This is a genomic window from Streptomyces sp. NPDC058674 (assembly GCF_042716505.1).
GTDB lineage: Bacteria > Actinomycetota > Actinomycetes > Streptomycetales > Streptomycetaceae > Streptomyces.
Genome location: NZ_JBHXSC010000063.1, coordinates 1 through 43,289 on the forward strand (window position 1 = coordinate 1; position 43,289 = coordinate 43,289).

Annotated in this window: 41 protein-coding genes, 1 tRNA gene and 7 pseudogenes; 29 read left to right on the top strand and 20 right to left on the bottom strand. The window is 68.5% G+C overall.

Annotated features, from left to right (window positions below; genetic code table 11):
• Positions 1-238: 238 nt before the first annotated feature.
• From ACFWU6_RS26445 to ACFWU6_RS26455, 3 genes and pseudogenes are all read right to left on the bottom strand, one after another.
• Positions 239-1,303, bottom strand: a complete 1,065-nt coding sequence (locus ACFWU6_RS26445; RefSeq protein ID WP_383983423.1) for a hypothetical protein — start codon at positions 1,301-1,303, stop codon at positions 239-241.
• A pseudogene (locus tag ACFWU6_RS26450) lies at positions 1,185-1,953 on the bottom strand (recombinase family protein). Before ACFWU6_RS26450 ends, ACFWU6_RS26445 begins: the two are co-directional and overlap by 119 nt.
• Positions 1,954-2,054: 101 nt before the next feature.
• Positions 2,055-2,900: an SDR family oxidoreductase gene (locus ACFWU6_RS26455; RefSeq protein ID WP_383803243.1), complete on the bottom strand. Its 846-nt coding sequence runs from the start codon at positions 2,898-2,900 to the stop codon at positions 2,055-2,057.
• Between the two features lie 79 nt (positions 2,901-2,979).
• On the opposite strand from ACFWU6_RS26455, the gene ACFWU6_RS26460 reads away from it, so the two are divergent.
• The 3 genes from ACFWU6_RS26460 (at position 2,980) to ACFWU6_RS26470 (ending at position 6,410) form a co-directional block, all read left to right on the top strand.
• On the top strand, positions 2,980-3,579 hold the full coding sequence (locus tag ACFWU6_RS26460) for a TetR/AcrR family transcriptional regulator (RefSeq protein WP_383803244.1): 600 nt from the start codon (positions 2,980-2,982) through the stop codon (positions 3,577-3,579).
• A gap of 1,612 nt (positions 3,580-5,191) precedes the next feature.
• On the top strand, positions 5,192-5,506 hold the full coding sequence (locus ACFWU6_RS26465) for a hypothetical protein (protein WP_383803246.1): 315 nt from the start codon (positions 5,192-5,194) through the stop codon (positions 5,504-5,506).
• Positions 5,499-6,410, top strand: a complete 912-nt coding sequence (locus ACFWU6_RS26470) for a DUF2637 domain-containing protein (protein ID WP_383803248.1) — start codon at positions 5,499-5,501, stop codon at positions 6,408-6,410. Before ACFWU6_RS26465 ends, ACFWU6_RS26470 begins: the two co-directional genes overlap by 8 nt.
• A gap of 50 nt (positions 6,411-6,460) precedes the next feature.
• On the opposite strand, the gene ACFWU6_RS26475 is transcribed toward ACFWU6_RS26470, so the two are convergent.
• Positions 6,461-6,913: a tetratricopeptide repeat protein gene (locus tag ACFWU6_RS26475; RefSeq protein WP_383803250.1), complete on the bottom strand. Its 453-nt coding sequence runs from the start codon at positions 6,911-6,913 to the stop codon at positions 6,461-6,463.
• Positions 6,914-6,956: 43 nt separating this feature from the next.
• A complete protein-coding gene (locus ACFWU6_RS26480; protein ID WP_383803313.1) occupies positions 6,957-7,241 on the bottom strand; it encodes a GNAT family N-acetyltransferase in 285 nt (94 codons plus the stop codon).
• 316 nt (positions 7,242-7,557) lie between these two features.
• Here ACFWU6_RS26480 and ACFWU6_RS26485 point away from each other — a divergent pair.
• Positions 7,558-7,949 (top strand): annotated as a pseudogene (locus ACFWU6_RS26485) (transposase); the annotation flags it as partial.
• Positions 7,950-7,995: 46 nt separating this feature from the next.
• On the opposite strand, the pseudogene ACFWU6_RS26490 reads toward ACFWU6_RS26485, so the two are convergent.
• Together ACFWU6_RS26490 and ACFWU6_RS26495 are read right to left on the bottom strand one after the other, a co-directional pair.
• Positions 7,996-8,160, bottom strand: a pseudogene (locus ACFWU6_RS26490) (transposase); the annotation flags it as partial.
• 230 nt (positions 8,161-8,390) lie between these two features.
• Positions 8,391-8,834 (bottom strand): annotated as a pseudogene (locus ACFWU6_RS26495) (IS701 family transposase); the annotation flags it as partial.
• Here ACFWU6_RS26495 and ACFWU6_RS26500 point away from each other — a divergent pair.
• Positions 8,820-9,350, top strand: a complete 531-nt coding sequence (locus ACFWU6_RS26500) for a hypothetical protein (protein ID WP_383983425.1) — start codon at positions 8,820-8,822, stop codon at positions 9,348-9,350. The pseudogene ACFWU6_RS26495 and the gene ACFWU6_RS26500 sit on opposite strands and share 15 nt — an antisense overlap.
• Complete coding sequence (locus tag ACFWU6_RS26505) at positions 9,347-9,892, top strand: hypothetical protein (protein WP_383803254.1); 546 nt, start codon at positions 9,347-9,349, stop codon at positions 9,890-9,892. Before ACFWU6_RS26500 ends, ACFWU6_RS26505 begins: the two co-directional genes overlap by 4 nt.
• Before the next feature lie 15 nt (positions 9,893-9,907).
• On the opposite strand, the gene ACFWU6_RS26510 is transcribed toward ACFWU6_RS26505, so the two are convergent.
• The gene (locus ACFWU6_RS26510; protein WP_383803255.1) at positions 9,908-10,534 is read right to left on the bottom strand and encodes a TetR/AcrR family transcriptional regulator; all 627 of its coding nucleotides are present in this window, start codon (positions 10,532-10,534) and stop codon (positions 9,908-9,910) included.
• A 135-nt stretch (positions 10,535-10,669) separates the two neighbouring features.
• On the opposite strand from ACFWU6_RS26510, the gene ACFWU6_RS26515 reads away from it, so the two are divergent.
• The 4 genes from ACFWU6_RS26515 (at position 10,670) to ACFWU6_RS26530 (ending at position 14,776) form a co-directional block, all read left to right on the top strand.
• The gene (locus ACFWU6_RS26515; protein WP_383803257.1) at positions 10,670-11,620 is read left to right on the top strand and encodes an alpha/beta fold hydrolase; all 951 of its coding nucleotides are present in this window, start codon (positions 10,670-10,672) and stop codon (positions 11,618-11,620) included.
• An 899-nt stretch (positions 11,621-12,519) separates the two neighbouring features.
• Positions 12,520-13,893, top strand: a complete 1,374-nt coding sequence (locus tag ACFWU6_RS26520; RefSeq protein WP_383803259.1) for a hypothetical protein — start codon at positions 12,520-12,522, stop codon at positions 13,891-13,893.
• 77 nt (positions 13,894-13,970) lie between these two features.
• Positions 13,971-14,043, top strand: a tRNA-Gln gene (locus tag ACFWU6_RS26525).
• 118 nt (positions 14,044-14,161) lie between these two features.
• The gene (locus ACFWU6_RS26530; protein WP_383803315.1) at positions 14,162-14,776 is read left to right on the top strand and encodes a DUF6000 family protein; all 615 of its coding nucleotides are present in this window, start codon (positions 14,162-14,164) and stop codon (positions 14,774-14,776) included.
• Between the two features lie 55 nt (positions 14,777-14,831).
• Here the strand turns inward: ACFWU6_RS26530 and ACFWU6_RS26535 are convergent, their stop codons facing one another.
• Positions 14,832-15,359, bottom strand: coding sequence for a hypothetical protein (locus ACFWU6_RS26535; protein WP_383803261.1), 528 nt, complete (start codon positions 15,357-15,359; stop codon positions 14,832-14,834).
• A gap of 595 nt (positions 15,360-15,954) precedes the next feature.
• Here ACFWU6_RS26535 and ACFWU6_RS26540 point away from each other — a divergent pair.
• Together ACFWU6_RS26540 and ACFWU6_RS26545 are read left to right on the top strand one after the other, a co-directional pair.
• Positions 15,955-16,383 (top strand): annotated as a pseudogene (locus ACFWU6_RS26540) (SDR family NAD(P)-dependent oxidoreductase); the annotation flags it as partial.
• Positions 16,384-16,443: 60 nt separating this feature from the next.
• Positions 16,444-16,782: a hypothetical protein gene (locus tag ACFWU6_RS26545; RefSeq protein ID WP_383803263.1), complete on the top strand. Its 339-nt coding sequence runs from the start codon at positions 16,444-16,446 to the stop codon at positions 16,780-16,782.
• Positions 16,783-16,963: 181 nt separating this feature from the next.
• Here the strand turns inward: ACFWU6_RS26545 and ACFWU6_RS26550 are convergent, their stop codons facing one another.
• Together ACFWU6_RS26550 and ACFWU6_RS26555 are read right to left on the bottom strand one after the other, a co-directional pair.
• On the bottom strand, positions 16,964-17,128 hold the full coding sequence (locus ACFWU6_RS26550) for a zeta toxin family protein (protein WP_383803317.1): 165 nt from the start codon (positions 17,126-17,128) through the stop codon (positions 16,964-16,966).
• Entirely contained in the window at positions 17,077-17,298 is a 222-nt protein-coding gene (locus ACFWU6_RS26555) for a hypothetical protein (RefSeq protein ID WP_383803319.1), read from the bottom strand. Before ACFWU6_RS26555 ends, ACFWU6_RS26550 begins: the two co-directional genes overlap by 52 nt.
• Positions 17,299-17,377: 79 nt before the next feature.
• On the opposite strand from ACFWU6_RS26555, the gene tap reads away from it, so the two are divergent.
• From tap to ACFWU6_RS26585, 6 genes and pseudogenes are all read left to right on the top strand, one after another.
• Positions 17,378-19,645, top strand: a complete 2,268-nt coding sequence (gene tap, locus ACFWU6_RS26560) for a telomere-associated protein Tap (protein WP_383803265.1) — start codon at positions 17,378-17,380, stop codon at positions 19,643-19,645.
• Between the two features lie 8 nt (positions 19,646-19,653).
• Positions 19,654-20,217 carry a telomere-protecting terminal protein Tpg gene (tpg, locus tag ACFWU6_RS26565; protein WP_383983427.1) on the top strand — a complete coding sequence of 188 codons (564 nt, stop codon included), beginning with the start codon at positions 19,654-19,656 and terminating at the stop codon, positions 20,215-20,217.
• Positions 20,218-20,726: 509 nt separating this feature from the next.
• Complete coding sequence (locus ACFWU6_RS26570) at positions 20,727-21,239, top strand: RNA polymerase sigma factor (RefSeq protein WP_383983429.1); 513 nt, start codon at positions 20,727-20,729, stop codon at positions 21,237-21,239.
• Positions 21,236-21,865, top strand: a complete 630-nt coding sequence (locus tag ACFWU6_RS26575) for a hypothetical protein (RefSeq protein ID WP_383983431.1) — start codon at positions 21,236-21,238, stop codon at positions 21,863-21,865. The genes ACFWU6_RS26570 and ACFWU6_RS26575 overlap by 4 nt, the downstream gene beginning before the upstream one ends.
• Positions 21,866-21,957: 92 nt before the next feature.
• Positions 21,958-22,350 (top strand): annotated as a pseudogene (locus tag ACFWU6_RS26580) (Tn3 family transposase); the annotation flags it as partial.
• Positions 22,351-23,347: 997 nt separating this feature from the next.
• Positions 23,348-23,533: pseudogene (locus ACFWU6_RS26585) on the top strand (transposase); the annotation flags it as partial.
• Positions 23,534-23,857: 324 nt separating this feature from the next.
• Here the strand turns inward: ACFWU6_RS26585 and ACFWU6_RS26590 are convergent.
• Positions 23,858-28,105: a hypothetical protein gene (locus tag ACFWU6_RS26590; RefSeq protein WP_383983433.1), complete on the bottom strand. Its 4,248-nt coding sequence runs from the start codon at positions 28,103-28,105 to the stop codon at positions 23,858-23,860.
• Positions 28,080-28,955 (bottom strand): hypothetical protein, encoded by an 876-nt coding sequence (locus tag ACFWU6_RS26595; protein ID WP_383983435.1) that lies wholly within the window; start codon positions 28,953-28,955, stop codon positions 28,080-28,082. The genes ACFWU6_RS26590 and ACFWU6_RS26595 overlap by 26 nt, the downstream gene beginning before the upstream one ends.
• Positions 28,956-29,592: 637 nt before the next feature.
• Between ACFWU6_RS26595 and ACFWU6_RS26600 the strand changes: the two genes are divergently transcribed.
• Entirely contained in the window at positions 29,593-29,979 is a 387-nt protein-coding gene (locus ACFWU6_RS26600; RefSeq protein ID WP_383983437.1) for a hypothetical protein, read from the top strand.
• On the opposite strand, the gene ACFWU6_RS26605 is transcribed toward ACFWU6_RS26600, so the two are convergent.
• The 3 genes from ACFWU6_RS26605 to ACFWU6_RS26615 form a co-directional block, all read right to left on the bottom strand.
• Positions 29,966-30,181 (bottom strand): hypothetical protein, encoded by a 216-nt coding sequence (locus tag ACFWU6_RS26605; protein ID WP_383983439.1) that lies wholly within the window; start codon positions 30,179-30,181, stop codon positions 29,966-29,968. The genes ACFWU6_RS26600 and ACFWU6_RS26605 overlap by 14 nt on opposite strands.
• A 74-nt stretch (positions 30,182-30,255) precedes the next feature.
• Positions 30,256-31,065, bottom strand: a complete 810-nt coding sequence (locus tag ACFWU6_RS26610; RefSeq protein WP_383983441.1) for a hypothetical protein — start codon at positions 31,063-31,065, stop codon at positions 30,256-30,258.
• A 7-nt stretch (positions 31,066-31,072) separates the two neighbouring features.
• A complete protein-coding gene (locus ACFWU6_RS26615; RefSeq protein WP_383983443.1) occupies positions 31,073-32,245 on the bottom strand; it encodes a cupin domain-containing protein in 1,173 nt (390 codons plus the stop codon).
• A 356-nt stretch (positions 32,246-32,601) separates the two neighbouring features.
• Here ACFWU6_RS26615 and ACFWU6_RS26620 point away from each other — a divergent pair, with 356 nt between their 5' ends.
• Together ACFWU6_RS26620 and ACFWU6_RS26625 are read left to right on the top strand one after the other, a co-directional pair.
• On the top strand, positions 32,602-32,796 hold the full coding sequence (locus tag ACFWU6_RS26620) for a hypothetical protein (RefSeq protein ID WP_383983445.1): 195 nt from the start codon (positions 32,602-32,604) through the stop codon (positions 32,794-32,796).
• Positions 32,793-33,845, top strand: a complete 1,053-nt coding sequence (locus tag ACFWU6_RS26625) for a transcriptional regulator (RefSeq protein ID WP_383983447.1) — start codon at positions 32,793-32,795, stop codon at positions 33,843-33,845. The genes ACFWU6_RS26620 and ACFWU6_RS26625 overlap by 4 nt, the downstream gene beginning before the upstream one ends.
• 117 nt (positions 33,846-33,962) lie before the next feature.
• Here ACFWU6_RS26625 and ACFWU6_RS26630 read toward each other — a convergent pair whose 3' ends face one another.
• On the bottom strand, positions 33,963-34,883 hold the full coding sequence (locus ACFWU6_RS26630; RefSeq protein ID WP_383983449.1) for a hypothetical protein: 921 nt from the start codon (positions 34,881-34,883) through the stop codon (positions 33,963-33,965).
• A gap of 392 nt (positions 34,884-35,275) precedes the next feature.
• On the opposite strand from ACFWU6_RS26630, the gene ACFWU6_RS26635 reads away from it, so the two are divergent.
• Positions 35,276-36,022 (top strand): DUF5131 family protein, encoded by a 747-nt coding sequence (locus ACFWU6_RS26635; protein WP_383983451.1) that lies wholly within the window; start codon positions 35,276-35,278, stop codon positions 36,020-36,022.
• 44 nt (positions 36,023-36,066) lie between these two features.
• Here ACFWU6_RS26635 and tcmP read toward each other — a convergent pair whose 3' ends face one another.
• On the bottom strand, positions 36,067-37,251 hold the full coding sequence (gene tcmP / locus ACFWU6_RS26640) for a three-Cys-motif partner protein TcmP (RefSeq protein WP_383983453.1): 1,185 nt from the start codon (positions 37,249-37,251) through the stop codon (positions 36,067-36,069).
• A 247-nt stretch (positions 37,252-37,498) separates the two neighbouring features.
• Between tcmP and ACFWU6_RS26645 the strand changes: the two genes are divergently transcribed.
• Complete coding sequence (locus ACFWU6_RS26645) at positions 37,499-38,215, top strand: HNH endonuclease family protein (RefSeq protein ID WP_383983455.1); 717 nt, start codon at positions 37,499-37,501, stop codon at positions 38,213-38,215.
• 37 nt (positions 38,216-38,252) lie between these two features.
• On the opposite strand, the gene ACFWU6_RS26650 is transcribed toward ACFWU6_RS26645, so the two are convergent.
• The gene (locus tag ACFWU6_RS26650; protein WP_383983457.1) at positions 38,253-39,251 is read right to left on the bottom strand and encodes a Ku protein; all 999 of its coding nucleotides are present in this window, start codon (positions 39,249-39,251) and stop codon (positions 38,253-38,255) included.
• 154 nt (positions 39,252-39,405) lie between these two features.
• Between ACFWU6_RS26650 and ACFWU6_RS26655 the strand changes: the two genes are divergently transcribed.
• Together ACFWU6_RS26655 and ACFWU6_RS26660 are read left to right on the top strand one after the other, a co-directional pair.
• Positions 39,406-39,765, top strand: coding sequence for a hypothetical protein (locus tag ACFWU6_RS26655; protein WP_383983459.1), 360 nt, complete (start codon positions 39,406-39,408; stop codon positions 39,763-39,765).
• 6 nt (positions 39,766-39,771) lie between these two features.
• On the top strand, positions 39,772-40,122 hold the full coding sequence (locus ACFWU6_RS26660; protein WP_383983461.1) for a DUF6233 domain-containing protein: 351 nt from the start codon (positions 39,772-39,774) through the stop codon (positions 40,120-40,122).
• 113 nt (positions 40,123-40,235) lie between these two features.
• Here the strand turns inward: ACFWU6_RS26660 and ACFWU6_RS26665 are convergent, their stop codons facing one another.
• Positions 40,236-40,565 carry a hypothetical protein gene (locus ACFWU6_RS26665; protein WP_383983463.1) on the bottom strand — a complete coding sequence of 110 codons (330 nt, stop codon included), beginning with the start codon at positions 40,563-40,565 and terminating at the stop codon, positions 40,236-40,238.
• Between the two features lie 466 nt (positions 40,566-41,031).
• Between ACFWU6_RS26665 and ACFWU6_RS26670 the strand changes: the two genes are divergently transcribed.
• The 4 genes from ACFWU6_RS26670 to ACFWU6_RS26685 all read left to right on the top strand — a co-directional run.
• The gene (locus ACFWU6_RS26670; RefSeq protein WP_383983465.1) at positions 41,032-41,517 is read left to right on the top strand and encodes a hypothetical protein; all 486 of its coding nucleotides are present in this window, start codon (positions 41,032-41,034) and stop codon (positions 41,515-41,517) included.
• Between the two features lie 123 nt (positions 41,518-41,640).
• Positions 41,641-42,066: a DUF6233 domain-containing protein gene (locus tag ACFWU6_RS26675; RefSeq protein ID WP_383983467.1), complete on the top strand. Its 426-nt coding sequence runs from the start codon at positions 41,641-41,643 to the stop codon at positions 42,064-42,066.
• A 580-nt stretch (positions 42,067-42,646) separates the two neighbouring features.
• Positions 42,647-42,856 (top strand): hypothetical protein, encoded by a 210-nt coding sequence (locus ACFWU6_RS26680; RefSeq protein ID WP_383983469.1) that lies wholly within the window; start codon positions 42,647-42,649, stop codon positions 42,854-42,856.
• Positions 42,853-43,289, top strand: a 437-nt coding sequence (locus tag ACFWU6_RS26685; protein ID WP_383983471.1) for a restriction endonuclease, incomplete at its 3' end; no start/stop codon positions are given. The genes ACFWU6_RS26680 and ACFWU6_RS26685, both read left to right, overlap by 4 nt.

Here is a 43,289-nt window from a genome sequence, read left to right on the forward strand (position 1 = left end):
GACGTCCACATACCCCGCACAACGGGCACGGCAGCGTCCAGAAAGGCGAAGCCGACGACCCCACGCCCCCGCCGCACAGGTTAAAGATCAAGCTAGCCCCGGGCCTGGCGGGACGAGCCGTCGATCTGAAGGATCTCGGCCCGGGCCAGAAGGCCAGGGCCGAGACCGGGTGACCATGCATCGATACAGGGCAGGCCACCCCGCTTCCTCAGGAGAAAGGTGTGCTGTACGGGAGCTGTCAGCCGTCGTACGTAAGGTAGGCGTCCCATGGAATGAAGGCGTGCGGCGTTGTGCCGGGTGTGGGAGCGAAGGCGCGGCGGCCAGCGAAGGTCAGGTTGTCGGCGACTACCGCGAGCTCGGACATCACCAGCGCGTAGTGCACGTCTCGCAGGGATGCGCCGATAAGGTCTTCTCCCTCGCGGGGTGCTGACCAGGTGTTAGTCGTAGGAACGCTGCTGCCAGGCGGAGTTACGCCTATGCCTTCAAGGTCAATATGCAGGGTTTGACCCGGCATGATCGCCAGGTCCTCCCTCTCCAGGGGAAGGTGACGCGCTGGTCTGGGCGTATCTCGATTGGGCTGGCCGGCTGCTTTGTGGGCCGCGCTCCCATACGTGAGCCAGAGGACGACGGCGCCGTTGCCGTCGGGCCCCCGGTCCTCGTCCTGTGGGATGTACGGGTCGGTTCGGTGAGGCGGGTACACCTGGGCAGAACGGTAGCTGTACCACTCATCGACCTCGTGAATGGCCAGGGTGGCAAGCGCATAGTGGGCCATCGCCAGGGCCAGTGCCTGAATCTCGCCGTCGCTGGCTCCCTTTGCGCAGGCGGCGATCAGTTGGTCATCTTCCCAGTAGGCGAACCCTCGGAACAGGTGGGGTGGGCCGTCGGGGTTGTGGACGTCGGGCATCAGGAAGTCGACCCGGGGTGTGAAGGCAGAGGCGCAGCCGCTGGCTTCAGTCCAGCTCAGACGGACGCCGCGGTGGTAGTAGCGGATGGTGCCGAGGAGCCGGGTGAGGCGTTGACCGTGGGTGGCTACAGCGAGTTCTCGGCAGGGTCTGCACATGGACTCCTCGCACGTGCGGCCAGACGTCCCACACAGGCAGCGTTCGGAGTCTCGGGCCAGCGGCGGGGTGTAGGGAATGAGCTGCGGCAGCATCTTCGCCGTCACGGCCGGCCTGACGTGGCGCTCACTTCTGATGCCAAGCTCCCGGTACGGGCTGGTCGCAGAGCTTCGTGCGGCGCCCATCCCCGCGGTGTCCTCGCTGGGGAGGAACAGCGCCCCAACGACGCCGGTGGACTGTGCCACGGTGAGCTCCTCGCTTTGACGTGGGTGGACAGTGCTGCTCGTCATGAAGGGTAGCGAGCCGGGTTCCGAGCACGGGGGAGACTGCGTTGTGCGCAGGCGGGGACGACTCTGTGTCGGGCTTGACCCCGGTCCGAAGTGTGACGCCCGCGAACACGTGGAAGACCAGGCGCCCGCCGGGCGTGGTCGTGTCGAGCGCCTCGTGCAGCGAGGTGAAGCCGACGCCACGCTTACGCAGGCCGGACACGATCGCGATGAGGTCCTGGAGGGAGCGGCCGAGCCGGTCCAGCGACGGAACGGCGAGCGTGTCGGAAGTCGAGGGCCTTCCACAGTTCCTCGCGTTCGGCGTTCTTGACGGACTTCTTGTCGGCGAAGATCCGGATGCACCCTGCTTCCGTGAGTGCGTGGATCTGCCAGTCGGGCAACTGTCCCTTGGTGGACACTCGGGCGTACCCCACGAGGTCGCCGGTCCGTGTGGCCGGAACGGGGGCGAGGAGCTCGGCGGTGTCGTCGTCCTGGGGTCGCTGCACCCGCCAGATCGTACAGAAAACGGTGCCCCTCAAGTTCTCGAGCACATCGACTTTCTGACACCGTTTTATGGCATGAACCGGCGCCGATCCGGCCGCGTACGGCTGCTCACCGATCTTGCTCATCAATCGGTCGATTCGCGGACGCCGTCCCCCTGGCTCCCGTCCGGTCGCCAGGGGGTCTGCCCTGGGCACGCATCGCCTTCCGTATGCCAAGGTCGGGGGCTCTACCGGAAGGCCGGCAGGTTGCGCGCGACCCACTCGTCGAAGGACCCAGCCGGCCGACCGAGGACATTCTCCACATCGGGGCTGATCGACTGCTCGGCCGACAGCGGGACGCCAAGGATGTCCAGGGTGCCGTCGAGGACCGCTTCAGGCATGAACTGTGCCATGTGGCCGCGGGCCTGCTCGCGCGACAGTTCCACGAAGGCGACTTCCTCGCCCAGAGCCCGGGAGATCGCTGCGGTCTGCTGCCGCGGGCTGATGGCCTCGGGTCCGGTCAGTTCGTACGTGCGGCCCGCGTGCCCGTCTTCGTGCAATGCCACTGCGGCGAACGCAGCGATGTCGGCCGGGTCGATGACCGGCAGGACCACGTCGCCGAACGGAGCGAAGACCGTGCGCTTCGTGCGCACCGACTCGGCCCAGGCGAAGGCGTTGGAGGCGAAGCCGCCAGGGCGCAGGATCGTGAAGTCCGCTCCGGACGCACGGACGGCAGCCTCGAATTCACGCAGCCGGGCGTGGGATAGCGCCTCGGGGCGGGTGGAGTTGACCTGGGAGGACACCAGGACGATCCGTTTGACCCCAGCGTCCAGGGCGGCCTCGATGAGGGCATTCGGGCTTTCGCCGTGGCCGTTGAGCTCACCGCCCAGCAGGAGGAAGAGGGCGTCGGCGCCGTCGAGGACGGGCCGCACGCTCGAACTGTTCCCAATGTCGGCCTGGGCGTGCCGGGCCCCCGCTGGGAGCCCTTCGAACTCGGGCCGTCGCGAGACGGCCACGACGTCTTCGCCCACCTTGGCCAGCAGGGGAACCAGGGTCCGTCCGATGTTGCCGGTTGCGCCGGTCACCACGATCATTGCGACTCCGAATAAGTTAGTTGACTGACTTAATTGGACCGTAGCACGGACGCGCCGGGGATTGTCTATAGTTAGTTGGGTGACTGACTCAGTGAAGCCCGGGGCCCGGGCGGCCGACAAGCGCCGACGACTCACCACCGAGGCGGCCCGGGTCCTGCACGAGCAGGGCGTCGAGCGCACAACCCTCGCCGATATCGCGCGCGCGGCCGAAGTTCCCGTCGGTAACGTCTACTACTACTTCAAGACCAAAGATGAGCTGGTTCTGGCCGCCCTCTCCGAACACAGCGCACACCTCGACGAGCTCACCGGCCACCTGGACCGGTTGCCCGACCCGCGCGACCGCCTCAGGACCCTGATCAAGGCATGGGTCGACCAGCGCGAGGTCACCGCCCGCTACGGCTGCCCCACCGGCACCCTGGCCGTCGAACTCGACAAACGCGCCGACGGGACCCTCGACACGGAGGTCGGCACGGTGATCCGGCGCCTGCTGGAGTGGACCGGAGACCAGTTCCGCGCCCTGGGCCTGCCCGACCCGGACGACCTCGCCGTCACTCTCATCTCTGCCTACCAGGGCATGTCGCTCCTGGCCAACGCCTTGCGCGACCCGGACCTCATGACCCACCAGGGTGCCCGTCTCCTGCACTGGCTCGACTCTCTGCAAGCTCCCGACCAGGCCTGACCCGCCGGGCGATCACCGGCCGGACTGACCGCGGCTGATGGGTGGGTTGCCGCCCAATGCGGTCTGGGATCGGCGGTGCTGGCCTGCTCGGGGTCCCCGGACGCCACGGTCGGCACGTCAACGCCCTGGCGGGGCCCTTCGGGATAGCCGCTCAGTGGCAGGCACTTACTACGCCGCGTCAAGCAGCCAGAAACGGGTAATGCACAGTTGCCGGGGTCTTTGTGCGCCCTCCCCGGTGTCCGAATTGCCGGGGTTTTAATGCACGCGGCAATGTAGGGAACGGATTGCCGGGGTTTTTCGGCGATATCAGCCGCCATTTCGACCTGGCGTGCTTGACGAGGAGGGATGGCGGAACGGCCTACTGGGGTGCGGAATCGGATGGCGCACCAGCCTGCCGCGCCGGGCTCTTCAGGCCACGGCTCGCGAAGCGATGTCACCGCCGACGACGAGGCGCTTCGTCGTGGCCATCTCTGCGGCCTTCCCTTGACCCAGAGCCTGCATCACCCGGCGGGCCTCCCGCGGAGCCCCGGGGATGTTCCGGAAGCCGCGCCAACGCCATCGTTCCGGAGAGGCAGAGGCGGGGGCCGGTGAGACCTCCGAGGTGCAGTCGTTCAGCGCGTGGTGTCGGCTGCCGGCGAGGTGATGTGCCATAACGGCCTGGCGTGCAGGGTGGCCAACACGGCTCATGGACGACCCGGAACGGCCCCGAGCCCTAACGGGGGGAGACGACGGTGACAGGCTTCTCCCCTGGCCGTGCCGGCGCCGCGGCTGCCGGACGAGACAGCCGGACGGCGTCCACATGGAGGGACAGGACGTGCTTGAAGCGTTGGTGGCGCCTGAGTTCGAGGGCGTCGACATGCCAGAGCCGGCCGGTCCCGGATGACGTCAGTGCGGTGCAACTCGTGCCTACTGCGGCAGAAACCAGCACGATCCACAGGAGGATGCCTCCCACAACTGGTCCTTTCAAAGGCTGAGGTTCAAGGGGATGTACAGGGCCGGGCCCTGGCGACCCTCGGCATAACGCGGAGGCATATGTGGAGTTGTGCCCTGTCCTCCGATTGCAGCCATGCGCAGCAATCTGCCGACGCGTGCATCGCGATCTACTTGCCGATGATCAGTCGGTGGTTGTGGGGGCCACGGGGGGTGAGAGGTGACCCGGCGGACCGCAGGCCGAGGATCGGTGCGCTTCTGTGGGGCGACGGGGACGTCCGCTCGGCGGGAAGCGGAGTCAACGGAGCCGGGGATGGGGGCTCACCGCTGAGGGGGCAGACAGGCATGACGGCCTGGGGCAAGAGCCGGCGATATGCGGAGACGATCCCGCCGTGCATGAGAGCCGCCGCCGCGGGTGCGCGGCACGCAGCAGGGCCGTCGCATCGGAGCATGCGCGTGGCTGACCGGCCGGTGCGTGGCGGGGTGAAGGGTCCGTTGCGCTGCGTGTGTCGGCCCACAGTGCATCGTCTTCCGAGTCGCGGCGTGGCGGCAAGAAAAAGGGCGCGGCTCCTGCCCTCCTGGCTGGTATGGAAAACCGATAGGCCGGCGTCAACGCTTATTCGTCGACCACCATCACCCGGATGGCACACACCCAGACCGACAGGGAGAGCGTTTATGGAATATGGCAAAAGTAGAGCTCCCTTTCTTCCTCCGCAGGACTGTGCAGGAAGACGGACAGGGAGGCAGCTTTCACTCCGGGGCCACCCGGATCGGGAAGTGGATGTTCACTCCGCCCTCCACCGACTGTGGCGAGACCCGGAACGCAACGCTGAGACACGAAGATCTGGAGATCGATCTTCGGTACTCCTCCCCGATCCTTGAGGACTTCCTCCACACGATGAGCGTGATCCAGGTCGAGTTCGGCAGGCGGATGAGGAACACGCCGGCGTCCGCAACGGCTGTCGGCGAGTGCTCGGGTGGCAGCTCCCGTGTATGAGTCGTACGGGTACCCGGACATCCACGGTTTCCACCCCCAGCCGGAAACCTCCGCGTTCTGGGACCGGCCGGAGAACGTACAGCACCCCTCCACCGGGCAACCGCTCGGCGGGCCCGGTGAGGCGCATCCGTCGTGGGATCCGGTGGAGGAACTGGCCATCCTTCTCCAGGAGAGCGCTGCGCCCGGGCAGCCGGAGCCCTTCACCCGAGTCGGCTTCGACGACGTCGGGGTCACCGGTGACACGGTCAGCACCCTCGGCCTCGTTGCAGGGCTGAAGCACACCCCTACCGGGCGTCCGCCTACACAAGCCTCCAGCGGGCACCGCCGGAACCCGTCGAAGCCGCCGGCTGTGACCCTGCTGGAAACGGGCAGCGTGTTCACCGCCGTGCTGGTCGGTGCCATCGCCGCTGTGGTGAGCATCCTCAGCGGGCTGGCCATCTGCGACGCCCTGCGCCACAGTGCCGAACCCCACGTGGACCGCGAGGTGGCCAGCTGGTGGCCCCTGCTGATCTACGGCCCCTGGATGGTCGCCTCCCTTTCCATCCTCAGATCCGCTCTGCACCAGCGCCGCGCGCTGCATTCCTGGTCCATCGTTTTGTTGTTCTCCACCCTGGCCACGCTTCTGTGCGTAGCCCAGGCACCCAGAACGATCGCCGCCGTGGCGGGGGCTGCTCTTCCTGCCGTCGCGGCGCTGGCCTGCTTCCAGCAACTGGTCCGCCAGATCACCCTCACGCGACCGCCTCGCCAAGCCGCTCCGCGACACCGAAACCCGACGCCCTCTGTGTCCGTTCCGTTCGGGAAGACGGCCGCGGCCATACGCAGCCCGGGCAGTTTCCCTCCCGGCTACCGCGCGGGAGACAGCACAGCTGTCCGCTCTCCGTCCCACGGTCACAGATTCGGGTAAGACGCATATCGGTCGTACGCGTGGGGCAGTGCCACTCGTGCAAGTCAATGTCACGGTTCCAGGCTCGGGCCATGGGTTTGGGTTACTCGAGTCCGTGCCGTCAGCGGAGTCGGTCCTGTTCTCGTATAGCTACGGCCAGGTGGCATGTAGCGGGCGTCGATGGCCTCCTCGAACTGCCGCACCTCGCGCAGGGCGAGGCCGAGGTTGCCCAGCGCCTGGCCTTCGCGGTGCCGGTCACCGAACTCGCGGAAGACGGCGACGGACTGGGTGTGGGCGTGGATGGCCTGCTCGAACCGCCGCGCCTCGCGTAGGGCAATGCCGAGGTTGCCCAGTGCCCCGGCTTCGCTGTGCCGGTCACCGAGCTCGCGGCAGATGTCCAGATGCTGGGTGTGGGCGTCGATGGCCTCCTCGAACCGCCGAGGTGCACCCTCACCGGCGGCTCCGACGTCACCCGCCAGCGAGATGAGCTCCTTGACAAACCGTCGCCGACCGAGGCACCTCACGATTTCTTCCGCCGGCCCGGGTCGGGGCGGGCGGTGGGGTGAGTCATCCGTGGACGCGAGTTGCCTGCAGGGGTTTGAGGAGGGTGCGGTAGATCGGCGCGCCGTCCCAGGGTTGGGTGTGACCGACGAGGGTGTAGCCGAGGCGTTCGTACCAGGCTGCTGCTCGGGCTTCGGGGCGCACGGTGAGCGTGGCGCGGTCAGCCGTGATCCCATGGAGGAGGTGCTGGTGGAGCTCGCGGCCGACGCCGCGTCCGCGTCGGTCGCAGAGGACGGCGAGTTCTTTCACGACGAAGGTGCGTCGGCCATCCTCGCGGGTGAATTTGGCCAGGCCCTTACGTGCCTCTCAACGCCCTGCCCTCGCGAGCACTGCCTGCGGTGAGAAGGCCCAGCTCCTTGCAGCGGTGGCCGGAGAACTGGCTCAAGCGGTTCGCTGCCGCGCTCCCGTGCCGCCCCTGGCGGGGCGCTTTCCGGGCCTGACTCTCGAAGACGCCTACCGCATCCAGCAGATCAATGTGGGAGGTAGCCGGCGTATGCGTCACGGCGATACTGGCGGCTCCACTAGGAATGCTGGGACCGTGCTTGCGCACGGCCGTTCACGATCGCGGCCCCGAGGGTGGTGGCGGAGCCGACGGCGGCGCCCAGGAGTGTTCAAGCAGACCCTCGGCTGGACGAAACCCCGGCTTCGCAGCTCCGGAGCGGCCGACCGGTGGACCCGGCTGGTGATCGCCGCCCGCCTATGCCCAGCTGAGGCCCGCTTGCCCACTGGTCACCGACCTGCGCAGGCCATGGGACAAACCGGCCGCTTCGAACAGACTCGCCCCGGCCCGGGTTCGACGGGACTTCAGAAACCTGTGCCGAAAGCCCCCTCGCCAGCGCATGCTCCAAAGGCTTCCCGGCCAGGGCCCGGACGGCCGCTCGGTTCGAAGAACCAACACCCAGCCACCCGTCACGACGTGGGACGGGTCCTCGCTACCGGCGAGGGATACAGCCGACCCGCCCACCACAAGAAGGAACGAAGCCCCGCCGCATTGGATGAACGACAAGAACGGCAAACTGGGGCCCATGGACTCAGGACTCGCCGGGCGAAACGTGTGTTCAAGGTCGAAGCGGCGGAGGAAGGACTGCCAGCAGCGGTCCACGTCGGCCGGCGTCGCGCCGATACGGGACCACCAGAGCCAGACCGGCTTGTTGACCCCGCCACTGGGCAGCTTCTCGACGACCAGACGGATGACGGTGCCCTCGATGAGTGAGGGGGGCGAAGGGTTCGGCGCCCGGCCCGGACGCGTACCGCGTGCGCCCGGGCCCCCTCCGGGCTAGCACTGCAACGGTCTCTGCTGTGATGGTTTGTTGGCTTCGGGTGGTGTGTGGCCGCGGCGTTTGTAATGGCTGATGCGGGCTTGGAACTGGCGCCGTCGCCGCCAGTGTGACCAGTGCAGGACGTGGTCGATGCTCGGACGGGGCCTGGTGAGGCGGGTGATCAGGCGTCGGACTTCGGGGAGGGTGAGGGGTATGAGCTGGGAGGATCCGTTTCTGCTTTGCCCGTCTCGAGCTCGCGGGCCTTCAGGACGGTGAGGCAGGCGTGGGCGGCCACGGCGAGGGTGATGTGGCGGTGCCAGCCGGGGTAGCGGCGGACCTGGTAGTCGTCCAGGCCGCATTCCTGCTTGGCGGTCTGGAAGCATTCCTCGATTGCCCACCGGCTGTCGGCGACGCGGATGAGTTCGTCGAGGGTGGTCTCGGCGGGGCAGTAGGCGATGTAGGAGGAGATCTGGTCCGGTCGGCTGACGCTGCGGCGGGCGATCACCCAGTGCCGGCGGTCCTCGCGGTGCCAGGGCCGGCCTTCCACCCTGGCCCAGTCGTAGACCCGCGGGCCGTGGGCGCCGTTCCCGCAGGAACGCCGCTTCCACTTTTGCCTCGCACGGCCGTCGACCGCCTGGTCACCCTCCAGTTCGACCGGCACGGGGACCGGTTGTGGGACCAGGCCAAAGCCCTGCTGGACCACGAGCACGCACGGATGCGGATCGGGCAGGTCGCCGTGCCCTTCGGGACCTGCGCCGAGCCCAGCAACGTCAAGGCCGGCGGGCACACCTGCCCGTTCCGGTTCCGCTGTCTGGGCTGCGACCACTTCCGCACCGACCCGTCCTACCTGCCGGACCTGCGGGCCTATCTGGACACCCTGCTGCGGAACAGGGAACGCCTGGCCGCAGCTGGTGAGCTCGACGACTGGGCACGCGCGGAGGCGACGCCGTCCGATGAGGAGATCACACGGCTACGGCGCCTGGTCCACCAGGTCGAGACCGACCTCGACGCCCTCACCGCCGAGGACCGCGAGGAGATTCGGCGAGCCACTGCGATCCTGCGCAAGTCCCGTACTGTCCAGCTCGGCATGCCGACCGTCCGCCCCACCACGAGCGGGGTCCGGCTCGGGCGGGAACCGTGAGCCGGCCGTCACCGGGCAACCAGCTTGCGAAGGCGCGCACCGACGACTCCGCCCGCAGATGCCGGCGCGTCCTGGCCGCCCTTGACGACCTGACCCGCGACGGCCTGCCGATCACCGTGTCTGCCGTTGCGCGCCTGGCCAACGTGCACCGCAGCCTGATCTACCGGCACAGCGATCTCCACGCCGCCGTACTGGCCCGCGCAGCGCAACCGCCGGCGGGTCTCACAGGCCCCCAGGTCAGTCGCCGCTCCCTCCTAGCCGACCTGGCTAACCTCACCGACCGCAGCACCCGCCAGGCCCAGCACATCGTCCAACTCGAACAGCGGCTGTCCCACGTCCTCGGTCAGAACGCCTGGCAGGCCGCTGGGCTCGGAGCCCTCACCGACATCGACGCCCTCAAGGAGAAGATCGCCCACCTCGAACAGACGGTCGCGGAGCTCAACTCGCGGCTCGGTGAACGTGACGACGATCTGGCAGCCGCTCGGGCCACCAACCGCGAGTTGATGACGCAGCTCAACAGCACCTCACGCCGATCCCGGTGAGACCAAGAGCGGAAGTCACCGGGTCGTAGGCGCTGTCTGGCTGCTGTTGAAGATCCTGTCAAGGTGGTAGTGGAGTGCCGCGATGGCAGACTCCGGCGTCCGCTGCCCGACGAGGATGCTGGTACCCATGGTTGCCGTCATGGCGAGGAGGCTGATCGCCTCCGTGCGAGCGTCGGCTCCAGGGTCGGCCCGGCCGGTCTCCTGTGCCTGTTGGATTAGTCCGGTCAGGGCGTTCTCGGCGGCGTCAGGGTTGTCGATGAACGGCTGGGCGGCGAGGGCCTCGTCGGTCACGGACAGGATCGAGTAGGAGCTGTAGAGGAGGTGGAAGGTTCGGCTCTCCCCGTCGGTCGGCAGCGAGGCCAGCAGCAGCGCCTCGATTGTCGCGCGGGGGCCCGGGTCCGGGCCGGCAGCGGCGAGGCGGGCGCCAACGCGTGCTGTGAAGCGGTCGGTCAGGTGTTGGAGGCCGTGGAAGAGCAGCTTCTCCTTGGTCTGGAAGTAGTACTGCACCAGGCGCAATGAGACGCCCGCCTCGGCGGCGACGTCGCGCATGCCGACCGCGTGCAGGCCCTGCCGCCCTGCGACCTGGATGAGTGCTTCAGCGATCTGGGTGCGGCGTTCATCGTGGTCCACGCGCTTGGGCATCCGTCGTATCTCCGGCCGTGGTGGTGGGTTGAGTGTTCGCCGTCCGGTTCGGCTCGACGGCACCTTTTCATGGTACCGCCGTATCAACAATATGGTACGGTCGTATCACGAAGAATGGATCTCACGGAGGTGCCCATGCCCGAGAACACGACCCGAGCGCGCCGCGACATAGGCCACTACGTCAACGACGAGCTGCGCGACCGCTACTTCACGGCATGCGACGTGCTCTACGCGAAGGGCGCGCCGATCCGCTCCGAGACCGACGTGGAGACGAGCTTCGGGACCACCCACGTGTACCGGTACGGCCCCTCGGACCCGGCAGCCGAGTCACGCACGCCGGTCGTCCTGATACACGGGTCAGGTGGCTGCTCCGCACAGTGGTATCCCAACACGGTCGCGCTCAGCGCTGACCGCCCCGTTTACGCCCTCGACACCCCCGGCGATCCCGGCCGCAGCATCCAGCGCGAGCCGATGTGGCAGCCCGAGCGGGCCGCACAGTGGATGGACGAGGCCCTCGGCGCCCTCGGCCTCGACAAGGTCCACCTCGTCGGCTCCTCCTACGGCGGCTGGCTCGTCATCAACCAGGTCCACCGCCGGCCCGAACGGCTCGCATCTGTCACCGCCCTCGACCCGGGCGGGCTGGAGAAGGTGGGGCTGCGCTTCTTCGTCTGGATCTTCGCCAGCCTCTTCGCAACATTCGCCCCGAAGGCACTGCGCCCGGCCCTGGCGAAGTGGCTGGAGCAACCAGTCGTCTCCGACCGGGACCTGCGTGCCTGGATCCATGCCAGCGTGAAGGCCTTCCGGATCCGCCGCCCCGCTCCGCTGCCGCTGTCCGACGCCGAGCTGGGCTCTATCCGCACGCCGTTCTACCTGATCATGGGCAAGCGCAGCCTGCTGGTACACCCTAAGCGTCAGTTGGAACGCGTTCCTCGGGTGATTCCCGGCGCCCGCGCCGAGATCGTCGCCGCGACCGGACACGGACCGCAGATCGACCACCCCGACCTCGTCAACGCCCGGATGCTGAGCTTCATGGAGGACATCGACTCGCTCCACCCGGCGGCAACCCGGGACGATACCGACGCGTAGCCGGTGAGGCCGCCGGAACCACTCGCGGGGTGTCAAAAGGCGATAGCAGAAGTTCGACGGACACCGGGCGCTGCTGATCACCCACAGAACCGGGCCGTCGGATGCTGTTGCGGTCGCGCCGCGGGTCCCTGATCCAGGACCGGTTCCCCGGCCCGGTGGCGGCCTGCGAGGTTACCTCCGTGCACGACACCTGTCGCGGGACGATGTCGCCGCTAGCGCCGAGGCTGACCAGTACGAAAGTTAATGAACGGACAGACAACCCGACAGCGGACCCCACAGAAAGGACGTGGTGCAAGCACGCCTTACGGCCGCCGGCCGTGCCGTGGGTGGTCTCTTCCCCGGTGGCCGGGTCCTTGAAGGTGACCGGGTGCTCGTCGGAGGCGCCCTTCACGCGGGCGCAGAAATAGTTCTGGACCCAAGAATCTCCGATCGCGCTCCCGGCGCGGGTCAGTCCGAGCAGGGCGGCGAAGACTGCGGGGCGATGCGTCATGCTGGATTTCTCCTGATCTCGATGGGTGAGGGAGCGGGCGGCCGGCTCTTTGCCGATGCTGCGGCCGCCCGGTGGTACCCCCGTCCCGGCCTGTGCGGCCGGGACGGGGCTCGCGCTACGCGGCCAGCCGGTGAGCGGCGGGTGCCGAGGGCGCGAAGTAGCTGCTGAGGTCCACGGGGGTGCCGTCGAAGCACTCGATGCAACAGCCGAGCTTCTTGGATGCTGGCGCAGCGCACTTGTTCCGGAGCTGTCGTATTCCTGGGCGCGAGTAACGCAGCGGCGAGGCAGTTCGGATTCAAGGCTGGCCGTTAAGGAGTACGTCGAGACCAACGCTCCGTAGCTCGCTCTGTGATTGCGACGTGCGGATAAGCAGTGGAGACCCGGTCGTGGTGATGACAAGGTGAGACTCATGCCGTCGCCCACATTCGAACAGCTCCTCCGTGAACTGCACGCCTCGCTCACACTGCGCAAGCGTCCGGAAGATGTGGCCCGGCTCATCCAGGATCTGTACGCCGCCCAGGGCACTGACCTCGATACAGCGACCGAGGCGGCGCTCGCCAAGGCTGCTGAGCACTCGCTGCGCAACCTCTGGCACGGCTATACCTCCATGCGGGAGGAGTTCGCCCGTCCGGTTGGCGCACAGCGCCAGCTTGCCCGAGCGACAGACCTGTTCAGGAGCGTGCCGGACCTTCCATACAACGCCGGGGATGATCCAGCCCAGATCGAGGTGGTGATCCGGCGAGCGGGTGAGGAGATCGGCCGCTCGTACGGGCAGAACGACTTCGGCATGGACCGCCTCAACCGGACCGAGCGCACGGCGGCGGGCCTCGGAAAGATTTCCAAACGCCAGTACAACAAGCGTTTCCGACTACTGCGCCGGATGGAAGCCAAACTGGCCCGACTCATCCACGAGCAGCGCCGACGCGAAGTGGCCATCACCGGAAAAGGTGCCCTCGCTCACGTCCTGCCGTACGAGCTGTTCGCCACAGACCCGGACACGGCGGCCTTCATCGCCTACATCACGGCGCGCGGCTACATGCGCAGCGTCTTCACCAACGGTCGGCAGCGTCAGATCTACGACGAGGTCGCCCAGGCCCTGTTCCAGCGCCTGAGGAATCTCCCCGAGCGGACCTGCTGGTACGCGGTCGCGCATGTGCACCCCACAGCTGAAGTGCTGGCCCATGTGTCCGACCAGGACCTCACCCAGCTGTTGGTTCGGTGGAATGGATTCCTGCGCCAGGTCGCCGGCCTGCTGGAGGACGCGTGGAACCGGCATCCGCTGGAACGCGACACGATGATCGTGCGCCGTGGCAACGACTCGTCGACGTGGAACCAGGCCGCACAGGCATGGAACACGGCCCGCGCCCACTGGTTCGCGCTGCTAACCGAGCTGGGGCACGACGAGATCCTGGATCGGATTTGCCCTGGCAAGGTGCCCCGCCTGATGGCGGCCGACGTGGCGTACTGGCACCGCCTGAGCGGCGGCGGGCTGCACCCGGACACCTACGTCTGGGCGGACCTTCCTCTGCCCTGGGAAGTACTCCGGGGTGAGAAGGAATGCCCACGTGCACTCGTCGAAGCAGCTTGCGCCCGGCATCGGGTGGACCCAATAGCTGGCGCCTGGACTGCTCCCAGGCCAGCGGCTGAGGCCGTCGCCTTCCGGCGGACACCCGAGCTGGTACACGGCGTCGCCGTCGCCGACCCTCTCATGGCCAGCGCTCTCCGTTCGGCAGGAGTCTTCTCCGGCAAGGGAAAGCGTGCTGCCGCTCAGGAGTGGACGTGACCAGCGGCAATTCCGCGCTTGTCCACCCCTGCAAATCAGTTGACCCACACAGCAGCCCAAGCAATGATCACGGTGGCGACGAGGAAGCTCTGCGGAGGAGCGCCCGGCTCTGATCCCGGGTGGACGCAGGTTCGAATCCTGCCCTCGTCGCCTCCTCCACATACCTCCCAGAACACAATGTCCCCAGGCCACGCCTCTCGACGGCGAGTGGCGCAACGTCATAAAGGGTGGTCTCGTCGTGCACCCGAAAAGCAGGATCGGTCCTGTGATGCGCGATCCCCATGACGATGCGGAACTGCTGGCCCTGGTTCGCCGCTATGTCACCCCCGGACGGCGCTACTTGAAGCTCAGCGGCAACTTGCTGCGCATGGAAAGTCCTGAGTACGACCGATTCATGCAAGATCTCCGTAAGGACGCGGAACTCGTCACCCCGGAAGAGATCGCCACGCTCCTTGAGGGCAGCTGGCGAGAGCGGAGAACTGCTGCTTGGCTGGTAGCTGTCTCCCGCCGGACCGAGTTCCGTGAGCGTCTCGGGGAACTCCTGCTGGCCAGCGAGGTCTGCTGCGTTGGACTGGCCTACAGCGTGGCCCTGGCGAGTTTCGGAACAGCACGGGACGCTGACCTGCTCGCCGCCTACCTTGATCGCTATCTCCGCCGCCCTGACCTCGGATACGACCAGGCCGTCGTCATGGGTGCTCTCCAGTTCATCGACCTGAACCTTGGAGGTGGCCAGGTCGACCGCTTCCGGAAACCGGGCGGTTTGTGGCAGGAGTGGCTCCGGGAAGCGCCTCACCAGCAGGCCGACACGGACGCCACCCCCCACTTTCTAAGCCTCATTCGTAGGCTTTGCGCGTTCGTCGACGAATGCGCCGAGGCGCTATGACAACCACCATCTCGTGGTGGTCTCTCTGGGCCGTGGCCGCCGCCCGGGGGAGTAGTCAGATCTGCCTGCGGGACACGATGTAGTCGAGCCAGTCGCGCCTGGCGTATCCGGTCCAGCGGGTGGCGCTGCTGATGCTCGTGTCGGTGAAGTCGGCGAGGACGGACGCCGGCAGGTCTGTGGCCAGTGCGAGACGGGCATTGTTGCGGCCGGCGCGCGGCGCGATGCCGTGTCGGCGAAGCTTCAAGTTGAGGTAGGTGGCTCCCAGAGGGCGGGCGGGCTCCTGGCCGGGGAAAAGCCAGGGTGTTGTGCAGGCTGTGTGATCGAGCTGCCAGCGTGCCTGGCACTTGTCGCGTTGGGCACGGACCAGCCGGGCGACTTCGGGCGGCAGCGGAAGATGATGGCCTGCGAGGTTGAGCGCCACCGTCGCGAGGTCGTCTATGACGTCATGCACGGTGAGTTCGAGCAGTTTGGTGTGCTGCAGCCCGAAGAGGAGTGTTAGGGCGCCAGCCGTACGAACATCGAGAGGCAGAGAATCGTCGCGGAGACACCGGTGTAGCTGCTCGGCCTGCTCCTCGTCCGTCATAAAGACGCTGGGGGCAGGGACGCGTGCCCGGGGAACTACGAGCTCGCCGACAAGTCCCCGGCCTCGCGCCCAGGTGACGAAGGCACGCACCTCACGACGCTCTCCAGTCCCTCCCTCCAGCCACATCTCAAGTTTTGGCTGGGTGAGGTCTCCGAGGGCGGTTCCGTGCTCGTCGAGCCAGTCGAGTAGTTCCAGGGGCCCGGCGCAGTTGCGATCGCATGTGGTGTTGTGTGCTGGCGCGTAGCGGGCGGCGCCGATGGGCCCGGCGGATGCGGTGGAGCAGGTACCAATGGGTGAAGGGTGTGAGGAGCTGCCGCTGAGGGAGCGGGGCCTGGGCCAAGAGGGCGTCCGCCCAGCGGGGCAGAGCCTCCAATAGTTCGTCGCGCGGCGGCAGCACCGCGGCGGCGACGAGGACGTCGCGGATGTAGCGAGTCGTCGGCGTGTTGGGGAGAGCGTCGAGCTGTTGGTGGGTGATTTCCTAGCTTCTCCGTTGCAGGGCTCCCGCCGCTGGTGGCGTTGGAGTTCCAGTACCTGCTCCAGGTCCGCGCCGTCGGAGCACCCGCGTCAATTAGATTGCAAGCACAATCTAAACAGCGACGTGGCTGAGGTGCGCCGGGAGATGGAGACCAACTTCTTCGGCCCCCTCGCCGCGACCCGCGCCTTCGCCCCCGTCATCGAGGGCAACGGCGGCGGCGCCGTACTCAACGTCCTGTCCGCCCTGTCCTGGTTCCACCCGGCCGGCCTCGGCTCCTACGCGGCCTCCAAGGCAGCCGCCTGGGCGCTGAGTGACGCGACCCGCGAGGAGCTGGCGCCCCGGGGCATCGCCGTCTCGGCGCTGCACGTCGGCTACATGGACACCGACATGGCCGCCGGCGTGCCTGCTGATCAGAAGGTCGCCGCCGCCGACGTCGCGGCCCAGGCCCTGTACGGCATCGAGACCGGCCTGCCCGAGATCCTCGCCGACGAGACCAGCCGGTACGTCAAGCAGAGCCTGTCCGCGGCACCCCAGCCGAACGCAGGCTGACGCTCACCCCCTCCACCACGGCACGACGGCCTTCCAGGCCCCCTTGCGCAAGGACTTCTCATGCGTTATACGGCCTTCGGACACCGGACCGGACTGCGCGTGTCCGAGTACGCGCTCGACACTGCGAACTTCGGCACCGGCTGGGGCGCGGGCGCCGAGCCGGACGAGGCACGCCGGATCTTCGACCGGTTCGCCGAGTCCGGCGGCACCTTCCTCGACAGCGCCTACAGCTACCTCGCAGCCCTCGACGTCCAGCTCACCCAAGAGCAATACGCGCGCCTCGACAAGGTCAGCGCCATGCCGCTCGGCGTACCGCACGAGGGCGTCGCGGGCTCGCTGGGCCGCCTCCAGGGTGGCGACGCGGGCAGCGTCATTACCCCGGTCGCGCCGGTGGCCTGAGCCCGGAAACACGGCCGCCGCAGGGCTCTCCGCGCAGGCACTGGCCACTGCCGTGCCGACGCGGAGCGCGCGGACCAGAAGACACCACAAACATTCTCGTAACGAGACAAACCCCTCACGGACAGAACACCCCTCCCGCTTGGACGGGAGACCACACGAACGGAGATGACGATGAAGGCCTTCATGGTCGAGAAGTACGGTGACGCGTCCAACCTCGCGCACCGGCCGTGAGGTCATCGCTGCGCATGAGGGCGTCGTACTGGGGGTGGGCCTTCTTGTACAGGTCGCGGCCGATCAGTACTGCTCCGCCCCGTCGGATGAGGACCGTGAGCAGGAGGTCGCACAGGTAGGACTTCCCGCTGCCCGCCGGCCGGCGACGACCACGACGACCGGCTGGTCCTGAGGGACGGCGTGCTCGGTCCAGGTCGGCAGGATCTCCGTCACCAGGATCTCCTCGTGCTGGCCCTCGGTCAGCACGACCGGAACGACGTCCTCGTCTCTCAGTGCGCTCTCCACAGATACGTACGCACTTCGTACGCCAAACGTACGGCATTCGTTCGTTCCACACGCTAGAATCGACGAAAGGAGGTGTTGCATGTCCGAGTTGTTCGACGCGGTCGACGCCTTGATCGCGTCCCGCGCCACGCTCCCGCCGCCGGCGGAACGAAAGCGGCTGCGTGCCGCGCACGGCCTGACGATCGACGAGGTGGCCACCGCACTGAAAGTGCGCCGCGCCACGGTGTCCGGCTGGGAGTCGGGCAAGACCGAACCCCGCCCGCCGGAACGGGACGCGTACGCGCGACTGCTGAAGCAGCTCGCGGAGCTCTACCCGGCCCCGGCCGACGTGGCCGACCCCGTCTCCGCCGTCGCGGTGCCGGCCACGTTCACCGCCGTGCCCGCTCCGGCGGAAGCGCGGCCGCTGTCCACAGGTCCGGCGTCCGAGGCTGCGGACATGACTGCAACCGAGAACACCCAGACCAGCTCCGCCTCTGCCCCTGCTGCAGCTGCTTCGGAGGCCGCTCCGGCTCCGGCGCTCACCACCAGGCCGACGTCGACGTCGCGCCGCCCCGGCGCGAAGAAGACGGCCCCGGCCCCGGCCGCGACCCCGGCGGGCGAGATGGACCCGCGGTTCGAGAACGGGCCGCTGGCGGTCGTCGACGTCGAGGACGGGAAGGTGCTGGCGTACTGCGTCGGCGGCCTGGTCCTGGACGTGCCCGCCAAGAGCCTGCCGTCCCTGGTCGACTGGACCCTCAAGGAGGCCAAGCTCGGTCAGCCGAAGCTGTCCGGCCCGGGAAGGCCGGCCGACCCGCTGATCGTACTCACCGAGGCCGCGTGCGAGCGCTACGGCCTCCCGGTGACCCTCACCGAACAGGAGCGCATCGCCGGGCGGATCCCGGAGGGCCACAAGGTCATCAAGCAGCTGACCCGCGCCGACTGGCAGCTCACCAAGCGCGGGTTCGGCCCGTGGGCGCGGATCTACCGCCCCGCCAAGGGCTCGGACCGCCAGTGCGTCCAGCTGTGCATCCCGTCGTGGAACGCGCTGGACGCCCGGTTCTGGGGCGCAGCCGGGCAGCTGCCGCCGGCGGAGCTCGCCCGCGTCCTGGGCGCGTACGCGTCCCGGGTGATGACCCCGCGCGGCTCCACCGCCGTCACCGGCCTCGAGCTCATGACCGCCCTGCACCCGCCGACCCACGCCGTACGCGATGAGGAGACCGGCGTCCTGCGCCAGGCCGACGGCAAGACCCCCGGCTCGCTCGGCAAGGACCCGATCGACCCGATGAAGTGGCCGCCGTGCGAGGTTCCCGACGGGCACCCGGTTCTCAAGGACCTGCCCCGCTTCCACGTCCGGGGACCGGCGGAGAAGCTGTTCGAGGAGGCGTACGACTGGGCGCGCCCGCTCACCGACGACGAATGCATGCGCAGCAACCTCGTGGGCCTGGACGTCAACATGGCCTTCGCCGCCGGAGCGAACGGCCTGGTCGTCGGCCTCGGTGAGGCGACGCACGTGAAGAACCCCGTGTTCGACCCGAAGCTGCCCGGCTCGTGGCTGGTCGACCTGTCCCATGTCGACCTCTCAAGGGTGAAGGCCGGCAAGGAGTGGGTGGAGCTGGACGGTGCGCTGCTGCCCTCCCCGTTCACGCCGAAGGGCGACCGGCCGACGGGGCCGGCCTGGTACGCGACGCCGACCGTCGCCTACGCCCAGGAGCTCGGGTACGACGTGACGCCGACTGAGGCGTGGGTCCGGTACGAGACCGGCCGCTACCTGGACGGCTGGTACACGCGGCTGCGTGACGCCTACCTCGCCACGATGGCCGACCTCGGTGTCGACGCGGACCTGTCGCCCGAGGACTTCCTGGCGGCGATGGACGGCTACAAGAGCCGCGACCCGGAGATGGCGATCGTCGTGGGCGCGGTCAAGGCGACGGTGAAGGGCGGGCTGGGGAAGCTGCGCGAGCGGCCCCGCGGCGAGGGCTGGACGTCCGGGGAGCCGTGGCGGGCCCTGTCCCGCCCGACGTGGCGGCCCGACATCCGCGCGGCGGTCATCTCCCGCACCCGGATCAACCTCCACCGCAAGATGGTCAAGCACGCGGCGTTCACCGGGCAGTACCCGGTCGCGATCCTGTCCGACTGCGTCGTCTACGCCGTCGACGGACAGAGCCCGCTGGACTTCCTGCCCTACCGCGAGGGCAAGCCGCTGCCGGGCGGCTTCAAGCTCGGGGTCAACCCCGGCCTGGTCAAGCACGAGGGCACGCAGACCGTCCTGTGGGGAGAGGGCCTGCGGGAGCAGCACCAGGCGCCTGAGCTCAACCTCGCCCGGTACATCAAGGACGGCAACCTCACCGACAAGGACAACGGGGAGTAGGGAGCGCGATGAACAAGGAGTTCGGGGACGGCCTCAACCAGGCCGTGGCGAAGGCGTTCACCCGCCCCGCGCCGAAGTCGGCCGGCGCGCAGATGCGCTACCTGGTCAAGCAGTACAAGGGCACCAAGCAGGTGGCCCAGATGCTGCGGGTCTCCCAGCGCACCGTCGAGCGGTACGTGAAGGAGCAGATCAAGAAGCCGCGAGCGGACCTCGCCGCGCGCCTGGAGCGCGAGGTGAAGGCCCGGTGGCAGCCGCAGATCCGGGCCAAGGCGAAGGAGAAGGCGGCGACGACCGGCGGCATCGTCATCGACGTCCACGCCCGCCTCGGCTACGCCGGAGCGTCGATGGACTCCACCGATGAGGACCGCGAACGGCACATCACCGTCGCCCTGCCGCCCCAGTACGCGGCCCGCCTCTTCGACGCCCAGGAACAGGGCGCCACCGAAGACAGGCTGCGCGAGCTCACCGCCGAAGCACTCAAGGAGGTCTACTTCCAGGACAGCGGCCGCCGCGCCGGCTCCCTCCAGGAGGTCCAGATCAACGACGTGCTCGACCTGGGGTTCCAGCTGTAGGCCGTACCCCGAACCGTGAGCGAGCCCCGGACCGTCAACGGCCCGGGGCTCGCTCACTGGCACGCTGAACCGGCCCGCATCCTTCGTGTAGCGCATCGTCAGATCAGCCGGATCCTTCCCGCTGTACCGCTATGCCCCAGCCGGGGAACCAATCCCGCGACATCGCGGTCGTGCCCTGGCTCGATTCTCGGGTTCGACGGTCCCTTGCAGATTTCGGCAAGATCATGCCCCTAGGTGGGTATGGGAGACGAGGAAGTAGGACGCAACAGCCACCAGCCGACTCCGGAGGGCACCCCCTCGGGGCGGCCTGCTTTTGACAGGGGGGCGTACCTCAGTGCGACTGCGGCGTCGTTGGCCGCCGTCTACACCGCTACCGAGTCGGTGGCTGTGACAGCCGTGGCCGGGCTTGTGGCAGCCGCCTTGGGATGGCGCAAGCGGGCGTGACTAGTGCATGGCAGGGCTCACGCCGTGGGGGCAGCACTACCTAGGTCAGGGGAGGGGGACGGACGTTGAACCATAAGGAGTTTGAAGCGTTCTTCAGGCGGGACTATCCGAACCTTGTCCGGCACGTGCAGATGCTGGGGTATGACAGGGATGCAGCCTCCGATGCGGCCCAGCAAGCAATGACGCTCTTGCTCCAAGAAGGGGGCTCAGTCACCAGTCCGCGAGCATGGGTTCGGATCACGGCTCGTCGTGTGGCTCTTCGCGATCGTGTTCGCGACCGTAGGAGGGAAGAGTTGTCTGCGGAGGCGGCGCGGAAGGCACTCCTGCCGAACTCGGGACCCGAGGAGTCTGTCGAATGCGAGAGTGAAGCTCAGTTCGTGCTGGAGACGATCCGGGGGCTCCCGCCGCAGCAACGGCAGGCTCTGGCATGGCACTACGATGGCTTCTCCGCTCAGGAAATCGCCGAGATGCTCGACGTGAAGCGCAGTACCGTGGACTCGAATCTTCGGCACGCCCGAGCGCGCGTACGGGCTATCTATGCCAAGCCCGTGCTCGTGGGGGGAAGGGAGGAACTATGAACGACCGTCAGCGTGACGAACACTCCGTCGATTCCTGGGAGTCCAGTATCGTTCATAGGATCGCCCGCGAGTCGGCCAGCGAAGCTGAAACAAACGAAGCTCTACGTAAGGTCCTGGAACGCGCCGGAAGAATCCCCTCGAACCCTGGCCCCGAAATCTCGCCAGCGCGTGCGACGCCGGAAACCAATGAAGGCAAAGGCAACCGGCTACTTGCAGTGCTTGAGCGCCAAGAGCCGCTCGCAGGGCTAATTCTTCGCCTCGTACGCGCTGCGATTGAAGGCGACGACGGAATGGTGGAGGAAGCAATTTCGCGTACGATGGGTATGCGTGCGAATGATCTTGACCTTGGTCACGCGCTTGGGCTTCTGTGGGATGAACTTGCACACGAGCCCGAACTGGAAACCGAGTTCGGAATCGTCGATAGTGCTGTACGCGGGTTCATCCGTTCGCCCGATCTGCGCGTAATGCCCCCAGATGAGCAGCGCTATTTCTTCCTGCGCCGATTGGTCCTTCTGGCATCGCCCGGCGATGGAGCAGGGCGTAGTGGCGGCTCCAATGGCGGAGTGCTGGGAAGCCAATCTGCGGAGGCTTACCGACGGATGCAGAGTCCTAATTACAGCGGCTGACCACCAGTTCCGCGTGCCTGGGCGCAAGTATGCAACGTAGAGGCCCGGGAGGGAGCGCCTCCGGTCTCTACGTTGCAATACCGTCCACCTCGGTGCCGATGGCGACGAGGCTGATCAGCACCGCGAAGCGGACGACAGACAAGGGGCGGCTGTCGACGCTTCCGCAGCTGGAGAACGTCGCGGACCCGGCGCGGGCGGCGAAGGTGCTGTTCGAGGAGTTTGAGCTGGTCGAGGTACACGGTACGGATCTGGACGCGCGGCGGCTTTGTGGCGGGCGGTGGAGGAGGTCGCACCGCGGGCGATGGTGATGAGCGCGGCCGCGATGGTGGTCTCGCTGGTTGCCGGAGGACGAGGATTCGGCTGCGGTCGCGATGCGGGCGGCGCCGGCCACCCGGTACGACACGGTGCGGCCGTCCCTGTCGCTGCTGGGCGAGTCGAAGGCGCTGGAAGCGGCGAGCGGCGGGGTTCGTGTCCTGGCCGGGCTGAGCATCGCGGAAACCGGCTCGGCGAACACCGAGTCCCGCAGCTTGACCGGCAACGGAGTCGAGTCCAGGGCAACGACCTGCCCCGGGCGATAGACCACCAGCCGGCGGCCGACCCCCGCCTCCGCCGCAGCTTCCGCCGAGCGCGCGTAACGTGCCCTGGCCCCGCTGGATCCGAACCACTCGGCCCAGACCCGGGTCAGCGTCATCCGGCTGGGGATCTTCTCCGTCGGGAAGTCCTTGAAGGTCTCCGCCATGAACTGGTGCACCAACCGGTGCTTCGCCGTCATCGTCATCGTGGACCGGTCACCGCACTCGCGCTTGACCGCGAAGATCGCCGTGCGGACCTCCTCCGTGACGCTGTGGTGCCCGCCGCTGCGGCGGGTCCACCGCCCGTCCGCGCAGGCCAGCAGCAGGCTCTCCCCGCGCAGGTTGGCGAGCCTCTCCAGAGTCCGCCGGCTCATGAACTGCAGGCCCAGCCTGGCCGCCTCGTCCCGGGGCATCGCCCGGCATTCGGCGACCTTGGCCGCCCGCCGCTGGCCGAGCGTGGTCGTCGCCGGGTCGTATTCGGTGCGGGGTTCCCCCGGCCTGGCGCGATCCGCGCGGCCGTCCCGGAACCCGGTAGCCGCCTCCAACACGTGCTCGGCCTTGATACGGGCTCGCTCGAGCTGGTCAGCCGTCAGGTCCGCCAGGGACCGCGACTGCCCGACCTCAGCCGACCGTGCCAAGGAGGGAGCAACGGTGACCGGGCGGGCATCCGGGTGGTGGATCAGCCATCGGATCGGGCGCGTCTCGGTCCGTCCGTCCCCGTCCGAGAGCGTGAACCGCCCGCTCTGCGGCTCGATCGCCTCAACGGTCCACTCGACGCCGTTGCGCCGCAGCTGGTTGCCCGGCGCGAGGCTCAGCAGGCCCCGTCCGCCCGCCATCACGGCCGCCGGGGAAGTCGCTGCCCGAGCCAGACCGACGAACCGTCGCCAAGCGGCCGGGCCAGGTCGGGCTACGCGGCAAGCGGATCGGCGTCCGTATCGCCCGCAAAGGCATCGAGTCATCAGAGCGACTTGGGCGACGCAGGTGGGTGATCGAGCGGACCATGTCCTGGCTGACCGGCTACCGCCGACTCAACCACCGCTACGAACGCCATCCCCGCAACTACCTGGCCTTTCTCGGCCTCGCGGCAGCCCTGTGCCCGGTCTTAGACGGGGACGCCATCGGCAAGAGGCTCCAAGCAGCCGACCACCTGGGCGCGACTGTCGCCCGAGCAGCGGACACAGCTGACCACGATCGGTGTACAACCCGCCAGGCGCCCTCTCTCGCGCTCCCCCCGTGGCCGCGGGGAGCCCGGCAACGCGCAGCAGGCGTTTCAGCGGGGGCTGGCGGCGCTTGCGCCGTGGGTGGAGCGGGAAGGCGCGGACCGGCCGATGTCCCGTGGGCACGCCGAGGTTCGCTGTTTGAGGGGCTGCCTCCGGGATCGTGTGCCGTGATTGGACGCGACGAAGTACCTCTTGCGGCTTCACCCGTCAGTCATCTCGATCACGGAGATGCCCTCGCCGTCTGCGATCGCCAAGGTGTTTCGGTCGGCGGCCAGGGCGCGGACTCGTGCCCTTCGTCGCAGCACGATGGGGGCGCGCGAGGCCGAGTTCCACAGACGGATCACGGGCCCGCTGGCGGCGGCAATGACCCAGGTGTCGTCTCGGGTGGTGAGCGCGAGGCAACGTACTGTTGTGTGGCCCGCGGCAGGTGCCCTGGCCACAGGGTCTCCGGTCAGGGCGTCCGTCAACCGAACTGCGCCGCGGTCGTCTCCTGTGGCAAGGACCACAGTCGTTTCGGGGATGATGCCAAGGGTGCTCGTAGTGATCAAATCCGAGCCCTCTAGCAGGCGATCGAGGCCGGCATCGCTGGGATGGGTCTGGACCCGGACGGCTCCGTGTAGGTCGGCAGAGACAATCCGCAGGTGTCCGTCGGGCTCTGACTCAAGGCGCAGAGCACAGATCTCAACGTCGTGCCCACGCAGTTCACATTGTTCATCGGCGAGAGCGTCCCACAGCCACAGACGGCCGTTCTGCGCCCCGACTGCTACATGCGGTCGTCCTTCGTGCAGGCGCATTCCCAGCGACGTCACGGGGAGCCCGACAGTGGCCTCGGCGAGCTTTCGTTGCTCAATGACGTTCCACAGTCGCACGATGCCGTCGCTGCTGCCTGAGACGAGCAGGGGTTGGTCAGCGGCGTGTGGAGCCCATGCGACGGCTTCGACCGAATCCTCATGCGTGCCGAGAGATACGGGCGTGTTGTCGGATTGACGCCAGAGCAACACGTTGCCGTCGCCCCGTCCACTGGCGAGCAGAATTTGGCCCTGGCCGTCCCTCGTGAGCGCCACGCTCTCCGTGTGGCCGGTGTGTGGAACCATCGGGGAGACGGTCGGGGTCGAGGACGGTTGCCAGATGCGTACGGTGCCGTCCTCGCTTGCCGAGGACACGTACAACTCCCCGTCGTGAAAGGCGCAGGACACCGCGCGCAGGGCCCTGCCGTGACCGTTCAATGGCGGACACATGGGCGTGCCTTGTGGAAGGTCCAGGAGCTGGACTGCTCCGATGGGACGCGAGTCGGCAACCGCCAAGAGCAGGCCGCCGCCGTCTGAAGTAGCACACAGTGCGAGGGATCGAATGGGGCCTAGGAAGGAGCCCGGGTCGGGAGCGCAGACCAGCTCCCCGGTAACGGCGCTGTGGACCAAGACTACTCCTTGGTCGTCGCCGGAGGCGACGACCAAGTCGCCCCGCCAGGGATGAAGTGCCACGGTCTGTACTCGTCCGTGGTGACCGTCCAGGGTCTGGATGGGTTCATGATTCTCGGCATCCCACGCCCGGACGGTCCCGTCGTCGCCCCCGGACGCCAGGATGAGTCGGCCCCGTTCCGCTCTCGCGAGGGCCACCGACCGGACGCTTCCCGTGTGCGCGGTGAGCGGTTCGCGGATCGCGCGCCCACTCAACGGGTTCCAAAGGCGGACGGTTCCGTCATCCCCGCCGGATGCCAAAACCAGGCCACCGCGGGAAGTACTGCCGAAGGCCACAGCCCTGATGGCTCCATCGTGGGCCGGTATGCGGTTCAGTTGTTGTTTCTTGACCGGATCCCACACGCGGATGAAGGCGAAGCCGGCAGACGCCAAGAGCAGTCGCTTCCTGCGAGTGATTCCGAACGCTACCGTGTTGACGGTGCCGATGTGTTTTTGAGGAAGCCTCTTCAACTGCATCTGCCGGAGGATGTTCCACATGCGCACGGTGGCGTCGTCGCCTGTTGCGGCGGCAAGGAGGCGGCCGTTGTGATCGCACAGCGCGACGTCATTGACCCGGCCGAGATGCCCCGTGAGGGTCCATCGGCTCATATCCGGTCGGATCGAGGCCTTTCGGGTGGTGTAGATCGGGTGGATCAGGGAGGTGGCCGGCACGCCATCGGTGATGTGGAGGGCGGTGGCAGCCTCCTGCAAGTAGGCGGCGTTGGCCGCTGCGTCTATGCCCAGCAAAGGCCTTGCGCGTTCATAGAGCCTTGCGGCGTCATTCGGCATGGCAATCCCGCCCGGCAGGCTGAGGAACGCAGCGCTGAGGGTGAGCCGGTCGGCCACGGCGAGGAAGTCGCGGTCGGCGACAAGTCGGTCGAAGACATCTCGACCGGCGGCGGCCGCGTGCTGAGCAAGGTAGGTGCGCAGGTACGGGTGGGCTTGTGCCCAGTCCCGTCGGCCTGAGCCGTCCTCGGGGACCGTGCGGAGCAGGGCCTCGCATATCGCGGCTTCCGCCTGCGCATCCTGGTTCTTCGGGCCTCGCAGGTAATCTGCGAGGGTGGCGTGGAGCAGCCGGAAGAGGGACCTGTCCCAGCGGTTCTCCTCCACCACGTAGGCGCCCATATGCGACAGGACCCAGCGCACGTCGGTGGCACTGATCTGGACCGGCTGGGATCGCGCTGCGCGGGGTGCAAGTCCCTGTGCCACCGGCACCCAGATGTTCTCCCATGGCAGGCCTTCGCCGCGCGCGTACGCCAGGGCCCGCAACAGTGTACGGATGAGTTCAGCGCGGTTGTCCGTCGCGTCGATGTCCTGCTCGAATGCCTCGATCATGTTCACGGGCAGGCGGGCCGACCACCCGTTCTCGGTGGTGTCCACAAGCGGCTGCCCGCGAACCGACCGTGCCATGAGCTGGCCTACCAGGAACGACTCCGCCGCTGAGGCACCATGTGTCTTCGTCGCCCGCTCTGCGATCTCCTCGGCGACCGCCCGGCCTGCGGCCTCCAGTTCAGCGGAGAAGTCGTCCTGCTTCTGTTTGTAGGATGTCTCCAAGTGGGGCTCATGCGAAGCGATTAGAAGGTGGTGGATGTACTCGATGAGCGCCTGTGGGTCCCTGTACCGGGTAGCGCCAAGGTCGATGACGGCGTCGGGTTTACCCAGCGCAAAAAGTTTGTTGTCACGGCAGCTGGCGGCCACTCTCAGCCGTCTGGCCAGGGGGCGCAGCAGGACATCGCTGACGACGTCCATCCGGTCCGCTTCGTCAATGGAGTCGATGATCAAGCAGGGTGGCGGGGATTGATGCGGGCCCGCGGTGGGTTGGTGGTGACCCGGCAGGCCCGCGAGGAGCGTACCGACCGTCTGACCCGGGCGGCCGAGGCCCTTGCCTATCTCACGGGCGATCTGGTCGACGTTGAGTCCATGAGCCTGCACGTTCACCAAGGGCAAGCCGCCCTTAAGTTCTTCGGCCGTCTGGGCGATCAATTCGTCGGGCTCCTCCCCGAACTGTTCGAGGCCGGTGGCCGCGTCGCTCAGATAGCCCACCAAGTGGAGCAGCGCGGACTTGCCCGTGCCCGCAGGGCCTGTCACCGCGAGCAGACCGTGGGGCGGGCTTTGTGCCTTCAGCCACCGGGCGAGATCCTGCGCCGCGTTGAGGCGCCCCGTGACTCCGGTAAGATACACCCCGACTGTGGCGCCCGGCACACCCCTGAGTTTGGCAAGTTGTTGCTCGGCGGTTGTCAGGCCGCCCGATCCTGCCCAGTAGTCGGGGTTCGGGAAGAAGTGCGGGTTGCCTGAGCCTCTGGCCGAGTGGTACAGAAAGACTTCCTTGCCCGACGGATACACGCCGTTGATGGCTCTCTTGACTGCATCGAGGGGTATCCAGGGCGAGGAACTGCCGATCTCATAGGACTGCGCGAGTGCGTTGGCCAGGGCAGCAGGAAACACACCCTCATAGGCCTCGTCGGTTACGCTCGAAGATGTCATGACATAAACGTTGTCGCTGCCCAAACCACGCAACGCCTCGTCGAGGACTTGCTTGCCACCGGCCGCCGAGAAGCAACAGTCGAGCATGACCAGCACCGCAGGCTGCCCGGCATCGGCATGGCGGACGAAGAGTTGCGGCAGATATGACGCGTCAAGCGCGGTCTCCAGCTGATGCCATCTGGTCTTACTCAAGACGATGTGGAAGCCACGCCGTTCAGGCACCACTCCGTGACCGGCGTAGTAGACGATGACGTTCTCCGCCGATTCGGCCGCCTGCTGCAGGAGCTGGCACATCGGCTCGCGGGCCATGTCCAGATGACCGTTGGGCGAGCCTTCGAGCGTCTTGACGCCGAGCCTGTGGAGGGCATCGACCACACTGCGCACGCCGTCCGGGACGTTGGGTAGATCCTTGAAGTCGGAGGTGTAACGCGCGGTACCCAGTGCGAGCAGGATGGGGCCGTCCAGGGGGCGGCGGGCAGACTCACGAGAGGGCGTCGTGGAGCACATGGCCGGTCGCCTTGGCCGTCAAGTATCGGGTGATGGCGTGGGGTTTGTTGCCATTGTCTACGAGCACGTCCTCAACCGAGGCGGCGGCGGGGCTGCCGTCGAAGAGGGGCGCAAGTTCCGTGGTCAAGGCGACGACGTCGTCCGTGTCCGCGATGTTGACCCACCTCTTCACCTCCCCGGGCCATACGCCGACGCCCTTCTCGGGGCGCGGCGTCAGCTTCTCAAAGATCATCTTATCGATCCCCAGGGGCGAGCCAAGCGTGATGAACGCATTGACCGAGGAGGGGCGATAGCGGCACAGGTACTCGTAGGCGACGATGGAGCCGAGTGAATGCCCGATGAGAACGCGGGTGTCACCTTTGATCTCAGCGTTCAGCCGTTCCAGGACGAGTTTCTTAAATTCCTCGTCCTTCAAAAATCTGGTCACCTGCTTCAGATTGCCGATGAGCAGCCGCTCACTGATGCCCGTAAACACCGACGACTTCGCCAACCGACTCAACATCACCTTAGCGGTGACCCGTCCGGGGCCCATCGCTCCATCCCCCGGTGCAAGCTCGGGCTCCTGGGCGAGGACCGCGTCGTGCCAGATCTCCAGAAGCTCCCGTTCAGGACCCGCCGCGACGTCCGCCGAGGTGTACGGCGGCGTGCCGGCCCCCATGGCACCCTCCCCAGGGCGGAGGAGGTCACCGAAGAAAGAGACGTGCAGGACATCCTCGGTCAGAGTGCCGGCACGCTCGGTATGACCGGCGTTGGCGAGGCCGTCCTGGAGGGCGGGGAACCACAGGGATCGAAGCTCGAAGCTTCCCGTGTACTGCTGACCTATCCCGTGCACACCTACGATAAGAGCCATACCTCCAGGATCTGCCCTCTTTCGCCGGTACGCACCCTGACCCTCATCTCCTCTTCCGAGAGCGTTCAGTCGAACCGTGAAGCTGGTGCAAGGTTCAAAGAGTGCCTCCAATTTGGCGGACCCGAGCAGAAGGCGAACCACGCGGACGGCGCCCCCCTGCAGAGGAACCTTGGAGAGGTTGCTCCATGCTGCCGCCGACCGTCCACTGGCCGAGCGCTCGGGCGTGTGTTGCGCCGGCCTGCAGTTGCGCGACCCAGACCAGTTGCTGTCGCCGTCACCACACAGAGGCGTGCTATCAGGTCCACAGCTCACGCTCGGCGTCCACCCTCTGCGCGAGGGGATCCTTCGTCACATCCGAGAGCCCCGAAAGCGCGGCTTGAGCCTACCGGTCCTGTTCATGGCCTCGCCAGAGCACCCCGCCTCGGCCTGTCGGTCGACGAGGCGGCGCCCAGGTTGAGGGATGCACGTGACCCGTGCTGGCCGAATACCCACCCGCGGCGCATGCTTGTCGCGGCGGCCGTGGCAGGTGGGGCACCACCACGTCCATGTGCCCCAGGGGGGCAGGCATCCGGTACGACTGCCTCCGCCCGGGAGAGGTCGAGCAGGCCGGCGTCGTGGAACCTGGGGCAGCCGCGTCGTGGTCACCAAGTACATCGCGACCCTCCGCGCCGGCACCGCCGCCCCCGAACCACGCCAGCCGGTACCCAGCCCCCGCCGCATCACAACCTGGATCATGCGTCGCCCCGACACCCTGACCGACACCCAGCGCGAACAGCTCAACCGAATCCTGGAAGCCTGCCCGGACCTGGCCACCGCCCGCGACCTCGCCCACGAGTTCAGCGCCATCGCCCGCGAACGCCGAGGACACGACCTCACTCAGGCTGACGGCTTCATCCGCAACTTGGTCTCTGCTCTTCGGGTCCGACAGCATGACCGACGAGTGGTGCCGGAAGCGCGCAGGGGAGTCGCCGCCCAAACTGGGGTGACTCCCGCTCGGCGTCTTGGTGCGACTATCGCTCCTTGAGGATCTCGGCCGCAGCGTCGGCCAGGCCCCGGGCCGTGCGCTCGATCTGCTTGAGCGTCGCTGTGCTCGCGCCCCGCAGGATCCCGGCGGCGACCATGCCCTCGGCCATACCTTCCAGGGTGTTCCAGGCTCGGATGGCGCGCTCGTCGTCGGCCTCGTGCCCGCTGGAGGGCAGGGTCTTGACCACCAGCTGTTCGTTCAATGTTGAATCACCCAAATTTGGGTGATTCAACATTGAACTATTGTTTTCGGGTCCGACGGTGTGCAGCATCCCTCCTAAAGGTGGGGGAGCTGCCCGCGTACGGGGCCGGCGAGCTCGGCGTAGAAGTCGGTGCGGTCCTGAGCCTGGAGGATCTGGGCGGCCACGGTCAGCAGTCCGGTGCGGGCCTCTGGGCGGTCCAGGACGGGGGCGAGATCGGTGCGGATGCGGGCGGCCGCGGCGGGGGTCAGCAGTGCGTACAGGTACAGGGTGGCCGCGTCGTAGCCGTACGGGGCGCGGCCCCATCCTTCCCAGTCCAGGATGTGCGGGCCGCGGGTGACGTTCCCGTAGTGGAGGTCTCCGTGGGCGGTGCTCCAGGTGATGGCGGCGTCGGCCTGGTGGCCGGTGAACTGGGGGATGACGCGGCGCAGGTACTCCTCGCGTACGGCCTCGCGGTCCGCTGGCGGTGGCACGTCGGCGAGGGCGTCCAGGGCCGCCAGCATCTCCTTCCACCACGTCTCGGGCAGGCCGGGGTCCTGGTCGAGGACGGGGCGCGGGGAGACCATCGGGTCGGGGGCGAGGGCGTACAGCTCGGCCCGGTAGGCGTAGCCGTCGGTGCTCCAGTCCCGGATGCGGAACAGGTCGGGGCGCGGCACCGACACGGGCAGGGTGCGGGAGGTGGACGGGCCGTGCCACAGCGTGCCGCCCTCGGTGCCGGCCTCGGCGCAGACCACGCGGAGCCAGTGCGGGCCGGCGGCCGACGACAGGGTCCGGCCCCGGTACCCCCACACCCGGCGGCCGGTGGCGCGCAGGCCGAACTGGTCGGCGGCGTGCTGCTGGGCGGCCAGCATCCGGTCGACGGTGGCGGGGGCGGGGGCCTCGAACATGGCGGTCCTACCTGTGGGAGACGGCTGCCGCGTCCTTGGATACCAGCTCGGTGGCGAGGGCCGCGACCTGTTCCACGGTGAGGCCGGAGCGCTCGGCCAGGTCCCCGAAGGTGAGGCGGGCGCCGGAGACCAGGGCCTCCAGCGCGGGGCGGACGGAGGTGTGGAGCTCCCATTCGTGTCCGGCGGCGCGCAGCACGACGGCCGCGTCGGTTCCCTCCAGCGCGGCCCGGGCGGTGGTGAGGGCCAGGACCAGGCCGGGGTCGGCGGGGACGTCGCCGATGTACGGGAGGGAGGGGGCCGGGCGGCCGGGGTCGCGGGCGTCGAGGGAGGCGGCGAACTCCGAGACGACGTGGGGGTGGAGGGCCTCGGACACCTCCTTGCGCAGCTGCTCGGCGTACGCGGTGCGCTCGGCGGGGCCGGCCACGGTCGGGACGCCAGCCCGCAGGGTGGGGGAGTGCAGGAGCTGTCCGGCCAGCCACACCAGGAGGTGGTGGCCGGTCGCCGGGGTCAGGCCGCACGTCAGGTGCAGAGAGCGGCCCTGGGTGGCGGCCACCGCGTGCCACCATCCCCGCGGCACGTACAGCATGTCCCCGGCCTGCAGGACCACTTCGGCGACCGGCGGCCCTTCGGGCTTCTCGGGGGCTTCGACGTCCAGGCGGAGCGGGTCCGTGCGGGTGGCCCCGTACAGGTTCCAGCGCTTCGCGCCTTCGAGCTGGAAGATCACCGTGTCGTGGTCGTCCCAGTGGATGCCGAAGGCCTCGGTCGGGTGCCAGGAGGCGTACAGGTTGGCCTGGACGTCGGTGCGGAAGTGCCGCTCCAGCGCCTCGGCCAGCTCTTGGACGCCCGGGTGCAGCTTGTCGACGGCATCGAGGACGAGGGAGGCGCCGGCGGTGATTTGCCAGTGGAGGGCGGAGGGTTCGACCCGGTGGCGGACCTCGGTCCGCTTGGTGACCGAGGTGTGCAGGTACTCGTACGGCGGGACCTGCTCCCCGTCGTTGAACAGGCGCAGGCGCGGGGCGTCGAGCCTGTGGCGGGCCACCAGGTCGTTCAGGTCGTCCCACGTGAACAGACCGCGGAGCCCTGCGGCGGCCTGTGACCAGTGCTGGTAGGAGCGGCCGAAAGCCTCGGCGAGGAAGTCCCCGCCGAGGCTACGGACCGCCGCGTCAATCGCGGTGGTCATGGTCGGCGATCAGTCGTTGCCGTCGCCCTTGCCGGTGCCCCCGCCGTCGGGGGTCCGGGTCGCGGCTCCCTTGATGGAGCGGCTGGAGAGGATCAGACCGTTCATGACGTACTCCTTCTCTCGTGTCGGATGGAGCGCTGGACGGCGCCCGCCGCCCCCAGGCGAGGCGGGCGCCCAGTGCGGGACCGGCTGGAGGGGGAGCCCCTGGAGGCGTTGTCCCGGCCGGTTCCGTTCGACCATTGAAGTCCTGGGGAACACCACAGGGGAGGGCCGCACTGGGGGGCCGATTCCCGCTGCGGGGTGCCGCGTTGGGGGCCAGGATGGTCTTCCGACACCCAGACAGGGGAGGCCCCGGCATGGTGAGCCCGGACGGAATCGGCGAGCTGCTGCGCACCATCAGGGAGCGGGCGGACCGGACCCGCGAGCAGCAGGCCAAGCGCATGACCGCCGCCGGCCTCATGTGCACGGTCGAGAACCTGAAGCGCTGGGAGACCGAGAAGCGGTTACCGACTCCGGTCTGGCGTACGGCGACCGCACCGTCTACGGCGTGACCGACGAGCAGCTGGACCAGGCCCTGGACAACACCCGGAGGCATCGCAGGCAGCAGAGGATGGAGGACGACGACGTGAAGCGACGCAAGCTGTTCACCCTCGCGGCGGCCACGGCGGGGTTCGCCGTGCTGCCCGGCATCGCGCAGGCCCGGGAGGGCATCGACAGCGGTCTGGATGCCGACGGCGCCGGGGATCTCGCCTACCTCGAGGGCGCGTTCGAGCGGCATCGTGGCGGCTACAACGGGCGGGCCCCCGATGCGGTCCTGGGCGAGATGCGCGAGGACCTGGCGCTCCTCGCCGCCGTCCTGCGCCGGCCCCACCCCGCGCGGGACCGTACCGACCTGGCGCGCACGGCTGCCGGAATCTCCGGCCTGGTGGCGATCGTCCAGCACGACCGCGGCGACCAGGCCGACGCGCACCGCTGGTTCGCCACGGCGGCGAAGGCGGCCCGAGAGTCCGGAGACCGGCGGATGACCGCCTGGGTGCTGGGCCGTCACGCCATGGTCGGCCTGAACTACGGCGCCCCGGGTCAGGCCGCCCGCATCGCCGCGCAGGCCCGCCGGGAGGTCGGCGCCCGCCCGTCCGGCGCGGCCGCACTGGCGGCCGCCGTCAACGCCCGCGCCCTGGCCGCCATCGGAGACTTCCCCGGCGCCCGCCGCGCGGTGGACGACGTCCGCACCCTGGCCGAGCAGTTGGACGGCCCCGAGTCGGCGGACACCTGGTTCGGGTACCCGGCCCAGAAGCACGCGGTGCACCTCTCACAGGCGTACACGCTGCTCGGCGACACCCGCGCCGCGTACCGGGCGCAGGACGACGCCCTGGCCCTGACGTCCTCGCCGTCGGTGATGACCCGCGCGCTGATCGCCATGGACACCGCCGCGTGCCTGCGCGTGGACGGAGATCCGAGCGCGGCCGCGGCGATGGCCGCCGCCATCTATGACCGGCTGCCGCCCGCCTACCGGAGCGGCCTGGTGCACTCCCGCGCCCAACTGCTCCACCGGCACCTGGACGGCGCCCCGCGCCGGCTACTCGGCGACGCCTTCGCCTGAGGCTCACGTAGCGAAGGGCGCGGCCGCCGTTTCCATTGGAAACGGCGGCCGGTGAGTGGGGCCTGCCCTGACACGAAGTCGGGCTGCCCCTGATCGCCGAGCGTCAGCCTGGCGGGATCAGGCGAAGGCGAGTCGATTCAGGTCGGTGATGGACTGGCTGCGGCGGTCGCTGTGGGTGTGCTTCCACTTGAGGTTGGAGTAGTACACGAACTGGCCCGTGGTGGGTTCGAGGAAGTCGATGGTGCAGCCCATGCCGGAGTGGGTGTGGTCGCAGAGGCAGGTGCAGCTCTTGTGATCGACTTTCCAGCCCAACGCGGTGGGGCCGTCGCCGAGGAGCCGGATGATGTCGGGGCACGGCGGTCCGTCGGTGGTCTCCAGCCGGAAGGAGCCTCCGACCGCGTGCCAGGCATCGGTTCCGTTGAACGGGCCGGTGCCGGCGGTTGCCCGGATACGCCGCAGCAGGGGAGAAAAGAGCGACGGCGGTTCGAAAGGGGAGCTTACGGCCGCGGTGTACGCGGCCCATTCCGTGGGCGTCCAGTCCGGTTCGGACTGGAGCAGGCCATAGTCGGCGGTGAGCCGGTCGGCGATCCGCTCCCACCAGCGCGGGTTGAAGCCGGTGAGCGTGATGCGGGCCGGTGTCCCGGGGCGGTGGAGGCTGATGCCGCTGCTTTCTCGGCGGTAGCGGAGGCCGGGAACCCCCGAGACGCGGTCCAGAGGGTGCTCCCCCTCCTCACCGGAGAGGCGGGGGAGGAGGAACTCGGCCCAGTGGTGGACGACGTACGGCTCGTCGAGGAGCCGAAGGGTGAGCCGATCTTCGTCTGGGCGCACCTGGACGATGCCCAGGGGGTGCTCGGAGAGGCTGCCGATCTTGCAGCAGGCGAGGAAGACCGCGGCCTCCAGCTGTGCCTGCTCCGGGTGCCGAGCCGCGGGGATGGTGAGCGGCTGGTCGGTGTCCGGGAGGAGTGCATGGAGGGCTTGGTGGGACTCGCCGGTGCATCGGCGGCGGTCTTCGGTGAGGGCCAGGGCGGCCTGGGGCATCGTGGTCGCTGTTCCGCGCCACACCGGCCCCCGGCGGTGAGCGCTTTGGTGAGGTGAGGCCATCAGGTGTCGTACAGGTGGTGATGCTTCTGGCCGGTCCTCGGCGAAAGGGTGCGGGGGCGTCTTCCATCGCGCGGCCGGGCGTTCACGAGCCCGCGCAGATGAAATCCGTGGTGCGCCAACGGAATTAAGGCGCCACGGCGAGGGGTGCCCCCATCGGGTGAGGGAGCACGTTCCTGCCGCACGTCGGGGCTGGCGCCTGGCCAACGGCCCCCGCCGTTCCGGGGAAAGAGGTGGCTCAGGGATGGTTGTATGGCGATGCCCGTTCCGATAGCTGTGCCGCTGATGGGCCAGGGGTGCCGGAACAGGCGCGGCGAGATGGAGGCGAACCAGTGGCTGACCGGAGTTCCATTGAGTGGACTGAGGCGACCTGGAATCCAACGACCGGATGTGATCGCGTCTCGTCGGGGTGCGACAACTGCTACGCCCTGACGCTGGCGAAGAGGCTCAAGGCGATGGGCGCGGCCAAGTACCAGAACGACGGGGATCCGAGAACGTCCGGGCCGGGCTTCGACCTCACGGTCCACCCCGACGCTCTGGACATCCCGTACGGCTGGAAGAGTCCGCGGACCGTGTTCGTGAACTCCATGTCGGACCTCTTCCACGCCCGCGTCCCGCTCGACTTCGTTCGCCGCGTTTTCGAGGTCATGGCCGACACCCCCCAGCACACCTACCAGGTCCTGACCAAGCGCGCCCGCCGCCTGCGGCAGGTCGCCGACCGGCTCGACTGGCCGGCCAACGTGTGGATGGGCGTATCGGTGGAGACAGCGAAGGAGCTGCCGCGCGTGGACGACCTGCGGCAGGTGCCGGCCGCCGTACGGTTCCTGTCCTGCGAGCCGCTGCTCGGCCCGCTCGACGGCCTGCGCCTGGACGGCATCCACTGGGTGATCGCCGGCGGTGAGTCGGGACCGAGGCACCGGCCGATGGATCCCGCGTGGGTATCGCAGATCCGGGACCAGTGCGTTCAGGAGAACGTGGCGTTCTTCTTCAAGCAGTGGGGTGGCCACACCCCGAAGGCCGGTGGCCGCACGCTTGAGGGCGTTACCTGGGACCAGATGCCGCTGACGGTCCCGGCCTGACCGGGACCGTCCACTGCCGTCGGCTCTACGCGTGGTCGCGTCGGTCAGGCCGCGCGGTGACCGGGGTGGAGGGTGATCTCCCGGGTCCGGCGTACTCCCACACCGTTGCTGGGCGTCTTGCCCTGCCCGTGCAGGAGCTGCACGGCCTTGCGCACCGCCGGCTCGGTGACCTGCCCGTAGAAGGATCCGAAGATCTCCAGGGGGTGGTCCACCAGTTTGATCGGCCGGCCCGTCCGCAGTAGAAGCTGTTCCAGGTTGTCCGCGATCTGCGGCACCGCCCTGGTCTCGACCTCTTTGGGATCTGGCCGCGATACCGAGGTCACTGAGAACAGCCCGTCGTCCTTCTCCTCGCGGAGCTCGAGCGTCTTCCACCACTCGTCCCGGGCCCGGGCGACGGTGTCGCCGAACACCCACAGCCCGTAGGGGCTGCGGGTGGCGAACACCAGCTGGTACACCGCTCGCTTGCGCGGGGAGTGCGACACCGGAACCGACTGCACGAGCATGCCCGTGCGCTCGGCCAGGCGACGGCAGTACTCGGCGGCGACCGCCTCGATCGCGTCCTCGGCCGCCCCTTCCTTCTCGCGAGAGGCCGTCGCGTCGGCGAAGTACTCGCGCCACCAGGTGCCGCCGCACACGTCGTCGAAGCGCTGCAGCGACTTCTCGTTGCCCTGCGGGGAGCGCACGTGCCCACCCAGGCGCCAGACGGCCATCATGCTGAAGTTCATCAGCAACTCGGTCGGCGGCCAGTCCTGCGGCCGTTTGCGGGCCAGCACGTCCACCAGCCGGTCCTGGGGAAGGACCAGCCCGCACGGGTCAAGGAAAAGGAACAGTGGCTCCCCCTCGGCCCGCTCGAGGACCTGGTCCAGGACGCCATCGACTTCACCGCGGTGGGCGTGGGCCAGCACACCGCCGGCGCGGTACTGCTGGACGACCTCCTGCAAGCGGTCGAACGACTTCGGCTGGGATTCCGAGAAGAAGCACTCCAGCGTCAGCCCGGCCCGGGAACGCAGGTCCGCGGCGATCTTCAGCGCGAGCTCCCCGGAGGCCGGCTCGCCGTTCTCGTACCGGCCCTCGCCCGCGTACCCATCCAGGTAGACCACGCGCTTGTCGTGCGATCGCGAGCCCGTCATGCCGCCGAACTGCGGCAGATAGCGCTTGAGCAGCTCGTGCTTGAACACGCTGGGCAGCGCCTTGTCCGCCCAGTAGCTTCCGCCCGTACCAGACGACATGCCCACCCCCGGCTTCGCGGTATCTGTTTGGTTACAGATGGTGAAGCACGGTGAGGAGCTCCGGCAAGACCGTCGCTTAGGACCCGATCAGCGACTTGAGAACGACTGACGCAACGCCCGCAAGTCCCGGTCTGGCGAAGCGCATCCACGAAGTGCCGTTTCTGCGGTGAACTGGCGCGCCCGCCCGGGTGACGCACGGGCCGGTTCCCTCCCAGGTGGGCAGGCAGTCCGGCTACAACCCTGGACGGTGATCACGAACCTGCTGCGGCGCGGTCTGCCCGCGCTCGCCCTCGCCGCTCTGCCCCTGCTCGCCACCGCCACCCCGGCCGCCGCCGATGGACCGGCGCCGGCCGTGACCCTGCCTGCGCCACTGAACACCACCACCCTGTTCGACGGCATCGACCGTATCCCCGCGGCCGCCGAGTCCCGCGACGGATACGTCCGCACCGCCTTCAAGCACTGGAACGCCGGCGCGATCCCGGACGACGGCTGCAACACCCGCGCCGAGACCCTTCTCCAGGAGGCCGTCGACTATCCGGAGATCGCCTCGGGTTGCAAGCTGACCGGCGGCCGTTGGTTCTCCCAATACGACGACACCTGGGTCACCGCCGCCACCGGCCTCGATGTGGACCACCTCGTACCGCTCGCCGAGAGCTGGGACTCCGGGGCCTCGACCTGGACCGCGAAGCGCCGCGAGGCGTACGCCAACGACCTGGCCAGCCCCACTTCGCTGATCGCGGTCACCGCGAAGTCCAACAGGGCCAAGGCCGACAAGGACCCGGCCGAGTGGTTGCCCCCGGCCGTCGGCTACCACTGCACCTACGTCACCGGCTGGGTCGAGACGAAGCTGCGCTGGTCGCTGACTGCCGACGACCGTGAGCGTGAAGCGCTCCTTGGCCTTGCTGAGGACTGCCCCGGCGCCACCGTCTCCTACGAGACCGTCCCCTTCGACACCTTGAAGTAGGCGCTGCCAACCGCGCAGAACCGACGGGCGGCCAGGGTCAGGCCCGGGTCAGGGCTTTGACCAGGTCGTCCCGGGTCATCTGGGAGCGGCCGGGCAGGTTGGCGGCTGCGGCCTTCTTGTAGAGGTCGGCCTTCGACAGGCCGCTCAGGTCTTCCTTCGGGGCGGAGCGGATCCGCTTCTTCGCCGGCGGCTTCCCGGTGGTCTTCGCGGATCCGGAACCCTTCCTGGAGGCGGTGGCCTTGCCGCCGGTGGCTTTTGGGCTGCCCGCACGCTCGACACTGGCGCGCAGGGCTTCCATGAGGTCGACAACTCCGGTCGGCTCGGCGGCGGGTTCGGCCTTCTCCACGGTCTCGCCGGCCTTCTTCGCCTCGATCAGCGCGGCGACTTTCTCCTGGAAGGTGTCGTGGAACTCGCTGGGGTCCCAGGTCATGCTCATGGCGTTGATGAGCTGCTCGGCCATCTTCAGTTCCTTGTCCGAAGCCTTCGCCTTGCCCGGGAGGGTGTCGATCTCTTGCTTCGGGTCCCGGATCTCGTCCGACCAGTGCAGGGTGTGCAGGGTCAGGAGGCCGTTCTCGGCCTTGAGCGCGACGAGGTACTCGTGCTGGCGCATCACGAAGGTGGCGATGCCCGCCTTACCCGCCATGGCCAGGGCCTGCTCCAGCAGGCTGTAGACCTTCCCGAACTCCGCACCGCGCGGGCCGAGGTAGTAGGTCTTGTCGAAGTAGATCGGTTCGATGTCGGCGAGGTCGACGAAGCCAGCGATGTCCAGCGAGCGGGAACGGCCCGGGGCGATCTCGTCCAGTTCCTTCGGCTCGACCAAGACGTACTCGCCGCCGGTGTCGTAGCCCTTCACGATGTCGTCGAGCTCGACCTCGTCCCCCGTCCGTTCGTTCACGCGGCGGTTGCGGATCCGGTCGGAGGTGCCGCGCTGAAGCTGATGGAAGTGGATCGTGTGGCTGTCGGTGGCCGTGTACAGGCCCACCGGCAGGCTGACCAGCCCGAACGACAGATTCCCGGCCCATACAGGACGCGCCACGACCGTCACCTCCTCCAGCACCCCCCTACAGCACACGGCACCTACCCGTTCCGCACCACCCGACCTCGTCGGCGGTCCGCAGTGTTCCGCCGAACGGGTCACCCACCGGAGCGCCGACTTCGCAACCAAATTCGAACAGGCTTACGATTCGAGGGTGACCGACACCAGCACCTTCCCCGACGATCTCCTCCAGCTGCAGGAGCGACTCCACCGCGCCCACGCCGCCCACCGCGCCTACCTGGCCGAACTGCCGTGGAGCGTGGAACCCCTCGCGGGCTGGGCCCGGGGTGAGCGGTTCTCCCACCGCGGAGACGTCCCCGACAGCCCCGGCTGGAGCGAGGAGCAGAAGGAGACGGTCGACCGGATGTGGGCCGAGATCCGGGAGCTGTCGATCGCTGTCGTCGATCACCCCCACTGGGCGACAGTCGCCCGTGAGGACGTGGTGGCCGCACGCATGCAGCTGAAGAAGGAGACCCGCCCTGCCGTTCTCTCCGACCTTGCCGAGGCGGCCTGACCCGTCATGCCGGATCCGCTCCTGCCCCTGCCGCCAGCCCTGGACCAGCTCCTGGTGATACGCCGCTGGCTGGAGCTCACCCTCGCCCGCGTCGACGAGAAGATCAGCGCCGTCCGGGCCGCCGACGACGAGCTGGCGCGCCGCAGGCCCCCGCCGGAGCCTCCTCGCTGGTGGATCGAGTACGGCATCGGCGTTTCCCACAGACCCGACCGCGTCCACACCGGCGCCTGCCAGATCACCAGCCGCGGCCGGTCGGCCACCAGGGAGTCGGTCCTGGAAGTGCTGCGGACGGTGCCGTCGGTCATCGCGTGCCCGCTGTGCCGGCCCGACAGCGAGCTGGGCCTCCTCGACAGCTGATCAGGAACAACTCGTGGCCGTTCGAACGGGGCCTACGAGTGTCGAGAGTGCCTGCCGGGGTCCGATGTCTGCCCTGCTACCGGTCGAGATGCCGGGCAGCAGGGCAGTACTGCTCACTGCTCGGCGAGGAAGGCCCGTCCCGCGTCCGTGGCCACGAACCGGTCTCCGTTCTCACCGTCGGAGCGCACGGCGACGTCGGCGAGCCCCTTGGCGCACAGAGCGATCGTGGACTGCACCAGGTCGATCCGCTCCTCGGTGCACGCCTCGCGCACTGGGTCCTCGTCTGGGGCATTGATGTCGGGGGCCGGGCGGCTCTGCAGCCGGTCGGCCACCTCGAAGGTGCCGATGGGTTCGGCGGAGGCGGCGAGCAGGTTCAGTACCTCAGTCTCGTAGTCGGTCAGGGTGACGATGGCTCCTGGGTGTCGGCGGGTGGCGTGAGCCATGGTGCCGCAACGGTGGCACGAGCACGGGGCCCGTCAGATGATCGGGGCCCCCGTGCCGACGAAGGCGTCGACGGCCTGGCGGGAAGCGGCTGCAAAGAAGTCTGCTGAACTGAAGGCCGTGGCGGTGAGGGAGCCGTCGATGAGGTGAACCCACCCGCTGTGCGACCCCCGCCGTGGCGGTCCGGTCTCGAGTGAGCAGGCAGAATCAGCCGGGTATGGATTCGATACCTCTTCCTGTGCCTGTGGCGGCCGGTCCCAGTCCTGCGGGCCGGGGCCGCAGGAAGCCGGTACGGTCGCGCGTCCGGCACGGCAGCCCTTCGTGCGCCGACTACGGCTGCACGCGCCCCGAGTGCATAGCCGCAGCCCGGCGGGACCGTGCCCGGCGTACCAGTGAGCTGAAGGCAGGGCGGCCCGCCCGGGTCTCTTCCGCCGAGGCCAGTGCCCGCGTCCGTCAACTGCACGAGACGTGTCAGCCGCAGACATCGCCGAGATCTCGGGCGTCGCCGTCACCCTCATACGGCGCCTGCTCCGCCCGGCCGGCAAGCAGCCGGCTCGCATTCACCGGGCCACAGCCGACGCGATCCTCGGTATCCCCCCGACTAGCGTCTTCCGCCGTGATCGTCTCCTGCCGGGGCTGACTGATGCGGGCAGGGCTGCCGCGAGTCTGCAGGACCTCGCCGAACGCGGATGGCCGACCAGCTTCCTGGCCACCGAGCTGGACACCAGCACGCACACGGTCGCCGTGATCCGCAGCCGGGAACGCCGCCGCATAACCCTCGACTTGGACCGCCGGATTCAACGGCTTGCCGCCCTCCTGTTCGCGAGCCAGCCAGCGGATCACGGCATCGCCGCGCACCGAAGCCGCCGGGCGAGAACCGCTGCTCGGCAACGAGCCCCGCTGGTGCGGTCCAACGGCCTTGACCTGGCGCATCAGCCGGAAGCGGTGTCCTGATCAGCTCGTCCGTCAGTCCGACGACCCCGTTCTATGCCGGGGCTGAGAGCGCGATGCTGCCGGGCCACATGTGGAGAATCCGGTGATGAGGGGAAGGGGCGGATAGTGGGACCGGGTGCGAGGGTGATCGCGGTCGTGCCCGACGGGCAGGAACTGCGGGGTTCCCTGTACGAGCGGCGTCGGACTTCGGCGGGCTGGGAGTACCGGGTCGGGGTCACCGTCTGGGGGACCGGGAGCGGGGGTCGGCCAGAGCCGGTCGAGCACCGCGTGTGGCTGGGCGCCGGCCATGTGCGCCCCCTCGAGGGCGGCGACTACAGCGGCGTGCCGACCCGGCCAGCCAGCACTCCTGCGGCTTTCGTCGGTGGCCGGCAGGCGTGGACGGTACAGCAACTGCCCCACCGGCCCGGCCACCCCGGAGCGACCCTGATCCACGTCATCGGATGCCAGCCCGGCGGAACACCCCTCGACCTCGACCAGACCCTCGACGCCCTCAAACAGCCGCGCGCCGTCACCTGCCGCGAATGCAACGCCGCATCCTCCCTTCCGTGACGCCCAATCCGGCAGGCGCCACTGACGGGCGGGGGAGTGCGGGCCTCGGCATCGCTTGGGATGCCGAGGCCCGGATGCGGTCCGGCTGTACCCAGAGCGCGGGAAACCGGTCCTGGCCCACGCGCCCATACGGCGCGGACTGATCATGAACCTAGCCGGGCCGGCACCACGCTGTACTCCGGAAGGGAAAAGGCGGGACCTCGCGGCTATCTGCAAGCGCTGAGCGTCGATTACGCCGCCGATGTACTGGTCCAGTGCTGCTCGGAGTGGCGGCTCAGCCGCGCCGGCGTCCTGCGCTGGTGCCACGGCTGGTACGCGCAGCAGGGCGTCAAGGAGCTCCCCGCTGCCCTGGCCAACCTTCCCGCGCTGACCAGCAGCAGCTTGTGACGACTGAGGCCCGTACCTCTGCCGGCAACGCAGAGCCGTAGTGCGGCTGGTGCGGTATTCAGCCAGGTCCGCCGTCTTTGTGCCATTACCGGGCAACCCGCCTCCAACATCACCGACGCCCGGCTACACAGAAGGCTGCGGGTAGCGTGTCGCCTACCCTGCGTGGTGATGGCCGGTGGGGGAGGCTGAACGGTTGCTGACCATCAACGTGGCGCTGCTGCTCGCAGTCATCGTATTTATCCGACTGCGGCGGCGCACTGAATCCCGTAGCCGCTTCGACGAGAAGATGACCGTGGTCATCGTCCTGGCGCTGGGAGTCCTGCTCGCTCCCACCCCGGTCGGCCAGGGAATCCTGAACGTCCTGGGTCAACTCGCGAGTGGCGTCGCGCAGGCCAGCCGATGAGCCCGCGCGCCCGCAAAGGCCGGGCGACGGCCAGGCGCCCGCCGGCGCGGCGGCGTACGCGCAGGCCGAGCAGGCGACAACAGCGCGCGGAGGACCGACTGCTCGGGGTCCTCGTGGCCGGGGTCGCGGCCGTCGCCTTGGTGGGGGCCTTGATCAACTGGCTGTTGGCCCACTGGTGGGTGCTGGCCGTCATCGGCGTGCTCGCGGTCCTGGGCGGCGGAACCTGGATCCGCCAGCAGCAGCAGAAGGCCCGGTGGGAAGCGGTCCGCGCACAGGGGCTGCGGTGCGGGCTGTCCCAGCTGGACACCCTGCACCACTCCCAGTTCGAGGACGCGGTGCGCGACCTCATGCGCCGGGACGGCTGCCACAACGCGGTGCGCGTCGGCGGCGGCGGAGACCTGGGCGCGGACGTGAAGGCCACCGACCCCTGGGG

Excerpts from the sequence above, each read along its gene's own strand:
- ACFWU6_RS26455 (WP_383803243.1), bottom strand. The coding sequence starts at position 2,900 with ATGATCGTGGTGACCGGCGCAACCGGCAACATCGGACGGACCCTGGTT.
- ACFWU6_RS26465 (WP_383803246.1), top strand. The coding sequence starts at position 5,192 with ATGGCAAAAGTAGAGCTCCCTTTCTTCCTCCGCAGGACTGTGCAGGAA.
- ACFWU6_RS26510 (WP_383803255.1), bottom strand. The coding sequence starts at position 10,534 with ATGCCCAAGCGCGTGGACCACGATGAACGCCGCACCCAGATCGCTGAA.
- ACFWU6_RS26515 (WP_383803257.1), top strand. The coding sequence starts at position 10,670 with ATGCCCGAGAACACGACCCGAGCGCGCCGCGACATAGGCCACTACGTC.
- ACFWU6_RS26520 (WP_383803259.1), top strand. The coding sequence starts at position 12,520 with ATGCCGTCGCCCACATTCGAACAGCTCCTCCGTGAACTGCACGCCTCG.
- ACFWU6_RS26530 (WP_383803315.1), top strand. The coding sequence starts at position 14,162 with ATGCGCGATCCCCATGACGATGCGGAACTGCTGGCCCTGGTTCGCCGC.
- ACFWU6_RS26535 (WP_383803261.1), bottom strand. The coding sequence starts at position 15,359 with ATGACGGACGAGGAGCAGGCCGAGCAGCTACACCGGTGTCTCCGCGAC.
- ACFWU6_RS26545 (WP_383803263.1), top strand. The coding sequence starts at position 16,444 with ATGCGTTATACGGCCTTCGGACACCGGACCGGACTGCGCGTGTCCGAG.
- tap (WP_383803265.1), top strand. The coding sequence starts at position 17,378 with ATGTCCGAGTTGTTCGACGCGGTCGACGCCTTGATCGCGTCCCGCGCC.
- tpg (WP_383983427.1), top strand. The coding sequence starts at position 19,654 with ATGAACAAGGAGTTCGGGGACGGCCTCAACCAGGCCGTGGCGAAGGCG.
- ACFWU6_RS26575 (WP_383983431.1), top strand. The coding sequence starts at position 21,236 with ATGAACGACCGTCAGCGTGACGAACACTCCGTCGATTCCTGGGAGTCC.
- ACFWU6_RS26590 (WP_383983433.1), bottom strand. The coding sequence starts at position 28,105 with ATGTGCTCCACGACGCCCTCTCGTGAGTCTGCCCGCCGCCCCCTGGAC.
- ACFWU6_RS26595 (WP_383983435.1), bottom strand. The coding sequence starts at position 28,955 with ATGGCTCTTATCGTAGGTGTGCACGGGATAGGTCAGCAGTACACGGGA.
- ACFWU6_RS26610 (WP_383983441.1), bottom strand. The coding sequence starts at position 31,065 with ATGTTCGAGGCCCCCGCCCCCGCCACCGTCGACCGGATGCTGGCCGCC.
- ACFWU6_RS26615 (WP_383983443.1), bottom strand. The coding sequence starts at position 32,245 with ATGACCACCGCGATTGACGCGGCGGTCCGTAGCCTCGGCGGGGACTTC.
- ACFWU6_RS26620 (WP_383983445.1), top strand. The coding sequence starts at position 32,602 with ATGGTGAGCCCGGACGGAATCGGCGAGCTGCTGCGCACCATCAGGGAG.
- ACFWU6_RS26630 (WP_383983449.1), bottom strand. The coding sequence starts at position 34,883 with ATGCCCCAGGCCGCCCTGGCCCTCACCGAAGACCGCCGCCGATGCACC.
- tcmP (WP_383983453.1), bottom strand. The coding sequence starts at position 37,251 with ATGTCGTCTGGTACGGGCGGAAGCTACTGGGCGGACAAGGCGCTGCCC.
- ACFWU6_RS26660 (WP_383983461.1), top strand. The coding sequence starts at position 39,772 with ATGCCGGATCCGCTCCTGCCCCTGCCGCCAGCCCTGGACCAGCTCCTG.
- ACFWU6_RS26665 (WP_383983463.1), bottom strand. The coding sequence starts at position 40,565 with ATGGCTCACGCCACCCGCCGACACCCAGGAGCCATCGTCACCCTGACC.